Origin of the sequence: Cohnella silvisoli, from assembly GCF_021190915.1 — a bacterium.
Taxonomy (GTDB): domain Bacteria; phylum Bacillota; class Bacilli; order Paenibacillales; family Paenibacillaceae; genus Cohnella; species Cohnella silvisoli.
Genome location: NZ_JAIOAP010000011.1, coordinates 1 through 57275 on the forward strand (window position 1 = coordinate 1; position 57275 = coordinate 57275).

General features: G+C 49.3%; 58 protein-coding genes and 1 pseudogene. 51 read left to right on the forward strand and 8 right to left on the reverse strand.

Translation table 11 applies throughout. The features are described 5' to 3' along the window. The first annotated feature begins 272 nt into the window (after nucleotides 1–272). The 11 genes from K7P76_RS19670 to K7P76_RS19720 are packed head-to-tail and all read left to right on the forward strand — an operon-like array spanning nucleotide 273 to nucleotide 10364. Nucleotides 273–677 carry a hypothetical protein gene (locus tag K7P76_RS19670; protein WP_232187019.1) on the forward strand — a complete coding sequence of 135 codons (405 nt, stop codon included), beginning with the start codon at nucleotides 273–275 and terminating at the stop codon, nucleotides 675–677. Further along, a complete protein-coding gene (locus K7P76_RS19675) occupies nucleotides 623–1417 on the forward strand; it encodes a P-loop NTPase family protein (RefSeq protein WP_232187020.1) in 795 nt (264 codons plus the stop codon). The genes K7P76_RS19670 and K7P76_RS19675 overlap by 55 nt, the downstream gene beginning before the upstream one ends. Further along, nucleotides 1380–2630, forward strand: coding sequence for a TadA family conjugal transfer-associated ATPase (locus K7P76_RS19680; protein ID WP_232187021.1), 1251 nt, complete (start codon nucleotides 1380–1382; stop codon nucleotides 2628–2630). Before K7P76_RS19675 ends, K7P76_RS19680 begins: the two co-directional genes overlap by 38 nt. Then, a complete protein-coding gene (locus K7P76_RS19685; RefSeq protein WP_232187022.1) occupies nucleotides 2617–3357 on the forward strand; it encodes a type II secretion system F family protein in 741 nt (246 codons plus the stop codon). The genes K7P76_RS19680 and K7P76_RS19685 overlap by 14 nt, the downstream gene beginning before the upstream one ends. Continuing rightward, nucleotides 3354–4196, forward strand: a complete 843-nt coding sequence (locus tag K7P76_RS19690; protein ID WP_232187023.1) for a type II secretion system F family protein — start codon at nucleotides 3354–3356, stop codon at nucleotides 4194–4196. The genes K7P76_RS19685 and K7P76_RS19690 overlap by 4 nt, the downstream gene beginning before the upstream one ends. 24 nt (nucleotides 4197–4220) lie before the next feature. After that, nucleotides 4221–4418, forward strand: a complete 198-nt coding sequence (locus tag K7P76_RS19695) for a Flp1 family type IVb pilin (protein ID WP_232187024.1) — start codon at nucleotides 4221–4223, stop codon at nucleotides 4416–4418. Beyond that, nucleotides 4415–5122, forward strand: a complete 708-nt coding sequence (locus K7P76_RS19700) for a hypothetical protein (protein ID WP_232187025.1) — start codon at nucleotides 4415–4417, stop codon at nucleotides 5120–5122. Before K7P76_RS19695 ends, K7P76_RS19700 begins: the two co-directional genes overlap by 4 nt. A 10-nt stretch (nucleotides 5123–5132) precedes the next feature. Continuing rightward, nucleotides 5133–7358: a hypothetical protein gene (locus K7P76_RS19705; protein WP_232187026.1), complete on the forward strand. Its 2226-nt coding sequence runs from the start codon at nucleotides 5133–5135 to the stop codon at nucleotides 7356–7358. Then, entirely contained in the window at nucleotides 7321–8292 is a 972-nt protein-coding gene (locus K7P76_RS19710; protein ID WP_232187027.1) for a TadE family protein, read from the forward strand. Before K7P76_RS19705 ends, K7P76_RS19710 begins: the two co-directional genes overlap by 38 nt. Next, on the forward strand, nucleotides 8289–8774 hold the full coding sequence (locus tag K7P76_RS19715) for an A24 family peptidase (protein WP_232187028.1): 486 nt from the start codon (nucleotides 8289–8291) through the stop codon (nucleotides 8772–8774). Before K7P76_RS19710 ends, K7P76_RS19715 begins: the two co-directional genes overlap by 4 nt. Before the next feature lie 9 nt (nucleotides 8775–8783). Beyond that, a complete protein-coding gene (locus K7P76_RS19720) occupies nucleotides 8784–10364 on the forward strand; it encodes a DUF6382 domain-containing protein (protein WP_232187029.1) in 1581 nt (526 codons plus the stop codon). A gap of 5 nt (nucleotides 10365–10369) precedes the next feature. On the opposite strand, the gene K7P76_RS19725 is transcribed toward K7P76_RS19720, so the two are convergent. Beyond that, nucleotides 10370–11227 (reverse strand): AraC family transcriptional regulator, encoded by an 858-nt coding sequence (locus K7P76_RS19725; protein ID WP_232187030.1) that lies wholly within the window; start codon nucleotides 11225–11227, stop codon nucleotides 10370–10372. A gap of 137 nt (nucleotides 11228–11364) precedes the next feature. Between K7P76_RS19725 and nagA the strand changes: the two genes are divergently transcribed. The 9 genes from nagA (at nucleotide 11365) to K7P76_RS19770 (ending at nucleotide 19098) form a co-directional block, all read left to right on the forward strand. Then, on the forward strand, nucleotides 11365–12513 hold the full coding sequence (gene nagA / locus K7P76_RS19730; protein ID WP_232187031.1) for an N-acetylglucosamine-6-phosphate deacetylase: 1149 nt from the start codon (nucleotides 11365–11367) through the stop codon (nucleotides 12511–12513). A gap of 28 nt (nucleotides 12514–12541) precedes the next feature. Then, nucleotides 12542–13270, forward strand: a complete 729-nt coding sequence (locus K7P76_RS19735) for a glucosamine-6-phosphate deaminase (RefSeq protein ID WP_232187032.1) — start codon at nucleotides 12542–12544, stop codon at nucleotides 13268–13270. A gap of 174 nt (nucleotides 13271–13444) precedes the next feature. Further along, a complete protein-coding gene (locus tag K7P76_RS19740) occupies nucleotides 13445–14209 on the forward strand; it encodes an IclR family transcriptional regulator (protein WP_232187033.1) in 765 nt (254 codons plus the stop codon). Between the two features lie 174 nt (nucleotides 14210–14383). Next, entirely contained in the window at nucleotides 14384–15166 is a 783-nt protein-coding gene (locus K7P76_RS19745; protein WP_232187034.1) for a creatininase family protein, read from the forward strand. A 19-nt stretch (nucleotides 15167–15185) separates the two neighbouring features. Continuing rightward, nucleotides 15186–15578 (forward strand): RidA family protein, encoded by a 393-nt coding sequence (locus K7P76_RS19750; RefSeq protein ID WP_232187035.1) that lies wholly within the window; start codon nucleotides 15186–15188, stop codon nucleotides 15576–15578. A gap of 18 nt (nucleotides 15579–15596) precedes the next feature. After that, the gene (locus tag K7P76_RS19755; protein ID WP_232187036.1) at nucleotides 15597–16199 is read left to right on the forward strand and encodes a carbohydrate-binding family 9-like protein; all 603 of its coding nucleotides are present in this window, start codon (nucleotides 15597–15599) and stop codon (nucleotides 16197–16199) included. 17 nt (nucleotides 16200–16216) lie between these two features. Continuing rightward, on the forward strand, nucleotides 16217–17050 hold the full coding sequence (locus tag K7P76_RS19760) for an SMP-30/gluconolactonase/LRE family protein (protein WP_232187037.1): 834 nt from the start codon (nucleotides 16217–16219) through the stop codon (nucleotides 17048–17050). Nucleotides 17051–17078: 28 nt separating this feature from the next. Next, a complete protein-coding gene (locus K7P76_RS19765; RefSeq protein WP_232187038.1) occupies nucleotides 17079–18179 on the forward strand; it encodes a hypothetical protein in 1101 nt (366 codons plus the stop codon). A gap of 160 nt (nucleotides 18180–18339) precedes the next feature. Continuing rightward, nucleotides 18340–19098 (forward strand): SDR family NAD(P)-dependent oxidoreductase, encoded by a 759-nt coding sequence (locus tag K7P76_RS19770; protein WP_232187039.1) that lies wholly within the window; start codon nucleotides 18340–18342, stop codon nucleotides 19096–19098. Nucleotides 19099–19112: 14 nt separating this feature from the next. Here K7P76_RS19770 and K7P76_RS19775 read toward each other — a convergent pair whose 3' ends face one another. From K7P76_RS19775 to K7P76_RS19785, 3 genes are all read right to left on the reverse strand, one after another. Then, nucleotides 19113–20018: a TIGR01777 family oxidoreductase gene (locus K7P76_RS19775; protein ID WP_232187040.1), complete on the reverse strand. Its 906-nt coding sequence runs from the start codon at nucleotides 20016–20018 to the stop codon at nucleotides 19113–19115. Between the two features lie 20 nt (nucleotides 20019–20038). Further along, nucleotides 20039–20452, reverse strand: a complete 414-nt coding sequence (locus K7P76_RS19780; RefSeq protein ID WP_232187041.1) for a LytA/YqiH family protein — start codon at nucleotides 20450–20452, stop codon at nucleotides 20039–20041. Nucleotides 20453–20534: 82 nt separating this feature from the next. After that, nucleotides 20535–20969, reverse strand: coding sequence for a DUF2621 family protein (locus tag K7P76_RS19785; protein WP_232187042.1), 435 nt, complete (start codon nucleotides 20967–20969; stop codon nucleotides 20535–20537). Between the two features lie 136 nt (nucleotides 20970–21105). Here K7P76_RS19785 and K7P76_RS19790 point away from each other — a divergent pair, with 136 nt between their 5' ends. From K7P76_RS19790 to K7P76_RS19810, 5 genes are all read left to right on the forward strand, one after another. Further along, nucleotides 21106–22236: a deoxyribonuclease IV gene (locus tag K7P76_RS19790; protein ID WP_232187043.1), complete on the forward strand. Its 1131-nt coding sequence runs from the start codon at nucleotides 21106–21108 to the stop codon at nucleotides 22234–22236. A gap of 31 nt (nucleotides 22237–22267) precedes the next feature. Further along, nucleotides 22268–23167, forward strand: coding sequence for a formyltetrahydrofolate deformylase (purU, locus tag K7P76_RS19795; protein ID WP_232187044.1), 900 nt, complete (start codon nucleotides 22268–22270; stop codon nucleotides 23165–23167). Between the two features lie 155 nt (nucleotides 23168–23322). Further along, a complete protein-coding gene (gene tkt, locus K7P76_RS19800; RefSeq protein ID WP_232187045.1) occupies nucleotides 23323–25335 on the forward strand; it encodes a transketolase in 2013 nt (670 codons plus the stop codon). Nucleotides 25336–25355: 20 nt separating this feature from the next. Continuing rightward, complete coding sequence (gene ppnP / locus K7P76_RS19805; protein WP_232187046.1) at nucleotides 25356–25670, forward strand: pyrimidine/purine nucleoside phosphorylase; 315 nt, start codon at nucleotides 25356–25358, stop codon at nucleotides 25668–25670. 81 nt (nucleotides 25671–25751) lie between these two features. Further along, a complete protein-coding gene (locus K7P76_RS19810; RefSeq protein ID WP_232187047.1) occupies nucleotides 25752–26711 on the forward strand; it encodes an Rpn family recombination-promoting nuclease/putative transposase in 960 nt (319 codons plus the stop codon). 80 nt (nucleotides 26712–26791) lie between these two features. Here K7P76_RS19810 and K7P76_RS19815 read toward each other — a convergent pair whose 3' ends face one another. Both K7P76_RS19815 and K7P76_RS19820 read right to left on the reverse strand, forming a co-directional pair. Then, nucleotides 26792–27184, reverse strand: coding sequence for a PilZ domain-containing protein (locus K7P76_RS19815; RefSeq protein WP_309244780.1), 393 nt, complete (start codon nucleotides 27182–27184; stop codon nucleotides 26792–26794). After that, nucleotides 27167–28048 (reverse strand): annotated as a pseudogene (locus K7P76_RS19820) (NAD(P)-dependent oxidoreductase); the annotation flags it as partial. The pseudogene K7P76_RS19820 and the gene K7P76_RS19815, both read right to left, overlap by 18 nt. A gap of 221 nt (nucleotides 28049–28269) precedes the next feature. Here K7P76_RS19820 and K7P76_RS19825 point away from each other — a divergent pair. The 20 genes from K7P76_RS19825 to K7P76_RS19920 all read left to right on the forward strand — a co-directional run bounded on the left by K7P76_RS19825 (nucleotide 28270) and on the right by K7P76_RS19920 (nucleotide 51421). Next, a complete protein-coding gene (locus tag K7P76_RS19825) occupies nucleotides 28270–29619 on the forward strand; it encodes a glucose-6-phosphate isomerase (protein ID WP_232187048.1) in 1350 nt (449 codons plus the stop codon). Between the two features lie 195 nt (nucleotides 29620–29814). Then, nucleotides 29815–30600: a tyrosine-protein phosphatase gene (locus K7P76_RS19830; RefSeq protein ID WP_232187049.1), complete on the forward strand. Its 786-nt coding sequence runs from the start codon at nucleotides 29815–29817 to the stop codon at nucleotides 30598–30600. A gap of 785 nt (nucleotides 30601–31385) precedes the next feature. Further along, nucleotides 31386–31682: a hypothetical protein gene (locus K7P76_RS19835; protein WP_232187050.1), complete on the forward strand. Its 297-nt coding sequence runs from the start codon at nucleotides 31386–31388 to the stop codon at nucleotides 31680–31682. A gap of 248 nt (nucleotides 31683–31930) precedes the next feature. After that, the gene (locus K7P76_RS19840) at nucleotides 31931–32686 is read left to right on the forward strand and encodes a YveK family protein (protein WP_232187051.1); all 756 of its coding nucleotides are present in this window, start codon (nucleotides 31931–31933) and stop codon (nucleotides 32684–32686) included. Next, entirely contained in the window at nucleotides 32667–33359 is a 693-nt protein-coding gene (locus K7P76_RS19845) for a CpsD/CapB family tyrosine-protein kinase (protein ID WP_232187052.1), read from the forward strand. The genes K7P76_RS19840 and K7P76_RS19845 overlap by 20 nt, the downstream gene beginning before the upstream one ends. Before the next feature lie 285 nt (nucleotides 33360–33644). Further along, complete coding sequence (gene galU, locus K7P76_RS19850) at nucleotides 33645–34550, forward strand: UTP--glucose-1-phosphate uridylyltransferase GalU (protein ID WP_232187053.1); 906 nt, start codon at nucleotides 33645–33647, stop codon at nucleotides 34548–34550. Next, complete coding sequence (locus K7P76_RS19855; protein WP_232187054.1) at nucleotides 34550–35245, forward strand: sugar transferase; 696 nt, start codon at nucleotides 34550–34552, stop codon at nucleotides 35243–35245. The genes galU and K7P76_RS19855 overlap by 1 nt, the downstream gene beginning before the upstream one ends. 21 nt (nucleotides 35246–35266) lie before the next feature. After that, entirely contained in the window at nucleotides 35267–36382 is a 1116-nt protein-coding gene (locus K7P76_RS19860) for a glycosyltransferase family 4 protein (protein ID WP_232187055.1), read from the forward strand. Continuing rightward, complete coding sequence (locus K7P76_RS19865; protein WP_232187056.1) at nucleotides 36375–37697, forward strand: O-antigen ligase family protein; 1323 nt, start codon at nucleotides 36375–36377, stop codon at nucleotides 37695–37697. Before K7P76_RS19860 ends, K7P76_RS19865 begins: the two co-directional genes overlap by 8 nt. Further along, nucleotides 37694–38863 (forward strand): glycosyltransferase family 4 protein, encoded by a 1170-nt coding sequence (locus K7P76_RS19870; protein ID WP_232187057.1) that lies wholly within the window; start codon nucleotides 37694–37696, stop codon nucleotides 38861–38863. Before K7P76_RS19865 ends, K7P76_RS19870 begins: the two co-directional genes overlap by 4 nt. Continuing rightward, nucleotides 38864–39985, forward strand: a complete 1122-nt coding sequence (locus K7P76_RS19875; RefSeq protein WP_232187058.1) for a glycosyltransferase — start codon at nucleotides 38864–38866, stop codon at nucleotides 39983–39985. 4 nt (nucleotides 39986–39989) lie between these two features. Beyond that, complete coding sequence (locus K7P76_RS19880) at nucleotides 39990–40562, forward strand: LbetaH domain-containing protein (protein ID WP_232187059.1); 573 nt, start codon at nucleotides 39990–39992, stop codon at nucleotides 40560–40562. 45 nt (nucleotides 40563–40607) lie between these two features. Next, on the forward strand, nucleotides 40608–41150 hold the full coding sequence (locus tag K7P76_RS19885) for an acyltransferase (RefSeq protein ID WP_232187060.1): 543 nt from the start codon (nucleotides 40608–40610) through the stop codon (nucleotides 41148–41150). Between the two features lie 32 nt (nucleotides 41151–41182). After that, on the forward strand, nucleotides 41183–42220 hold the full coding sequence (locus tag K7P76_RS19890) for a glycosyltransferase family 4 protein (RefSeq protein WP_232187061.1): 1038 nt from the start codon (nucleotides 41183–41185) through the stop codon (nucleotides 42218–42220). Beyond that, complete coding sequence (locus K7P76_RS19895; protein ID WP_232187062.1) at nucleotides 42217–43116, forward strand: glycosyltransferase family 2 protein; 900 nt, start codon at nucleotides 42217–42219, stop codon at nucleotides 43114–43116. Before K7P76_RS19890 ends, K7P76_RS19895 begins: the two co-directional genes overlap by 4 nt. Before the next feature lie 9 nt (nucleotides 43117–43125). Continuing rightward, nucleotides 43126–44478, forward strand: a complete 1353-nt coding sequence (locus tag K7P76_RS19900; RefSeq protein ID WP_232187063.1) for a lipopolysaccharide biosynthesis protein — start codon at nucleotides 43126–43128, stop codon at nucleotides 44476–44478. Nucleotide 44479: 1 nt separating this feature from the next. Next, the gene (locus tag K7P76_RS19905) at nucleotides 44480–45427 is read left to right on the forward strand and encodes a polysaccharide pyruvyl transferase family protein (protein WP_232187064.1); all 948 of its coding nucleotides are present in this window, start codon (nucleotides 44480–44482) and stop codon (nucleotides 45425–45427) included. Continuing rightward, nucleotides 45424–46794 (forward strand): sugar phosphate nucleotidyltransferase, encoded by a 1371-nt coding sequence (locus tag K7P76_RS19910; protein WP_232187065.1) that lies wholly within the window; start codon nucleotides 45424–45426, stop codon nucleotides 46792–46794. Before K7P76_RS19905 ends, K7P76_RS19910 begins: the two co-directional genes overlap by 4 nt. Before the next feature lie 26 nt (nucleotides 46795–46820). Next, nucleotides 46821–48161 carry a UDP-glucose dehydrogenase family protein gene (locus K7P76_RS19915; RefSeq protein ID WP_232187066.1) on the forward strand — a complete coding sequence of 447 codons (1341 nt, stop codon included), beginning with the start codon at nucleotides 46821–46823 and terminating at the stop codon, nucleotides 48159–48161. Nucleotides 48162–48190: 29 nt separating this feature from the next. Further along, complete coding sequence (locus K7P76_RS19920; protein WP_232187067.1) at nucleotides 48191–51421, forward strand: hypothetical protein; 3231 nt, start codon at nucleotides 48191–48193, stop codon at nucleotides 51419–51421. A gap of 56 nt (nucleotides 51422–51477) precedes the next feature. On the opposite strand, the gene K7P76_RS19925 is transcribed toward K7P76_RS19920, so the two are convergent. Continuing rightward, nucleotides 51478–51663 (reverse strand): hypothetical protein, encoded by a 186-nt coding sequence (locus K7P76_RS19925; RefSeq protein WP_232187068.1) that lies wholly within the window; start codon nucleotides 51661–51663, stop codon nucleotides 51478–51480. A gap of 63 nt (nucleotides 51664–51726) precedes the next feature. On the opposite strand from K7P76_RS19925, the gene K7P76_RS19930 reads away from it, so the two are divergent. Together K7P76_RS19930 and K7P76_RS19935 are read left to right on the forward strand one after the other, a co-directional pair. Beyond that, nucleotides 51727–52299 (forward strand): hypothetical protein, encoded by a 573-nt coding sequence (locus K7P76_RS19930; RefSeq protein ID WP_232187069.1) that lies wholly within the window; start codon nucleotides 51727–51729, stop codon nucleotides 52297–52299. A 42-nt stretch (nucleotides 52300–52341) separates the two neighbouring features. Beyond that, nucleotides 52342–53187 (forward strand): hypothetical protein, encoded by an 846-nt coding sequence (locus K7P76_RS19935; RefSeq protein ID WP_232187070.1) that lies wholly within the window; start codon nucleotides 52342–52344, stop codon nucleotides 53185–53187. Here K7P76_RS19935 and K7P76_RS19940 read toward each other — a convergent pair. Continuing rightward, entirely contained in the window at nucleotides 53173–53544 is a 372-nt protein-coding gene (locus K7P76_RS19940; protein ID WP_232187071.1) for a helix-turn-helix domain-containing protein, read from the reverse strand. The genes K7P76_RS19935 and K7P76_RS19940 overlap by 15 nt on opposite strands. 200 nt (nucleotides 53545–53744) lie before the next feature. Here K7P76_RS19940 and K7P76_RS19945 point away from each other — a divergent pair, with 200 nt between their 5' ends. The 4 genes from K7P76_RS19945 to K7P76_RS19960 all read left to right on the forward strand — a co-directional run bounded on the left by K7P76_RS19945 (nucleotide 53745) and on the right by K7P76_RS19960 (nucleotide 57240). Then, nucleotides 53745–54377 carry a YigZ family protein gene (locus tag K7P76_RS19945; RefSeq protein ID WP_232187072.1) on the forward strand — a complete coding sequence of 211 codons (633 nt, stop codon included), beginning with the start codon at nucleotides 53745–53747 and terminating at the stop codon, nucleotides 54375–54377. A 196-nt stretch (nucleotides 54378–54573) separates the two neighbouring features. After that, on the forward strand, nucleotides 54574–55380 hold the full coding sequence (cysT, locus tag K7P76_RS19950; RefSeq protein ID WP_255678666.1) for a sulfate ABC transporter permease subunit CysT: 807 nt from the start codon (nucleotides 54574–54576) through the stop codon (nucleotides 55378–55380). Then, entirely contained in the window at nucleotides 55377–56174 is a 798-nt protein-coding gene (locus K7P76_RS19955) for a sulfate ABC transporter permease subunit (RefSeq protein ID WP_232187074.1), read from the forward strand. Before cysT ends, K7P76_RS19955 begins: the two co-directional genes overlap by 4 nt. A gap of 1 nt (nucleotide 56175) precedes the next feature. Further along, entirely contained in the window at nucleotides 56176–57240 is a 1065-nt protein-coding gene (locus tag K7P76_RS19960) for a sulfate/molybdate ABC transporter ATP-binding protein (protein WP_232187075.1), read from the forward strand. The last annotated feature ends 35 nt before the right edge of the window (nucleotides 57241–57275 follow it).

Consider the following 57275-nt stretch of genomic DNA (forward strand, 5'->3'; position numbering starts at 1 on the left):
CCCCAAAGATCTTCTCCACCACTAATACCTTCTTCATCTCTGCTCTGGTCAATGTCACTGTCTCCTGTCCCATAGTGACATTATCTCAGAACAGTTATAGGGTGACATTATCACAGCACAACAACATTTTGAAAGCGTACCGGTTGACGTAATTGGAAACTCATGGTATCGTATCGATACATTCAAAAAAGTTAAGCGGAAGCACCGCAAATTCTGGCGTTCATACGTCGGGGTTTGCGGTTTTTTGCATTTTCGGAAAGGGGTGCAAGGGGATGACGAAGAGAGTCGTATTGGCAGTACCGCAACGGGAATACGCAGCTAAGCTAGCCGAGTACATTCGGGACGAAGAGCCGGGATGGGACATTGTATCTTTCACGCATGCAAGCGCATTGCGAAGGGAACTGCAGGATCCGAGGACAGTCGATCTGTTGATCGGACAGTCGGAGATGTTAAGAGAAGTGGCATCGTTATGCGGCAAAATCGGTAAAATCATGGCGTTAGTCAAAGAGAAAGGGAAGGGCGGCGGCGAGTGGCAAGAAATCATTCAATATCAACCGTTACCCGCTTTACTTTCGGGAATAAGGGGAGGTTTGTTAGGTCCCGCGGATGCTCCCCTTTCAGGATGCCAAGTACTGACTGTTTCTCGGCATCGGGTGGAACAGGCAAAACGACGTTAGCCTTGAACTTAATCCGCCAAGCAGGGGAACGGAGCCTGCGGACCTTTTACTTAAACATGGAAGCGCTGAATGCGACTTCCTTGTTGTTCGGCAAGGGCGAGCCGGATAGCTTATCGCGATTGCTATATAGCCTGCAGGTGCACCCCGATCGCTGGGGAGAGCAATTGGAGCAGCTTTGCCGCCATCAGCCTCAGCTGCGGACTGATTTCCTGGATGCACCGGATCATCCCGGAGAACGTTTAGCTCTAACCGCCGAGCTCTTGATGACGCTGTTGGAAAAACTTCGAAATACGGGGCGTTACGATCTGATCGTGGTCGATCCGGACTCGGGAGCGGGAGAATGGCATCGCGGGTTAATACAGGCAAGCGACAAGGTTTTATGGCTTGCGATTGATGATGCCCAGTCGCTCATGAAGACAAACAAATTGCTTCATCATTGGCAGACACATATCGGAGAAGACATTAAGAAGCTTACGTTCATTATGAATAAAGGACATGGAGGCGGAATGGTCAACCGATGGGAGTTGCCGGGCTTAGCTCCTACGGCAATTTTACCCTACATTCCCCAATGGAAGGCGGTGGATCAACCGGGCCGGCTGCTTGGTGCCCCGGCATTCTCCGGAGCAGTGGAGCAACTGTTGGATCAATTGGGAATTGGCGTAGTAAGCGTACCAAGTACCAGACGGAGAAGGGAGGAAGGGCATGGCAATCAGCGGACTCACGTTAGGGGAGCTGGCTGAATTAAGGGAGGCTGTCCGATCAAGGCTATCCTGGGACAGCGCCGTATCGGATGATGAGTTGCAGATGCTAATTGAGAACGAGTTATTCCGTAGAGAACGAACGCGTCAGATGACTGCGGGAGAGCGTAAATCCGCGGTTACTCGACTATTTCATTCCTTCCGCGGCTTGGATGCTTTGCAGCCTTTACTGGAAGATAACGAAATAACGGAGATAATGATCAATTCCCATAATGAAATTTATATCGAGAGACGTGGAGAGCTCCAAACCGTTAATCTCGGATTTGAAAGCTCCGAAAGATTGGAGGACCTGATCCAAAGCATGGTTGGCCGAGTGAATCGCATCGTGAACGAAGCTTCTCCCATTGTGGATGCGCGTTTGCCGGATGGCTCTAGAGTCCATGTTGTTTTGCCGCCTATCGCTTTGAAGGGGCCAACCGTCACGATCCGCCGTTTCCCGCAGAACCCGCTTGGGATGAAGGATTTGCTGGAGATGGAAGCCCTATCGCCTGAAGCTGCGGAATTTCTTAGTCGGATGGTTGCGGCTAAATATAACTTGTTCATTAGCGGAGGAACAGGCTCGGGAAAGACGACGTTCCTCAATGCGCTTAGCCAGTGGATCCCGTCGGATGAACGGGTCATTACGATCGAAGATGCGGCCGAGCTGCAAATACGCGGGGTTCCTAATTTAGTCTCGTTAGAAACGCGCAACGCGAATAGCGAGGGCAAAGGGCAGATCGGCATTCGCGAGCTGATTCGCGCATCGCTGCGCATGCGTCCTAATCGAATCATTGTCGGAGAAGTTCGGGGTGCGGAGGCGCTCGATATGCTGCAGGCGATGAATTCCGGCCATGAGGGAAGCCTCTCAACGGGGCACTCGAATGGAGCGAGGGATATGATTTCCCGGCTGGAGACGATGGTGCTTAGCGGAGCGGACTTGCCTGTAGCGGTCGTTCGGCAGCAGATTGCGTCAGCGGTAGATATCATAATTCATTTGAGCCGTTTCCGTGATTCGACGCGTCGGGTAGCGGAAATTTGCGAAGTCACGGGAATCCGTGACGGTGAAGTCGAGCTGAGCACGTTGTTCCGTTTCGAAGAAGAAACGGAATCGGAAGGGCGGATCGTCGGTCGGCTGATTCAGCTTGAACAGCTCCGAGATACGCGCAAGCTGCGGGATGCGGGGATATTCAGGGGGTCTGCCGATGCCGGACTATAGCCATTATCGTCTGAACAAATACGAGAAGCTGTGGGCGATCGGCGTTGGGTGTACTTTCTGCTTCATGGCGATTTGGCTAATGTACCGGCACTACTTTATCGCATTCGCAGCGGCTCCAATTGGTTTGTTATATCCACGACGGTATGCGAAGGTATTGTGCGGTAAACGCCGAGATAAGCTGCGGCAACAATTCAAAGAAGCGCTTCAGGCGTTGTCTTCGCTTCTCTCGGCGGGCAGAGCGGTTGAGAACGCGTTTATGTCGCTGGAGAATGATTTGGTCCTTCTCATCGGAGATTCTCGATCTGACTTGATCATGGAATTAAGGGCCATTACGAATCGAATGGGCAATGGGGAAACGCTTGAGGCAACCTTGCAGGATTTTGCGCAACGCTCGGATTTGGAGGAGGTGAGGAACTTCGCCGACGTAATTACGATTTGCAAAAGAGCGGGAGGAGATTTGGTCGAAGTTGTCCGAAGAACCTCGCAGCTTATTGGCGAGAAAATGGAGGTTGAGCTTGAGGTTTCCGTTCTCGTTTCCCAGAAGAAATTCGAGTCGCGGATTATGATGGGGATGCCTTTCGTCTTCGTCGGAGTTCTCGGATTTATTGCAGGGGATTATATGGAACCTTTGCACGAAGGGATGGGACTCATTCTGTTAACGGTATGCTTGCTTCTATTGTTGGTCTGCAACTGGTGGATGTTTCGGATCATGGATATCAAGCTATGAGCGCTTGGTTGTTACGGGCAATTGTAGCGGGATTGTTTGTTTTATATGCAGGACTGGCGGTTCAGACGCTACGCACGAAAAGGAGTAGCCCGCCTCGTCTTCATATCGATCCTTTCGTCGCCCTCCTCTTATATCGTCCGCTTTTAGAGAGAGTACAGCCTATGCTGCAAAGGCAGAGAATTTCACTGGCTTTATTGCACGGCGGAGTTTGCGATCGCGAGAGGTTGCTCGGCTGGGCTGCCGAAAGTCTAGGCCTTTCTTATATCGTATTGCTGCTTTCTGGTGTACTCGCCGTTATGGCCGGTAATTCTTCATTGTTTTTCATGGGTATCGTTATTGCGTGCTGCCTTCCGGTATTACGAGCCAAAGAGCTGAAGAGAAAGGTGGATACACGTCGTCTGAGCATCGTGATGGAACTTCCCGAGTTGCTTAGCCGACTGCTGTTAATGGTTAATGCAGGCGAGAATGTGATGCGGGCGTTGGCCCGTTCGATTGAACAGAAGCAAGGTGACGGGAATCCCCTATATGTTGAGTTAAGCGCAGCTATGGAGAGGATGAAACGAGGAGAAAGTTTATCCGTCGCCCTAGAAGAAATGGGCCGCAGATGCGCAGTGCCGGAGGTGAAATTGTTCGCTACAACGCTCTTGATTAACGCGCGAAGAGGGGGAGAAGCCTTCGTTCCGGCATTAAGGGAGCTAACCCGGCAAATGTGGGATAAAAGGAAAGCGATCGCCCGTACGCTAGGTGAACAAGCTTCCTCGCGCCTCGCTTTTCCGCTTGCGATCGTATTTTTGCTGATCATGGTATTAGTCGGGGCACCAACGATGCTGATGATGTAAATTTGTTAGAGAGGATGAACTAAGATGACGAACTTGTTTCAATTGGGAGTAAGGGCAATAGGCTCATTATGGAGAGACGAGAAAGGGATCGGAACGCTGGAAATCGTACTCATCGCGGCAGTGTTGATAATGGTCGCGCTATTTTTCAAGGACTGGATTATGGACTTTCTTGGAAGCCTGATGGACTCCGTTGAAGGCAAAGCAAACACCATATTCAAATGAAAAATGATATGGACGATATTCGATCGGATAAGGATGGTTTGTGGGGAAACAGAGAGGGCTCGATTTCCTTGGAAGCATCGATGGTGTTCCCTTGGGTTCTCATGATGACCTTTCTGTTGCTGTTGTTTTCCTTGTTCATCTCGCAGGGGGCCATACTCTACTACAGCAGTTCGATTACGGCGGAACGGACAGCATTCGTCTGGTCGAACTCGGGGAAGGACGCACTTACAGGTGCTTACCCTCAGGGTCAATACGATGGATTGTATTGGCGATTATTCGATGACAGCCTAGTCCAAGGATTATTCGGTTTGGCGTCAGGGAACTACAGCACGAGCATCGAGATTCGCCATGGAATGGAGGGAAGCCAAGGTTCGTCAGCGGAGGACAAGCTTAGGAAAATAGGATCCCAAACGGCCACAGTCCATCGTCTTGGGATAGGCGGCATAAGCTACCGTAACATCGGGGTTAAACGGGAAATCGAAGTGAATATGACAAGCGTGTGGCTTGCCAAGCCTCTGACTTGGTTACGCGGGGAGGATGCAGCAACAGCAGCAGTGGCCGCATTGGTCGTTGAGCCGACGGAGTTTCTACGTTCTTTCGATTTGGTTCGGTACTATGCCTCGAAGATGAAGGCGGCACCGGGCGGGGCTGCGGCTTGGCGCGATAAAGCAGGGGCTATTCTCCGAAAGCGCGGTCTTAAATGATTTTACTAAGATGGCGATGGAGGGATCAAAAATAAAGACGAAGGGTACGGCTGGTTCGGTATCGATCTATTTTATCGTCATGACCGCCGCTTTTGTTTTGCTTACGGCACTGCTTATCGACTTTGCTCGGGTAGCCGCATTTCGCAAGCAAGCGGAGCTGGCCGTTAAATCGGGTGTCCGGTCGGTACTCTCTTCCTATGATCCAGTTATTTACGATCGTTATGGATTGTTTATCAGAGGCGGGGAGTCCGCAAATGAGCTATTTCTGGAGACGTTAAAAGGGAATGCGGCCACTTTGGGCGATGGAGCATTTAACTTCCTGGACACCGAATGGGAGGAAACGGATGTCACGGAAAGTCGCCCGTTAGCTGCCCACGACGTATTCCGCAGACAAATACTAGAAGAAATGAAATATAAGGCTCCGATAGATTTAGCTCTTGAGATGGCCCAGCGTTTTCGCGGAGTGTCGGGGGCTATGAAAGAAGCGTCTGCAACGGTCGATCTCTTGGAAAGAATGCGCAAAGCTTACGATCGCCGCGAATCCGCATTGGATGAGGTTTTAGCTGCCCAACGTCGGTATGGGGAAAAAATTAAACGACTGCTTTCGCCGGAAGTTCCATATCCGCCAAGGCATCTCAGTCCAAGCGAGCCAGTGGGGGATGTCCGCACAATCGTAGATATCGCGGTTCAATATGAAGACTACGTGAGCAAACGGCAAGACGATGAAACGAGAAGAGAAGCCCAACGCCAGAGAGAGGAAGAGATTGGCGAAGCGGACGGTCCCCGCTATGAAGCTGAAGTTGCGGCTTATGAATCAGGAGCGGTTTCCTTGGCTTCTCGTTTAAGCGAAAGTTCGACTGCGATACGCGCGTTATCCGAGGTCGGCGGGGAAGAAGCGATTGAAGCTTACCTCAAGGCTAAGGAGGCCAACGATGAAATGCGGGCGATCGTTGAACAAGCCAAATCGGTGCCGCCCGCATCCTCCGACATCGAGTTTACGGAACCCGGATCAACCGTTGGCGCAAATCAGGTTGAATCTATGGCAGAACTTCGAAAGACGGCTGAGGAGCTTATTCTAGATGAACGGTTTTTCGAGGAATACGATGCGGAAATCAGGCATCAGCAAGCACAAGGACAATTGCTTGCTGGCGAGGCTGCGGCCTTTTCCTCACTTGCCTCCTCCGTGCCTGGATCCACCGGAAGAGGAGAGGCTGTGCGCAGTGGAGTTGATCATTTGCAGAGCACTTATTCCGAATATGTTCGTGACTATGGTCCGAACGGTTCGGTCTGTTCTAATAGGGCAGCGACTCTGCAAGCTCATCGATCCTACGATCGGGAACGCAAGCAGGAGGAGCAAAAAGCCAAGTTAGCCTGGGGCGGCGCGACTCATTTCATGGGGACATTAGCAGGAGTATCCGGTTCTGAGGAAGAGAAGGCGGATTTCGAGCAAGTGGGTAAGCTCTATCAAAGCAACAGGGAGTGGAATCAGACCGAGGAGGAACAAGCCAAAGCTGAGTCCAAGAATGATCCGTCCGAGGGAAGGGACGAAGCGATGTCCGCATCCAATCGTTTAATGGATATTCTCCAAGGCTCATTATCAGGTGCCAGAGACCAGTTTTATTTCTCGGAATATACGATATCAAGGCTGTCTCATTACGATCCGGTTCTCGTTAAGGAGATGCTGCACGGAGGAGAAGCGCCGCTTCATATCGATCAACAGGAAGCGGAATATATTTTGTATGGGTTGAATAACCCTTCGGCGAATATAGCTGCCGCATATGGCGAGGTATTTGCTTTTCGTTTGGCCATACGGACGATGGAAGGTCTTATTGAATGCCGTACGATGGGACATCCGCTTCTCGTGTTGGCTGCAGCGCTAGTCTATGGTATTCGTAACGCTCTGCTGGATCTGAATCTTTTGGTAGAGAAAGGGACGGTTCAACTTTCCAAATATATTAAAGTAGATACCGTTTATACCGATTATTTGAGGCTGTTTATGCTTACTCATGGCGGCTCCGCCAACCATCTTGCAAGAATGATAGCGGTAATGGAGCACGCTTCCGGGTTGTCCTTTCGCGGAGCTTATACTTATGCGAGCGGGGAAGGAACGGCTTCCGTAAAATTGTGGTTTTTCCCTGGTTTGCTGAAGGTAATGGAAAGGTACGGCAATTTAGGAGGAACGGTAAAGGGGAACCGTTATGAAGCAACATATACCGCCGATAGCTCCTACCAATAAAAGCAGACATTCCATATTCGCGGCGGGCGGCGGAGTAACATTGGAAACGGCGTTAGTGATGCCGATCTTCTTGATGTTTGTTTTTTTCTTGATTTTCATCGTTCAAACAGCCGTCATTTCAATGGCTTTGCACGGAGCGCTGTCTCAAACCGCACGACAAGCTGCATCTGCTTGGTATCCTATTTCTCTTGGAGTAGAGCAAGCAAGAGCCTCCGAAGTTATCCAACAAGTCGAACATTGGAATGACAAATGGCAAAAGGTTGGCGAAACCGTTAACGAGTACGGAAATTGGTTACCTTCCCCGATGAAGGAATGGGCAGAGCAAGCTGCGAGCGGTTCTTTTTCGTTGGAGCAGCAATCTGCCAAGTTCGCTTTCAGCCAGCTAATGGGGCAATTTGTTGATCAACGCGTACTGGATGCCAACAGAATAACCGTATCTTCGGTAGGTTTGCCTGATGATGAAGATAAGAATAATGCCTATTTAACTCTTGAAGCCGAATACGTTCTGCCTTACCAAGTCCCTTTACTGGGCCGTAAGCTGGTGCTTCGCGAATCCGCTCGGGAGCGGGTATGGATAGGCGGCAGTCCCTCCATATCCCGAATCGAGAAGGAGGGAAAGGAACCCTTTAACGTTACCTTCGTGTCGTTGGAACCTAATCCGGTTAAGCCGGGGCGCAAGGCGACGCTTGTCATCAGAACGAAACCGGGTACAGTAGTTGATCTGTCCATTGTATACAAGAGCGGATTAAGCCAAGCGAAGCACTTGGGCAGCGCCAAGGCGGATGCATCGGGACTCGTATCCTGGACCTGGCATGTGTCGGGCAGGACTACCCCGGGGCAATGGAGCTTGCAGGTCGCGAATGCGGATGGCGGAGAGTGGCAGCAGTCGTTCCAAGTGGCAGGGAAAAGTTTGCCGAAGGAGGATGGGAAATGAAAATAGAGGTGCTGGTTGCGGTAAGCCTCTTGTTGATTTCGGCTTGCTGGACGGATTTAAGGCGAATGCAAATACCTAATGGATTAACGGTATTATTTGCCGTCGGAGGTTTTCTGTATCAACTATTCATTCACGGGATGGCTGGATTGTGGTGGGCGTTGGGCGGCGTGTTAACAGGCATGGTCCCTCTATTCGTCATGAACCGTTTCGGGGGAATCGGAGGCGGGGACGTCAAGTGGTTCGGGGCGTTCGGAAGCTGGATGGGCGCATTATTAACGTTGGAGCTTCTCGTAATCTCGATTCTTTTTGCCGGAGGAATCGCGGTTGCGCTGTTGTTGCTCCGACTTCCGGGTTTGCAGGCGATAGGGAAACGGTTGAAGTGGCCTTGGGGTCCCCATCCGTTAACGATTGGGAGAGGGGCGAGATTTCCTTTTATGCTGGCGGTTGCTCCAGGGTTCATTACCTTATTGGGGAAAGGGTAGGGATAACATATGGAACCTTTAATAATCCGGTATGAGCAGAAGAGAGGGCATGTCATGGTTGTGGAGCGTAATCCTCCAGTATCGCGTGACGAGTTAAACGAAACCCAACTGCAGATGTTGAAAATGTGCGATATTCCCGGGTTGCTTCCGCTTGAGACGGAAGAATGCGATGGGCAGCTTTCGCTCAGGTATACTTTGTCGGGGACCCGCATGCTGTCGGAGGCGTTGAGAACGTCGAATTGGTCGATGAGCGAAATGATGGGGGCATTGTGCCGGCTCGCGGAAGTGCTTGAGGAATGCAGGTTATATTTGCTCGATGCGGATCGGATTAGGCTGCACGATGAGTTCATATTCGTAGGCGACGAATGGAATGATTTGAAGTTTACGTATATTCCGATCGACATGCCGACGCTTCATAGGGCGGATGATTTGGAGCGTCTTATTATCCGTTGGGTAATGAAGGTTAAAGAACCGGACGGACAGGCTATGCAAGCGATATTGCGGCTTGTAGCATCCACAGGCTTTATGCCGATCACTCTTAGCCGTTATGCAAGAAAGTACTTAGCCGGTACGCTTAATGAAAGAAGCTCGATATCGCTCCAGACTCCAGTACCGGCGCTGCCATCGACTATGCCAACCGAATCCAATTCAGTCCACACGGCCAAGCCTTCACGCGCTTGGGAACTATTCGGTCCGCCTTCGGGTGACCCCCATTCCCATTCGGAGTTGTTGGGAGACGACTCGGCGCCGAGACAAAGCCGAATGCATATGTATGGGACAAAGCAAGCTCCAGCGGATACAGAACTTGACGCTAAACCAATGGATATTGGCCGTTGGCGAATCATCGTCGCGTGTTTTGGTTTATTCCTTCTGGCATTGGGTTGGAGATTCATATACATGGATCAACCGAGCCAGCAAAAATTACTTTATTGCCTATGTTTAACTTTAATGATCGGTGCCGGCGTAATTCTCTTATGGAATGGCTTGCCTCAATGGGCCAAAAGGAGGCACCATGCTCAACCTCAAGTAGAAAGGCCTCAGAGTGGCGATCTATTCGATCCGATAGGAGATAACGAGGAAATAGACAATAGAGAGCTGGGGGCGAGCCCGAGATTCCCGAATGCTCTCACCGCGTCGCAAAGGGTTCTATCTCCTACGGGTAATGCATCGACTCATTATCCGGAAGAAAAAGACGATAGCATTTCACATTCTCCCGAGACTTCATGGCTTCCAGCTCCGATTCATGACCAAACCGCTTTGCTCGATAACTGCCGAGCTTCTCCAATCGAAGCCTGCTATTTGGTTTGGGAAACGAAGGGGGGCGCAAGCCGAATTCCTCTCCAAGGAAATTCGTTAGTCATCGGCCGATCCGCCGAGGCCGCGCAGCACGTCGATGAAACCGTGGGAATTTCTCGAGCGCATGCGGAGCTTGTGCGAGTATCCGAGCAATGGAAAGTGAAAGACCTCGGCTCAAGAAACGGCAGCCGACTGAATGACAAGCCAATGGCTCCTTATGAACTGTATGCCTTGCAAGAAGGCGATTGCCTAAAGCTGGCCAACTCGCAGTATCGATTTCAGCAATCGGAGTAATAGGTTCACTTCACAAAAATTTTCCGGTAACGCAGAGGATTCATTCCCACGGTCTTCTTGAATGTCCGGTTAAAATGGGCGAATTGTTCGAAACCGACTCTTTCCGATATTTCCGCAACTTTTTTGTCTGTTTCTTGCAGCAGTTTTTGCGCTTCACGGATGCGTATTAAGTTATGATAGCTTACTAGGCTGAAGCCGGTTACCTTCTTGAAGGTTCGACTAAGATAAGCCGGGCTCATGTCGAAGATTTCGGACAACTCAGAAAGAGGGAGCTTTTCTTGGTAGCAGGCGTTGATGTGTTTGACGACATCGGCGATTTTTCGATGCGTCGGACTTAGCGGGTCGTCGGTTACCGCTGCATCGCTATCCTTCAATCGGGAGGCGAACTGCAGGAGCTGCGCAAGGATAAGGCGAATCGACAATTCGAATCCGTCTTCTTTGCGTTCGATCTCGCTTATCATATTGCGGAACGAATCCTCAACGAACCACTGCTCGCGCGGCTTCAGCCGATATAAGTGGTTGCTTCTGCGAAATACATGCAGCAGTTCGGGCCGAAATAGCGGATGGCCGGATCCCAGAAAAGCATCGCTGAAATTCACAACAATTCTTTCATGCTGAGGGGATCCGAGCCCGGATGTTTTGTGGACGTCATACTTGTTGATGAACAAGAGATCGCCGGCTGCAATTGCGTAGGCGCTATCCTTAATAAAATAATTACGGCGCCCTGAGAGAAGGTAGTATATCTCATAGTTGCCGTGGAAATGGTTAGTTTTCTCATAAGGAGTCGTACGCATCACTTGTTGGATGTAAAAATCGCCCTCTTGCTCGCCATAGTCGAAGGCTTCAATTTCTCCGATCTGCATTGGATCACTCCATAACAAAATAGATCATATTTGGTGTCATTATAGCAAAATTGACCAATACAAGGAACTTATTTTGTCTTATGATAGATAGAAGAAAGATGGTTGTACAACGGATTAACCGTGGAAGGAATATGCAGATGAAATGGCGGGGTATGAATACGGGAACGGGCTGCGCTGTGGAAGTAACAGCCCGCAACGGCATAATTACGGATATAAGCCAAGTTGAAGAAGCAGAGGGCATGGCGTGGATTTCACCGGGATGGATCGATTTGCAAGTCAACGGATTCGCCGGGTTCGATTTTAACGGCGACTCGGTGACGTCTGATGATGTTCTTGGCGTGTCCAAGGCTTTGCATTCAAAAGGGGTTACCGCATATTTGCCTACTGTCGTTACCGGTGATCACGATCAGATCAAAAGGTCTATGAAAATGATTGCGTCCGTCAAGAGGTCCGATTCTCCCGTTCGCGAATCGATTTACGGCATTCATTTGGAGGGACCCTATATCTCTTCGGAAGACGGACCGCGAGGAGCCCATCCCAAACAGCATGTCCGCAAACCGGACTGGGAGGAGTTCCTTCGGTTTCAGGATGCGGCGGACGGGCTCATTCGAATGGTGACGATCGCACCAGAGACGGAAGGCGCACTCTCCTTTATCGAAAAGTTGGTGAAACACGATATCATCGTGTGCATTGGTCATACGATGGCAAACGAACAACAATTGAAATCGGCGGTTGAAGCGGGAGCGACGGTCTCTACGCATCTGGGCAACGGCTCGCATACGATTCTCCCAAGGCACCCCAACTACATTTGGAGCCAATTAGCGGAAGACAGGCTATGGGCAACGTTCATTCCGGATGGCCATCATTTGCATCCTGCCGTGATCAAGGCCATGGTACGCGCAAAACGCGACAAAGCGATCCTCGTCAGCGACTGCGTCAAATTCGGAGGTATGCCGCCCGGACGATACCAAAGCGTCATCGGGGATGAAGTCGAGCTTCGGGAGGACGGACGACTGTCGACGGCAGCGAATCCGGACATACTGGCGGGATCGGCTTACTCGCTGGACAGAGGGATAACCGGTGCAATTCGTTACACGGATATGGATCTCCGAGAAGCGATTGAAGCGGTGACCGTTCGTCCTGGCAGAGCTTTGGGGGCTTCGAGTTTAGGTCGTCTTGAAGTGGGCTGCCCCGCTCAGTTGACCCTGTTTGATTATGATGAACAAACTTATGCCATCTCGGTACGGGAGACGGTTGTAGCCGGTTGTTCGGTTTACGCTCGATAATCTAATTGATAACTATGGAGGGATCACCATGCATTTACATGTTGCCGAAACAGCGGAACAATTGGGTAAAACGGCGGCGGACAAAGCGGCTGAGATCATTAACGGATGTATCGAGAAACAAGGAGCCGCCCGGATTATTTTATCCACCGGCGCATCGCAATTTCCTTTTTTAGAGGCGCTCGCCAAGAAACAGGTGGATTGGAGCAAGGTCGAGATGTTTCATCTCGACGAATATGTCGGGCTACCGGAGTCGCATCCCGCGAGTTTTCGAAAATATTTACGCGAACGGTTTCTGTCCTACGCCCCGGTTAAGAAAGCTTATTTGGTTAACGGGGAAGGAGATGTCGCAAGAAATATTGCGGATCTGACAGAAGAAATCAATCGGTCGCCGATCGATCTAGCCCTCATTGGTATCGGAGAAAACGCGCACATTGCATTCAACGATCCTCCGGCGGATTTTGATACAACTGCAGCTTATAAGATTGTCGAATTGGATGAAGCATGCAAAAGACAGCAGGTGGGCGAGAGGTGGTTCGACTCTATCAATCAGGTTCCCGCACAGGCAATTACGATGACGGTAAGAAAAATTATGGAAAGCACCACGATTATTTCCTGCGTTCCCCACGAAGTGAAAGCGAACGCGATCAAGCGGACTTTGAATGAGGAGATTTCCCGCGAAGTTCCTGCTTCGATATTGAAAACCCATAGCGACTGGTGGTTGTATTTGGACGTTTCTTCCGCTTCCCAATTGAAGTGATTAACCCGTTCAAGAACGGGTTTGAAAGGTTGTGACCGCGTTGTCGGAAACGAAGGACGTGTCTTCTTCATCGGGCTCATCCTAGCGTCATCCATTGGGCTTAAATTGATTTCATGATACAATTACCCCATAAATTCATAGGAATGAATTTATTTCAATTAAGGGGCGATTGGATTGAAACAACCGACACATAAAGTGAAATCCGCTGATCGGGTGCTTGATATATTCGAATTATTTACCGTCGGTCAAGATTCCTACAGCTTAACGGAGATATCGAAATTACTGAACATGCCGTCGAGCAGCACGTACCTTATCCTGCAAAATATGCTTAACCGGGGATATCTGGAAGTGGATAAATCAGGCAAACAATTCAAGATTGGATACAAGCTGTTTATGCTCCGCAGCCGATACAGCCAGGGTACGAGCTTGAGCGACGAATTTTACCGGATTGCGGAGAAAATGATTGCCCAGCTTAACGAAACCGTGAACCTGTCTATCAGGGTCGGGAATGAGCTTCGTTATATCGGAGAAAAGACGAGCACGAATGCGCTGCGTTATACGCCTAATCTGGGGGAATCCTTCCCGCTCCACGCGACCGCCTCCGGTAAAATCTTGCTCGCCACATTAACGGTGGAACAATTGCGCGAAATTTACCCGTCTGATCAATTGGAGCAGGTTACGGACAGAACGATAAGTTCATTTGATGATTTGTTAATTGAGCTTGAGAAGGTCAAAGCTTCGGGATATGGATACAATAGGGGCGAGACGGTGACAGGAGTCACTTGCGTGGCCGGTGCGGTATTGGATGGGAACAATAAGGTAGCTGCCGCCATCAGTATTTCAATCCCGGACGTTCGCGTCACAGAAGAGTCATGGTCAATCATTCATCATTCGATCAAGAGTGCGTGTGAAGAGCTAAGCCAGAAGGTGTATTCCTAATATTAGAGTCGCTTATTGAGAAGTGGCTCTTTTTTTCGCCTTATGCACTAATATTCGCATATATATGAAATAGCTTCTTAAATATAAATAAAACGTTGACAAGGAATAGACGCAAAACTATGATTAATTCTGAAAACGTCTCGCATATGTGAAATGGAAAGGTGATTTTCTAATATGAATGAAATTTATATGCATTATTTGACCCGGGAAGAGGTTTCACGCAGGGCAAGCAGCGGATACGCCATAGTCGTTCCACTTGCGGCAACCGAGCAGCATGGCCCCCATCTGCCCGTGTTTACCGACAGCTTGATATGCGATCATGTCGTATCCGGGGCGGTACGCAAAGCGGCCGAAACGGTGCAGGTGCTAATGGCGCCCGTAATGACGATCGGCTGTTCCCAGCACCACCTTTCGTTCGGAGGGACGCTGTCGTTTACTTCCCTGACTTATATGCAGATGCTTCGCGATATCGGGGAGAGTCTCGTTACGGACGGTTTCAAAAAGATTATTTTCGTTAACGCGCACGGGGGAAATGAACCGATTATGGTTCAGACCGTAAACGATCTGGCGGTGAAGCATCCCATCTGGGTGGCGTCCACGGCTTACTGGAGCGTTGCTCGCGAAGCGATGAATGAGCTGAATGCGGCGGAGCTCGGAATGGTGCCTGGGCATGCGGGAGGTTTCGAAACGGCGGCCGTCCTGGCGCTGAAACCCGAACTGGTAAGAACCGAGCTAATGCAGACGACCCATGTGAGCAGGGAATGGATCAACTCGGGTGTCCCCGGAACCTTCATTGGAAGGCATGGGGAATTGACCGGGTACGACGGGTATACGGATGCTCCGCATAAAGCAACGGCTGAAGCCGGGCGCATCTATCTGGATGCCATCACGAATTGCGTAGCGGATTGGTTGGTCAGCACGGTTAAAGCAATGGATAAGGGAACTGCAGCTATATAGATATTAGGGAGGAATAAGTTTGAAGAAAAAACCGATTACGCCGGAAAAGATTGCCGCATTGCCCTTTTCCCATGCTTATGTAACGGATAACTGCGTATATGTCTCCGGTCAAGCCGGGCTTAACCTTGCCACGGGTGAGATCGTGGGACCGGACATCCAGTCGCAAACGATAGCTACAATGGAGAATATCCGCGATATTTTGGCGCAGAAAGGGTTGGGGTTAGAGCACATTGCGAAGGTGAATGTCTATCTGACGGATCGTGGGCTCTACCAAGCGTTCAATGAAACGTATCGTCAATTTTTCGAGGCGCCTTATCCCGCCCGAACGACCATTTATTGTGATTTGAACTACGATTTGCTGGTTGAGATCGATGCGATCGCAGTACGCCGGCCGTCTGACATGGCGATTTAGAAGAAACGGGGAATTCGCGTGACTAATGATCGAGAAAAGATGATATGTCGGTTCGTAAACTATGAAGATTCGGTCTGGGAAGGCCTGCCCGCCGCAGAACTCGTAGACGTCAATACAGGCGGGCCGGTTCAGGAAGAAACTAAGGTGAAGGTTTGCTGGGATGAATCCGCACTGTATGTCCGCTTTGAATGCAAGGACGATTACGTGGTTTCCAAGTTCCTCAATCACGACGATCCGTTGTACGAGGAGGACGTCGTTGAAGTATTTATCGACGAAGCCGGGGAAGGATCCCATTATATTGAGTTGGAACTCAGCCCGTTTAATGTGCTGTTCGATGCCAAGATCGATAATGACGGCGAGAACTATATCGTACATACGGATTGGCATGCGGAAGGAATTCAAACCAATGTCGTATCGGATGGAAAACTAGCAATCTATGATCTGCGAATCCCGTTTGACCTTTTTCAGAAGAAACCCGCTATCGGTACGGCATGGCGGATCAACTTCTACCGGATCGATGATGACCGCAGCGGAGTGAGGCATTTTCAGGCATGGTCGCCGACCTGGAATGGAGACTATCATACGCCTTCCCGTTTCGGCACTCTGGTGTTCGATAGATAATCGCGGAGGCGCTTAATATGGATCATTTCGTAATTGAGAGAGTTACAGAACCCCACACTTTCACGGCGGGCATTGAAGGACCGGCATGTGACAGCGATGGAAATATCTACGCGGTCAACTTTGGCGTACAAGGCACGATCGGCAAAGTCACTCCCCAAGGAGAAGGAAGCGTCTTTGTGGAGCTATCCGGGGGCAGCGTCGGCAACGGGATCCGGTTTAACAGGGCCGGGGAGATGTTCATTGCCGACTATGTGAATCATAACGTTCTCAGGGTGGATATGCGCACGAAAGAGATCAAGGTTCACGCCCATGAGCCGCGTATGCATCAGCCGAACGATATTTGCATCACGCGTGATGGAGTTATTTTTGCCAGCGATCCTGATTGGGGAACGGGTAAAGGGCAAATGTGGCGGGTTAACAAAGACGGAACTACGAAGCTGTTGGAAGCCGACATGGGGACGACGAACGGAATCGAAGTAAGCCCTGACGAGAAAATATTGTATGTCAACGAATCCGTGCAGCGCAAGATTTGGGCCTATACGTTGGACGGGAATATGGAAGTAAGCGACAAGCGGCTGCTGATCGAATTTCCGGATTATTCGCTGGACGGAATGCGCTGCGATATGGAAGGGAACCTATACGTGACCCGCTTCGGCAAAGGGGTGATCGCCAAGATTTCGCCCCAAGGAGAAGTGCTGCGGGAAATTCCGCTGGAAGGGAAAGACTGCACGAACTTGACGTTCGGAGGACCGGAAGGCAGGCACTGCTATGTGACGGTTTCCGATCTTGGGAACATTCAGTCGTTTGTTGCCGATAGTCCGGGCAGATGTTGGGGAATGTGGCGCGAATAGCGATGAGGAGAAAAAGGAGTGGACTGCAATGAAGAAAAGAGTAGCGGCAATCATTACGGAATACTGGGACATCTGCCATGCCGACGTTATTATATCGAAGATGCTGGAAGGCTTTCGCATAGACGGGCGTGCTTATACCTCGACGCTTGAAATCGTATCCTTCTATGTGGATCAATTCCCGGATAACGATATGAGCCGCGGAATGGCCGCGAAACACGGTATTCCGATATACGGGACGATACGGGATGCGCTCCTCTGCGGGCAACCGGCTTTTGATCTGGACGGCATTATTCTAATAGGTGAGCATGGCGATTATCCCGATAACGAAATTGGACAAACCTTATACCCGCGACGCCGATTTTTCGAACAATGCCTGGAAGTGATGCTTGAAGCTGGCCGCGTCGTTCCCGTATTCACCGATAAAGGGTTTGCAGTCGTGCATGAGGATATCGAATGGATGTATGAACAGATCAAGCGCCATAACATCCCTTTCATGTCCAGTTCCGTTGTGCCTTACTCCCCGCAGCGGCCAGCCGAAAAGCCGTTCCCGAATGGCGCTCCGCTGCACAAAATGTTCGGATTCTCATATGGTCCGGTCGAGCGATATATCTATCATACGCTGGAAATGATGCAGTCGATTGCCGAAGAACGGGCATATGGCGAGTCGGGGATTCGCAGTGTCAAGGCGTATAAGGACGACGAGGCGATAGGACGGCTGCTGTCCGACGATTGGAATGGTTTATACCGGGCGTTGGGCGGATTTATCAATCTGCGCGATCTGGATGCTTTTCCGAGCGAAGTTAAGGATCCTGTATTCCTAGAGGTGGAATATGTGGATGGTCTGAGGTCGGGTGTGTTTATGGGCAATCCGGAAGTCGTAACGTTCGCCGCCGCCTATCAAGCGTATGAAGAGGAAGCGCCGATCTGCAAGGAGTTTGTGCTGCAAGGGCAAAAGCCGTATATCCATTTCGCGCGGCTGGTGCTTGAGATTGAGAAGTTTATTCATACAGGTCGGGCGCCGCACGCAGTCGAACGTTCGCTGCTTACGACCGGAGCTCTTGATGCCTGCATGCGCTCGCTTCATAGTGGTAAAGCCGTCGATACGGAGTACTTAAACATTAAATATTGAACATTTGGAAAAATAATAGCGGGGGTTGTCCTGAGAATAAGGGGCAGCCCCCGTACTCTATTCCTAAATATCAGTTAAAAAATAATCACAAAAGTATAAATTGTTGCCTATTTAAGCTTCTCTGTTATTCCTATAATTTTATTGTGGAGTGTGACGAACGATGAATTCATTAAGCTTGCAAGATAAAGTCATTCTCATTACCGGAGCACTGGGTGACGGCGGGGCGGGGGCGATTAAGCTTTTCCTGAAGAAGGGGGCTTCAATTGCCGCAACCGACCTGAAGTCCATCGATAAGTTCCCGGAATGGGAAGTTTTGCAGAAGCAATACGGAAGCGATCGTATGTACTACATGGAGTCAGACTTTACGAACGAGGATCAAGTGCAATCCGTCATGGAGGGGGTCGATCGATATTTCGGCAGGCTGAACGGAGCCTATCATAACGTTTATGCGAATCCCTCGCTCAGCATAGCTGAGATGTCCATGCAGGATTGGGAGCAATCGCTCCGGGGAACGTTAACAAGCGCATTTCTTATGTGCAAGTATGCAGCGCAATTAATGATCGCATCGGGAGGGGGATCCATCGTTAACACTTCTTCCATTCTGGGCACGAAACCAAGTGGCGCCAATGCCTCTTACGGCGCTGGGAAAGCGGGAATGGAGCAGCTAACGAGATATGCTGCCGTTGAATATGCGAAATACGGCATTCGCGTGAACGCGGTTGTTCCAGGCGACTTCAAGGGCGAGCAGTTGCTCGCAACGATGCCGCCTTCGCATTTCGAGGAGATGAGAGCCATAACGTTGATAGGAAGAAGCGGAACGACGGATGAAATTAATGAAGTGGCAGCGTTCTTGTTATCCGACGCGGCTACCTATGTGACCGGTTCGATGTATCCGGTTAACGGGGGATTATGGATATAAGGATGTAAAAAGCCCTAGCGGGTAATTTCCCGCAGGGCTCCTTCAAGTTTAGGAAAGGCAAAGACAAATCCATGTTCCAATGCTTTGCGAGGCATTGCTTTCTGTCCGAAGAGCACTAACGTGCTCATCTCCCCCAGTATAGACCGGAGTAAAACGGCAGGTACGGGAAACCAATGCGGGCGGCGGGTTACTTTTCCGAGAATTCTTCCAAACTCGTCGTTGGACACCGGGTCGGGTGCGACAGCGTTAACCGGGCCTGAAATTGCGGGATTATCCAGACAGAAGAGAATGAGAGAAACCATGTCCTGAAGATGAATCCAGGGCAAACCTTGTTTTCCGTTACCCATGCGTCCCCCGCCGAACAATCGATAGGGCAGATGAATGAGCGGAAAGGCGCCGCCCTCGCGCGCACAGACGAGTCCGATTCTCAGCTTTACCAAGCGCCGAACCGGAATTCGATCCGCGGCCTTTTCCCATTCAACGACGGTTGTTCCGAGAAAATCGGCAGGTCTCGCGGATGAACTTTCGTCAAACACCTGCTCTCCCGAATGCCCGTACAAAGAAATTCCCGAAGCGTTAACGACGACATTAGGCGGCGAGTTCATTCGCCCTAGATTATCGGCAATGTTTGCTGCTGCTTCTATGCGGGAGGATAGAATTCGTTCTTTAGCCTTCTCGCTCCATCTCTGGTTAATGGATTCTCCAGCTAGATTAACGATACCGTCAATGTCACCCATTCGATTCGCATCGGATTTCCATTCCGCCCAAGTCACATAATGCGGGTGGGGAAGGGTGGCATCATAAGGAGGCTTTACGGGTACTGTTCTCGTAACAATCCACACTTCATCCCCGCGGGATAACAAAGCTTGCGTCAGCGCTTTTCCGATGAATCCCGTACCGCCGCACAGCATTAGGCGCATTGCGCCCCTCCTCACATGACTTACTCTTTATCGATCGAAACGATGGTCAGCTGTTTGACTTCTTTGCCGTCTACGTCCAACATTTCTTCGGTGAATTGAAATTTAACTTTCGTTCCTTCTTTCCACGGCTCAACCTTATCAGCTATCTCAGGACTGATTTGGAAAGCGGTCGGACCGTCTGCTGTTTGAATCTCAAGCGAATGGGTATCTTGGAGACCGTTGTATTCACCCGTAGAATTCTGAACTTCAGGAGAAGCGGAAGGGCTTGCGCTCTCGGTTTCAGGAGCTGAGCTCGCGCTCGGGCTTGCCGAAACGGAAGGACTGGCGGATGGAGAAGCATCGGAATTGTTATTGTTGCTGCAAGCCGTTCCCATTAGGACCAGAGTAAGTACGGCAACGCTCATTACCATAGCCGTCTTGTTGTTTTTCTTCATTATGACTTACACCTCCTATGAGGTTAGACGAATGAAAGCAGTAAAGGTTTCGTTTTTTTAAGGACAAGCCAATGCCCGGATCTCATCTAAACAGGTGGTTATACGCGGAATAATCGATCTGGTTTTTCTCCAGAAAGTCCTTTAGACTGCGGTGATCCCGAGCGGGAGTCGCCCGAATATAGCCTTCGATGCAATGAGCGCTCGTGACTTCGGAAGCGCCGCTTTCGACGGCTAGTTGGCCGATCTTGGCCGCGATGGAATGACTGGCAATGTCCCGGAATGGACCGGGGACAGGGGAAACGAGCTTATGCAGCATTTCCTTCGATTCTTCCGTCCACAACTCTCGGCTGCGCTCTACCCAATAATTTTGCCAATCGAGTTTCGATTTCCCGTCTCTCTGCGGCAATACTTTCAAAAACTTGCGGAACATGAAAAATCCGCCTACGCTCATAAACAAGATTAGCACGACGGTCCAAAACCAGATGAAATACATAAACCAATCCGGCGCGGATTTCATAAACATCACCTCATTCTGAAATTATATCTCATTTCTAGATTTATTTCGACGTTCGCGATACAATAAGAAATGATTGCGAAAATAGGCCCCCATAACGCATTCGGGGTACGGAGCGGAATACGAAAGGAGCAATTATATGTTGAAGATTGGATCACACGTATCTTTTTCCGACACAGGATTGTTGAATGCAGCTAATGAGGCAGTATCATACGGTTCCGGCACATTCATGATTTACACGGGAGCACCGCAAAATACCCGCCGAAAACCGATTGAGGATTTATACATCCCTCAAGGCAAAGAAGTGATGGCGGCCAACGGTATTGGCGAAATCGTCGTACATGCCCCTTACATCGTTAATCTTGGCTCTTATAAGGATGATACTTATCGGCTTGCCGTCGATTTCCTTCAAGAGGAAATTCGCCGTACGGACAAAATCGGCGTGAAGAACATCGTCCTGCATCCGGGTGCGTATACGGATAAGGATGCGGAATACGGCATCGCCCGAATTGCCGAAGGACTGAACGAAGTGCTGGAAGGAACGAAGGAGACTGACGTCAACATTGCGCTTGAGACGATGGCTGGGAAAGGCACGGAAATCGGGCGCAGCTTCGAGGAACTGGCGCAAATTATTGAGCGAGTTCATCTAAATGGTCGCTTGACGGTATGTATGGATACATGCCACATCCACGACGCGGGTTATGACATCGTTGGAGATATTGATGGTGTGCTTCGTAAGTTCGACGAAATCGTCGGTTTGGATCGTATTGCGGTCGTACACGTGAATGACAGCAAAAATCCGGTAGGCGCCGGTAAAGACCGGCATGCCCCAATCGGTTCAGGTTGGATCGGTTATGAGGGCATTGCAGGTGTAGTCGGGCATGAGCTTCTTAAGGACAAGCCGTTCATTCTCGAAACCCCTTGGATCGGCAAAAAAGAGGCGACGGAGCGTCCGATGTACGAGGCGGAAATCGCGATGTTAAGCGGCAATACTGCGGAGCGGTTCGGCGGGGAGTTCCTTGAAGACGTGGAACGTTTGCATTATTTCTTCGATAAAGTAGGAATTGAATCCCGTTTATACGTACTGAATACTTGGGAATTGCTTAAATCCGATGCCAAAGCAAGAAAAGCGGATCCGCGTGAACCGATGGAACGGCTCTACGATATGCTGATGGAGCAACGCGTTTTGTCAGGCGAGCTTAGCGAAGAAGCGGTTAATCAACGTCTGCTAGGTTTCCTTGCAGGGCAGGAATGGCTTTCTAGTTTATAAGGCGTAGTGTTATGCAGAGAGGAAGAAAAGAATGAGTCACAGTTATGAACCCCAGGAGATCAACCGCAGGGAAGACAAGAGCATCCGGGCTCGCATGTTGATTTCCTGTCCTGACCGAGCCGGAATCGTGGCGGCTGTGTCGCAGTTTCTATACGAACAGGGCGCGAATATCGTACAGTCCGATCAATATACGATGGACCCGGAAGGCGGCATGTTCTTCATGCGGATCGAATTCGATCTGCAGGAATTAGAGCAGCGGCTGTCTTCGCTTCAAGAGGATTTTACCCGCGTTGCGGACCGTTTCTCCATGCGCTGGAGCATTTTCCGCGCTGCTAGACGCAAGAGAATCGCGATCTTCGTATCGAAGGAAGACCATTGTTTGGTTGAACTGCTATGGCAATGGCAAGCGGGAGACTTGGATGCGGAAATCAGCATGGTGATAAGCAACCATGACGATATGAGGAGCCTGGTCGAATCATTCGGCATCCCTTATCATCATGTTCCGGTCACGGCGGAAACCAAGTCTGAAGCCGAGCAGAAGCAACGGGAATTGACTGCCGGAAAAATCGATCTCATCGTACTGGCGAGATACATGCAAATCGTATCTCCGAAGTTTATCGAGCAGTATCATAATCGGATCATCAATATCCATCACTCCTTCCTCCCGGCTTTTGTTGGAGGCAAGCCTTATCAGCAAGCCTATAATCGCGGAGTAAAGCTGATTGGCGCAACGGCGCATTACGTAACGGAAGAGCTGGATGGCGGGCCGATTATCGAGCAGGATGTACAGCGGGTAAGTCACCGTGATAACGTTAATGAACTGAAGCGGATGGGACGCCATATTGAACGGATTGTTCTTGCACGCGCAGTCAAGTGGCATGTGGAAGATCGGTTGCTCGTTTATCAGAATAAAACCGTTGCTTTCGTGTAGTATACCACTTGTACGGACATGTAATGGCAATCCCAAAATGTCCATGTTACAATGTACAGGATAAATTAAACAGGTTCAATTGTGGTTATTACTGTACGATTCACGGCGAAAGTATCCGGAACGTACGTGAATAGAATTGAGGAGGTTTTTTTTCAATGACTTTCAGCAACAATGCGATTGATCAATTATCGATAACAACGATCCGTACGCTTTCAATCGATGCCATCGAGAAAGCTAAATCCGGTCATCCGGGCATGCCGATGGGGTCCGCTCCGATGGGCTACCAATTGTTCGCCAAGACGATGAAGCATAATCCTTCCCGTCCTCAGTGGATCGACCGCGACCGTTTTGTTTTGTCGGCAGGTCATGGTTCGATGCTGTTGTACTCTTTGCTTCATCTGAGCGGTTACGACTTGCCGCTAGAGGAGCTTAAAAACTTCCGTCAATGGGGCTCTTTAACACCGGGACATCCCGAATTCGGACATACGGCAGGCGTTGATGCGACAACCGGCCCGCTCGGCCAAGGAATCGCGATGGCTGTCGGCATGGCAATAGCTGAAGCGCAGCTATCTTCTACTTACAATCGCGAAGGCTACGATATCATTAACCACTTTACTTACTCCATCTGCGGAGACGGAGATTTAATGGAAGGAATATCCTCCGAAGCTGCATCGATGGCGGGTCATATGAAGCTGGGCAAACTGGTTGTCCTATACGATTCCAATGACATTTCCCTCGATGGAGAGCTGAATCTGTCGTTCTCCGAGAACGTAGGCAAACGTTTTGAAGCCTATGGTTGGCAGTATTTGCGCGTAGAGGACGGCAACGATCTCGGCGCATTGGCGAAGGCGATTGAGGAAGCTCAAGCGGACGTCAGCAAACCGACGTTGATCGAAGTAAAAACGGTCATCGGTTTCGGTTCTCCGAACAAGGGCGGCAAAGGCGGACACCTAGGCCCGCACGGTTCCCCTCTCGGAACGGACGAAGCAAAATTAACAAAAAACTTCTATGAATGGCAGCATGAAGATTTCTTTGTACCAGAAGAAGTTCGTACTCATTTCGCTGCAGTGAAACAAGCAGGCGAACAAGCGAATGCGGCTTGGGATGCTCTGTTTGCGAAATATAAAGCCGCCCATCCTGAGTTGGCCGCCCAATTCGAGGGCGCGCTTTCCCGTGAATTGCCAAGTGGCTGGGATGCCGATCTGCCGGTCTATTCAACTTCCGACAAGCCTCTATCTACTCGCGTTGCATCGGGTAATGCATTGAACGGATTGGCTAAGAACGTTCCTTACTTAGTCGGAGGATCCGCGGATTTGGAAAGCTCGACGATGACACATTTGAAAGGTCTTCCGCTATTCAAGCCAGGCAGTTATGATGGCCGGAACATCTACTTCGGCGTTCGCGAATTCGGAATGGCTGCCGCCATGAACGGAATCATGCTGCATGGCGGATTAAAAGTATACGGCGGTACGTTCTTCGTATTCACCGACTACCTCCGCCCTGCGGTTCGTCTAGCTTCGATTATGGGTCTTCCGGTCGTATACGTGTTGACGCATGACAGTATCGCAGTCGGCGAAGACGGTCCTACGCATGAGCCGATCGAGCAACTGGCTTCGATTCGTATTATCCCGGGACTAACGGTTATTCGTCCGGCTGATGGCAACGAAACGTCCGCTGCTTGGGCGTACGCGCTGCAAAACAATGATAATCCGGTTGCGTTGGTATTGACGCGCCAAAACTTGCCGATTCTCGAAGGAACGGCGTCCGCCCGCGACAATTTATCCAAAGGCGGGTATATCGTATCCGAAGCGGCGAACGGTCAGCCGCAAGGTATCTTAATCGCGACGGGCTCGGAAGTTCAGCTTGCCGTCGCTTCCCAGAAAGCATTGGCGGAGAAAGGCGTTCACGTTCGCGTCGTCAGCTTGCCAAGCTTCGATCTGTTCGAGAAGCAAGACCAAAGCTACAAGGATAGCGTCCTGCCTAAAGCAATCAAAGCCCGTCTTGCAATCGAGATGGCTCATCCGTTCGGTTGGGAGCGTTATGTCGGAGATAGCGGCGCCGTTGTCGGCATCACGACTTTCGGAGCATCCGCGCCGGGCGATCGCGTCATTCAAGAATATGGCTTCACGGTAGATAACGTGGTAGCTCAATTCAATAAATTGCTGTAATAAGGGAGCCGGGGAATTCGATGTCACAGTACAACAATGTTTCCGTAGTTAAGAAGGCTAACGTATACTTCGAAGGCAAAGTAACGAGCCGTACGGTTCTGTTCGAAGACGGAACGAAAGTAACGCTCGGCATTATGCTTCCGGGCGAGTACGAATTCGGTACCGCACAGAAGGAAATTATGGATATCCAAGCGGGAGAGCTTTCCGTTCTGCTTCCGGGCAATGAGGAATGGCTGGAAATCACCGAGCCGACGGAATTCGAGGTGCCTGCTAACGCCAGCTTTAAGCTGAAAGTTAAGACGGTAACGGATTATATTTGCTCGTATTTAGATTAACCGGTATTTAGCAATACGGTCGTGAAGAACACGCCGTCTGAACTCCTTTAAGGAGGGATCAGGCGGCGTTTTTGTATTTAAATGCCCAAAGGAGGAAATCAGGTGAGGGATAAAAAAGCGACTATACCGCATGATGAGGCATTCAAGAAGCTGCTTCAGACTTTTTTCGCAGAGTTTATCGAGTTGTTTTTTCCAGAGTTGAATTCGTTACTGGATCATTCACACAGCCGGCTGTTGATGAAGGAATTGCTTCATGATATTGTCGGCAAAGAGGCACGAAGTGTTGATTTACTGCTAGAGACCCGTTATAGGGCGTTGGATGCGTTTATTTTGGTGCATTTGGAGCCGCAGTCTTATCTACAGGAAGATTTTAATGAAAGAATGTTTATTTATTTCAGCCGACTGTATGAAAAGTACCGTAAAACGTATAAGATCATCATTCCGATTGCTATTTTCTCATCAGATGAATTGCGAGAGGAATCGGATACGTTGACGATGGAAATTCCGAGTCGCCAAATCAATCGTTTTCATTTTTATAAGGTTGAGCTAAAACGTCAAGATTGGCGCCGTTTTATGTTGTCGGATAATCCTGTAGCCGCTGCGTTGTTAGTCAAAATGGGGTATAATAAAAAAGAAGAACGGGAAGTACGGTTGGCATATTTACGAATGATTCTAAGATTGAGAAAAAAATTGGATGAGGCACGATTGGCGCTTATTATGTCTGTTGCTGATTTGTATTTCGAGCCGGATATCATACGGGATGAATCGATATTGCAAGAAATTCGGGAAAAATACCCAGAGGAAGGGGATAGTATTATGGAATTGATGCCCGCCTGGTCACGTTGGGGATATGAAAAGGGAATTGAAGAGGGGATTGAAAAAGGGATCGAAGAGGGAATCGAAACGGGTATTCTAAAGGGCAAAGTTGAGGAACGCAGGATGATCATACGGAAATTGCTCACTAAAGGATTTCCTGCCGAACAGGTTGCGGAGACGCTTGAACTGTCATTGGAAGAAGTGCGTGAATTGGAAAAACATTAAGGATCTGAACAAGTAAACCCACCATTCCCTTAATAGGACTTGGTGGGTTTACTTTTTTAATCTGAAGAGTTGCGGTTAGATTACTTAGTCTGGCTAGCAATATATTCCTGCAGTTGTAGGCGCTGATACAGCGGCAGAGCAGTTAACATACAGCCGTATTTGAACGTTCCGTTATTGCGTTCAATGCGGATAATCCGGCCGGTCACCGGAGGAATATCGGACTTCTGGAGGAAATGGATGACGATAAACATATCTTTCTCCAGCGGGAACTCCGATTCGATCTGTATGCCGTCTTCCGATAAATCCCGTAAAGAGCCGTTTACGGACTGACCGCTGAAGCCTCCGTCGCCCTCCCATTGGTAGATGGACATCATGAGAGGAATATCGAGCGGCAGGCGAGTTTTCTTCCTTCGTTCGGTGCCCTTCTTCTCGACTTTGGCCGGAGTGACGGGATCTCCGATTCTTTTGCCGATCCAATTCTCGTATATATGTGCGAGCGCGGCTAGATCCGATTCGCCGTAACCCGCGGATTGTCCTAGCTGGAATAGGCTTTTGGCAGCCTCCAGCATCGGAGTCGATACGCCTAACGAATCGGTTAGGACGGATGACAGCCTTAAATCCTTGAGCATGAGCGCAAGGGAAAACTGCACGCTGAAATCGTGATCGATGATCTTCTGCCCTTTAAGGTCCGCTTGTTTGCTGGCAGCGCCGCCGGATTGCACGACACGGAGGAACGAGGAAACGTCGATTCCGCTCTTGGCGGCAATCGCCATGCCCTCGATCAGGCCGGCCGCGTTGATTCCGACGATCGTGTTATGGGCGAGTTTGGCGGTTGCGCCGCTTCCGTGTTCTCCCATATAAATAACCGCGCGGCCCATCGTAAGGAGAATATCATGGTGATCTTCAATCGTTTGCTTGTCGCCGCCTGCCATGAACAAGAGCGTACCCTCAATGGCCGCAGGCTTGCTGCCGGTTACGGGCGCATCGATGAAGTCGCAGAAACGATCCGTAACTTCAGCTGCAAGCCGTCTTGCTAACGTTGGCGAGATGGTACTGCTATCGATAATAGTCGTTCCGGGTTTGAGTTCCTTAAGAATGCCGTCGCTGCCGAAGTATACTTCTTCGATCGCTTGGTCGTTGCTAATCATCGTGAGGATCACGTCTACCCTTTTGGCTGCCTCAAGCGGCGATGAAGCGACATCCGCCCCGAGCTCGAGCAATTGCTCCTCTTTGCCGGGTGTACGATTATATACGGTGACTGGATAACCTTTGCGTAATAGGTTGGCAGCCATCGGTTCTCCCATCGTGCCTAAGCCAATAAATCCGATTGATTTCATTTTAGTGGTCCTCCGATTCGATAGAGTGCTTCAAATTTATTATACCACTGGTAACTATAAATTGGACGATCCTTCATAATCGAGCGTATAGATGGTAGGGTAACGTTGCATCCGTTGAATCTTCATCAAACCTTCATCCAACGTTGCTTGTGTCTGGCTTGTTTATTCAGTATTCTAAAGCTATATAAATTTTGAATGATATTGAGGGGGCACATATTGTAATGAGCAAAGACATTAAATTCGATTATTCCAAAGCGATACAGTTCGTCGGACAGCATGAGATTGATAACCTGGCACCAGCCGTCAAGCTGGCCCATGAGCAACTACATAATGGAACCGGCGCGGGATCGGACTATCTGGGCTGGATTAATTTGCCTTTTGATTATGACAAACAAGAATTCGCCCGCATACAGAATGCGGCGAAGCAAATTCAATCCGACTCCGAAGCTCTAGTTGTCATCGGAATCGGCGGTTCTTATCTCGGCGCTCGCGCGGCGATCGAATTCCTGCAGCACTCCTTCTACAACACGCTGTCCAAGGAACAACGCAAATCGCCTCAGATTTTCTATGCGGGCAATAACATCAGCTCTACTTATGTGACGCACCTACTGCAAGCTCTTGAAGGCAAAGACTGGTCCATTAACGTCATCTCCAAATCCGGCACGACAACCGAGCCTGCTATCGCATTCCGTATTTTCCGCGAAGCTCTCGAGAACAAATACGGCAAGGAAGAAGCTCGTAAACGGATCTACGCGACAACCGACAAAGCTCGGGGCGCACTGAAGGTATTGGCTGCGGAAGAAGGTTACGAGACGTTCGTTATTCCCGACGATGTAGGGGGCCGTTACTCGGTTCTGACCGCAGTCGGACTTCTGCCTATCGCCGCGGCGGGCATCGATATCGAGTCCATCATGAAGGGCGCGCAAGATGCTGCGACAGCTTTCAAAAACCCTAACCTAAGCGAAAATCATGCATACCAATATGCGGCTGTTCGTAACGCTTTGTACCGTAAAGGGAAGACGGTGGAAATCCTCGTTAATTACGAGCCGGGATTACACTTCGTATCCGAATGGTGGAAGCAGCTTTACGGCGAAAGCGAAGGCAAAGACTACAAAGGAATTTTCCCGGCGTCGGTCGATTTCTCCACGGATCTTCACTCCATGGGACAATTCATCCAAGAAGGCAATCGGATCATTTTCGAAACCGTGCTGCAGGTTGGAAAGTCTGCCGAAGAAATTACGATCGAGAGCAGCAAGGACGATCTGGACGGTCTGAACTTCTTGGCTGGCCAAACGTTGGATTTCGTTAATAAAAAAGCGTTCCTGGGAACGCTGTTGGCTCATACGGATGGTAACGTTCCGAATCTTATCGTGAACTTGCCGGATACGAGTCCATACACTTTCGGTTATCTGGTTTATTTTTTCGAGATTGCTTGCGGCGTGAGCGGCTATTTACTCGGCGTGAATCCGTTTAACCAAGAGGGCGTAGAAGCCTACAAGAAGAACATGTTCGCATTGCTCGGCAAGCCCGGGTTTGAAGAGCAGAAGAAGGCGTTGGAAGCTAGACTTTAGGATAAAGAGAAAAGGGCGGTTGTACAGGGAATGTTTCCGTACAACCGCTCTTTCTTTGTCTCGCGTTAGACATTTCTAATCAACGGTGAAGGTATGTAATGCTGATAATTCGACTTCCGTGTGATAGAATAAGGTCAAGTTTGCCTCCCAGGTAAGTTTGATTCTACTGTTCTATTCAAGGGAGTGAAGAACGGCATGATAGACATTCATACGCACATACTACCCGGAGTGGATGACGGAGCAGCGAATTGGGATGATACTTTGATTATGGCTCGAGCAGCCGTTGCAGAGGGAATTACAACGATCATCGCGACGCCGCACCACGCAAATGGGTACTATAATAACAGAGCAGTCGAAGTAACAGAGCACACCCTTCGCATTAACGAGCAGTTAATAGCGGCGGGTGTGCCTGTTGTTATTAGGTCCGGACAAGAGATTCGGGTGCATGACGATCTGTTGGAGGCGTGGTACAGGGGAGAATTGCTGCCTTTAGCCGGCTCTAATTATGTGTTAATAGAGATGCCCTCCTCTCGTATACCAAAGGAAATGAACGAGCTCATTCATGAACTCCATATTATGGAATTAGTACCTATTATTGCTCATCCAGAACGTAATGCGGAAATCGTGAGGCACCCGGAGCGGCTGGCAGAGTTGATCAAGGCTGGTGCATTCGCGCAGGTTACAACCCACTCGTTGCTCGGCGGGTTCGGCAGGCAAATTGAACAAGTTGCTTGGTCGCTTTGCAGAAGCGGACTCATTCATATCGTTTCGTCGGATGCGCATCATTTGGAGCGCAGAGGATTTCGGATGAACGAGGCTTATACCGCTATCCGAGAGCGTATGGGAGAGCAGTGGGAGAATTATTTTCTAAGCAATGCGATTTGTGTTGCAGATAACAAACCCTTTGGCAACAAACCTGTCGCAGCGCCCTCGTCCGATGGTGTAATCCGTCGTTTGTTTTCCTATTTTTCCAGCAAATAGTCCAAATTGGATGAGCAGGTAAGAGGCAAGCCCTATGAGTGGTAAATTTAGGAGTAGGGTCGGCGGTATTTTGGCGCATTAACCGTGATGCTGAAGTTGTAAATATATTCTGAACCAATGGTAATAAAATCCCGATAGGCGCACTTTTGGGTGAGGAAATGACTTTCTAAATTACCAATAAACGGAAGTTTTATAGGAACTTTTTAGGAACTCTTTAGGAACCGAGCCCATCCGCTATTGGCAGAAAAGCTTGGTTTCTTTGTTTTTTGGATAATTGAAACGCTTACTTTTCCCGAATATATCCCATAAAAGAACTGCGATTAATGTCGAATGGGTTTTTCTGCCCGGATTTTCTAGGACGCTAGTCAATAGTCCTTATTTCATCATAAGTATAGAAGCAGACCTTCAAGTTACATGATAGTAATAAATAATAGTTATCCTTGTCTCTACGGGGATTAGAAGCAATATATGCGTGCATGCATGAATGAGTCTAAAGTATGAATACTGAAAAAAGGTGATAAAGCGCTTCCACTTGAAAAAATTAACACAAGAGACATTAAAAATGAACGGATTTCATATGGAAATCATTCTGAAAATGAGCAGGAATGTCTAATCGACACTATGTCTTTATTCCCTCATGAATTTTCGCTTTCTATGTCATACTAGGATCAATCACATTAAACTTAAATTAAAACCTCCTAATATAAGTTGTATTCTATGTCGAGTTATAGCAAGCTAGACTTGTCAAAAGATGAAGTGACTTGATTGAGTGGAGGAGATTAAAGATGAACGTTTCGAATCGAGAGCAGAAGCAAGTAAGGCTGAAGCAATTTTTGAAAATCTTATCCGAAGATCCTTCTCTATTGAACCAAGATGGGTTTGAGGAAACGAGGTCGTTATCCGAGCTTCTTATGTTCACCGGCTATTTGCCCCGGAACGAACCCGTTGACATGGCTGAGCTTGTATCGCTGCTTTTAAAGAAGATGGGGCATGAAGCCGGCTCGGACGATATGATGGAATACATCATGAATGGCGGAACGGTCGATGATTTTATAAATACAGGCAGACAAGAGGCTACATAATCGTAATTAGGAATTCGTGCGATTTGGCGATTTCTAGGAAACAAGTACGCCCATTTGTTCGCGAAACGAATAATTATTGAAATATTATATTCCTTAAGAATATGTTATAAACACGACTGGATGCTTGCCTGAATAAGCTTTACCCAAAAGGTCGCGTTACGAGAATAAGTTATTAATTAAATATTCGAAATGAATATTTATGCAAAGCGGCGCAAAAAGATGACTTAACGAGTAACGGAGGAAACAATTTGGAACTAAAACAATATTGGATCATCGTCAAACGAAGGCTGTTATTGATAGCTTTGATTATTACCGTAAGCTGTCTGACCATCGGCATCTATTCCTACTACTTCATCCAACCGCAGTATCAAGCTTCCGCTAAACTAATCGTCAATCAGTTCAAGGATAGCAGTTCGCTGCTTCCGAGTATTGACGTTGGCTCCATTAACTCCACGATCGGGCTTATCAAAACCTACAAAGAAATCATTAGAACGCCGCGAATTATGAAAAAAGTCGTCGAAGAGTATCCGGAGCTTAAGCTAACGTACGGTCAGCTTATCGGTAAAGTGAGCGTAAGTTCGGTTAATGAAACGCAGGTCATGTCCGTATCCGTCCGAGATGATTCTTATGAGAAGGCGGCCAAAGCCGCAAACGCGGTTGCGGTTATTTTTCAAAAAACGGTTCCTACGCTGATGAAGGTAGACAATGTCTCCGTTCTGGATTTTGCCGATCCCAAGGAATTTCACGGTCCGGTCGCTCCGAATCCGAAGTTGAATATCGCCGTCGCCTTCATGCTGGCTTTAATGCTGGGGATAGGCATTTCTTTCCTGCTGGATTATTTGGATGACACGATCAAGACCGAGGAGGATATCGAGACGCTGCTTGGAGTTCCGGTACTGACTTCGATTCCAAGGTTTAAGGAAAGTGACGCCACTGAGCGTGGCAACAAAGTTCCGATAACGAAAACGGCCGGGAGGGAAAACAATGTCTCGCTTGACTCCTAAATGGAACCTGATAACGGAAACGAATCCGAAATCGCCGATCTCCGAAGGGTATCGGATGCTGAGGACAAACATCGAGTATTCGTCGATCGACCAATCATTGCAAATCATTATGGTCACCTCGTCCAAGCCGAGTGAAGGAAAAAGCACCACATGCGCCAATATGGCCGTCGCTTTCGCTCAAACGAACAAACGTGTGCTGCTGATCGATGCCGATCTAAGGAAACCGACGCAGCATCATATTTTCGGCAAGTCCAACCGTATCGGCTTAACGACTGCTTTGTTTCATCAGAAAGAGCTGCGGGATGTCATTCAGCATACGAACACGGACAACCTGTCGTTGATACCCGCCGGCCCGACTCCGCCGAATCCTTCAGAGCTGCTTTCGTCGAAGCGAATGGCCGCGCTGCTAGAGACGACGAAGGGAATGTACGATGTGATCATCATCGACACTCCGCCTGTCCTGTTCGTGACGGACGCTCAAATCGTAGCGGCTCAAAGCGATGGCGTCGTTCTCGTCATAGACTCGGGAAAAGTGAAAAAAGAAGTTGCGTTCAAAGCGAAGGCGTCTCTCGATCATGTGAAAGCCAAGCTGATCGGCGTCGTTCTGAATAACATCAATCGGAAACATGCTGATTCCTATTACTACTATTACGGAGAGAGGAACGACGCTTAACGTTGCTCCTCCGATCAATAGACGAGTTGGCAATATAGGTAATGTCTCCTGCACCTCTATCACCGGAGGCACTCGGTCATGCTGTGGGTCAGCCGACCTTAGACGTTCGTCGTCAAGGGTATGACGTGAGGAAGGGTTCAATGCCCTGCAATCTTTACGTTTTCCTCGAATTTTTGTCTAAAAGTCCGAGCTATGCTCTTCGGTAGGAAGGAAAGCATAGCTCGCATTTTTAGCGTCTCGTGACAATGCGAGTAAATAAAAAAAACAGGATAGGGTGAAATCAGAATGGAAAAAGTGAGAAAAGCGATTATCCCCGCCGCAGGTTTAGGTACCCGTTTTTTACCGGCAACAAAAGCGATGCCGAAAGAGATGCTTCCCATTGTTGATAAGCCGACCATCCAGTACATCGTGGAGGAAGCTATCGAATCGGGAGTAGAAGACATCATCGTCGTGACCGGTAAAGGAAAACGGGCGATCGAAGACCATTTCGATATCGCATTCGAACTCGAACACATTTTAGAGGAAAAAGGGAAGCTCGACATACTGGAAAAAGTCAGAAAATCATCCAATGTTAATCTTCATTATATTAGGCAAAAAGAGGCCAAAGGGCTTGGCCACGCCGTATGGTGCGCGCGTAATTTTATCGGAAACGAGCCGTTTGCCGTTCTCCTTGGAGACGATATCGTAGAAGCCGAGATTCCGTGCACCAGGCAGTTGATCGAACAATACGAGCGTACGGGACGATCGGTAATCGGCGTTCAGACGGTAGGCGTAGATCAAACGCACCGATACGGAATCGTTGATCCGGGCGAGAGAATGGACAACCTCTATCAAGTCAATCGTTTCGTAGAGAAGCCTCCGAAAGGACAGGCGCCTTCCAACTTGGCGATTATGGGCCGATATGTTCTGACTCCCGATATTTTCGAGTATTTGGGTCGGCATGAACGCGGCGCAGGCGGAGAAATTCAACTCACGGATGCGATTCAAAGACTAAACGAGGATGTAGGCGTTTATGCTTACGATTTTCAAGGCATTCGTTATGACGTAGGTGAGCAGCTCGGCTTTATTATGACTACGATCGACTTTGCGCTCCGGAATAATGATCTAAGACATCAGCTTATGTCCGAACTGGGGGAAATCATGGAACGGGAGCTTGGCAAACAATTAATAGCTGGAAGGAGTGAGCGATAATGACTCCACAATATCGGGATGAAGCGGTGGTGGGAGTTACAGATTATTATTCGAATGTACCGAAGCAACAAGAAAGCCGCCGAACCTTTAACATGTATTCATTTCTTAAGCGTACCATTGACATTGTAGGTTCAATATTTGGTTTGATTTTGCTTAGTCCGCTGTTTGCTATGATTGCCATTGCTATTAAATTGGAAGATCCTAAAGGTCCTGTTTTCTTCCACCAGACGAGGATTGGCAAGAACGAAAAGCCGTTTCGGATTTACAAATTCCGTTCTATGTGTACCGATGCCGAAGAGAGGCTGAGGGATCTGCTCGATAAGAACGATATCGCCGGCGCCATGTTCAAAATGAAAGAGGATCCGCGAATTACGAAGGTCGGGAAGTTTATTCGCAAGACGAGCATCGATGAGCTGCCGCAATTATTCAATGTTCTTCGAGGAGAGATGTCGCTGGTCGGCCCTAGACCTCCAAGTAAGCGGGAAGTTATGGATTATACGAAATATGATAAGAAGCGTTTGTCCGTAACGCCGGGTTGTACGGGGCTATGGCAAGTCAGCGGAAGAAACGATCTCAGCTTCAAGGAAATGGTCGAATTAGATCTCGCTTATATCGAGAAGAAATGCATTTGGTTTGATATTAAAATTTTGCTGAGAACGGTGATCATCATTATTAACTCCAAGGGTGCGTACTAACTAGAAGATGGAGGCGAGAAAATGTCAAGAGTCCTGCATGTATCGGAGTTTACAAAAGGCGGCATTGAAACTCACCTTAACGAAGTGTTGAAGTACCAATCGGAAAGCCATGATATTTATCTTATTGTTTCCGAGCAGAATTCCAACCGGGATACGTTGCAGATTAGTCCCGATCGGTTGTTTCTGTACCCTTACCAGAGGAAACCGCAATATTTTCTTAAAGCGATGAGATCGATTCAAAAGACGGTTAACGAGATTAATCCGGATATCGTGCATGTCCATGGAACGTTCGCAGGGGTTTTCCTGCGAACGTTATTTTTTTTCAAAAGGAAACGTCCCGTCGTCATTTACTGCTCGCACGGATGGGCTTTTCTGATGGACACGGTGCCTTGGAAAAGGAAACTGTTCGCGTTGGTAGAGAAAGTGCTGTCGCTTCGAACGGATTTCATTATCAACATTTCGAATCATGAATACGAGATGGCCATGAACTACGGCTTGTCGTCCAAGAAATCGGTAGTCGTGTATAACGGGGTGTCGGATGCTCCTTCTTCGGACCATTTGCCGTTTGCCGTCAAGAAGGAAAAGATTAATTTGCTTTACGTAGGCCGTTTTGACCGACAAAAAGGCTTTGACCTGCTGCTCGAAGTATTTAACGAGCATATGTTCGCGGACGTCACCCTCTATTTGGTCGGCGATACCGTATTGAAACAATACGAATTCAAGTTCCCGGATAACGCGGTCAAGATTGGTTGGGTCGACAATTCGGAGATCGACCGTTACATGAAATCATGCGACGCCGTTATCGTTCCGTCGCGTTGGGAAGGGTTCGGCATCGTCGCGATCGAGGCGCTTCGGAATAAGAAGCCCGTCATCGCAAGCAACCGAGGCGCGCTGCCGGAAATTATCCAGCACGGCGTCAACGGTTATATTTTCGATTTCGACAATAAGGAAGAACTGGTCAGCGTCGTACGGTCACTGAACAAAAGCAAGCTGGCAGCGATGGGGGAAATCGGCGAGAGGATTTTCTACGAAAAATTCCATTCGGACAAAATGAACAAACAAATCGAACGGCTGTACGAGGCTGCCGTGAATAAACCAAACGATCGGTACTCCGTAACCGTCAAAAAATATGTCTAGATTTCTGCCGCTTTACCTTTGTCTCTTGCTGGTGCTGACCGTCTATCAGGATTTTCCCTTAGTTAATATGATCGGTGAAATAGGCAGATCGCCTATCATCGTGCTGTTTCCTCTTTTTATATTTTGCGAAATCGCGATGCTTGCCAAATACAAGAAGGTAATGCTTGGGTCGAAGCTGCAGAAGTATTTGCTCGCTTTTATCCTTTACCTAAGTTTTGTCAGCATCGTCTATGTTCTCGTTCAATTCATGCAGGGCAGCTACAGCTTCGGTTCGGAGAACCTGCTCGGCAAAGCGATCAAGGTATTGATCTATTTTATCGTGATCCTATTCTATATCAGGCATATGCAGCTCGTGTTCTCGAAAATAAAAAGCTATAAAGTGCTTTATAGCTGTTTTTTCGCCGTAGTTACGTTGTTAATCGTCATTATGATATTGGAGTTAATGAGCATCCCGAATGCGCTCACGTATTTGCATTCCGGCAGCAACCCCTATTGGAGAGTCAGGCTGCTCACCTCGGAAAGCAGTACAACGGGATCCATTATCGTCGTATATGCATCGATTTTGGTTTATCTGGCTCGGTACTTGAGTCGTTTTGCCAAGTCACTGTCCATCGTGTATGCTTCCGGATTTCTTCTGTTTTATTTATTCGTTACGGGATCGAAGGGCTTTTTGATCGTTAGCTTGCTGACGCTTGTCGTGACAATGATCAAATTTCTGGATTTCAGGAAAAAGAAAAATTTCCTTTTGCTCATTTCGGTTGTCCTGGCCATGTATTTGTTTATAACCTATTTCTCGGGGGGGCTGGTCAGTTCTTTTAACAACGATATCGAGAATTACACGTCGTCCTACACGCGGATGGGCACGATCATTATCTCACTGGCTACCGTCCTCCACAATCCGCTGGGCGTCGGAACGGGAGCATACTTAATGTATTTCGATAACTATGTGAACGACTCCATTAAATTGATGTCCCAATTCTATTACAACACATTCGGCATAAGCCAAATCAATGCCGGGGAGTTGCTGCAATACTCGGACTCCGATCAGAATTTGGGCGTCAAATCGGGCTTTTTCCAGTGGGTGATGTTCGGCGGGATATTCGCGGTAGTCTTCTTCTACCTATTAGCCAAAAACCTGATCGTTAAAGTGAAATCCAGCTCCATCCTGTTTCTGGCCCTTATATTTATCTTGCTTTCTCTGCTCTTCGTTGCGCTTGAGATTAAATATGAAGTGTGGCTGCTATTTGCCTTTATCAGCTTCTTTTTGGGTCAGAACGAGATCAACCAATCCAATAAGCAGAGGGCAGCGAAATGAAAATACTAGTCGTATGCAGTGATTTCCCATTTCCTGCCGACCACGGCGGAAGGGTCGATACGTGGGGAAGAATTAAGGTGCTGGCGGAGCTTGGCTGGAAAATCCAGCTTATCGTCTGCGGCAAACAAAGGCCTTCCGAGGCGGATGCGAATGCGGTTATGGCTTATGTCGAAGAAATGAAGTTCTGCGACCGAAGAAGCAGGCTGGCCGATCTGCTGCATGCCATTCCGATGCAGGCTCAGTCGAGAAACGAGCTAAAGCACGTCGACATCAAGGACGATTATGATTACGTGCTGCTTGAAGGCGACTACGTCTATCCCATTCTGAGCAATCCGAAAATCAGGCATGACAGCGTCATTCTGCGGGTTCATAACGACGAGGCCGTTTACTTCAAGGCGCTAGCCAGAAGCACCAAAAACGTCATCCATAAAATGTATTACCGCATGGAGAGCAGCAAATTCGCAAGACTGCAGAAGAAAATGCTGGAAAAGGTCGACAAATATTTGTTTATCTCCAATAAGGAGTTTGAAAGCTTCCAAAGGCATAACCCTTCGGCCAAAAGCTTGTTTTTGCCGCCGCCGGTCACCGAGGATACGTTCCGATCGAGTACGTTTCAGAGCAAACACGTCGTGTTTATCGGCTCGCTGTTCATGCCGAATAACCGGGAAGCGATTCAGTGGTATTTGGCCCATATTCACCCGTTGATGCTGAAGGAGCCGGATTACAAATTCATCGTGGCGGGTAATAGCAGGAATCAAAGCTTAAGTTGGCTCGAACAATACGATTTAACGAACGTGATCCTGCATGATACGCCGAAGAGCTTGGACGATATTTACAAAAGCGGTTATCTGTTCGTAAATCCGATGCAGAACGGCGCCGGCGTAAAGCTCAAGACGATCGAAGCGATTCAGAACGGGTTGCCGGTCATCTCGACCTCGATCGGCTACGAGGGCACCGGGCTTATCGATAATGAGCATATTATGGTTGCCGATAAGCCGGAGGAATTTTACGGAAAAATCAAGCTGCTGTTCGATAACCCCCAAGCGGCCAAAGCGTTGCTGGAGTCGTCGCAAACTTATATACGCAAGCATTATAACCATAAAGAGGTACTGAAAGGTTACATCAATTCGTTAAATACCAGTTATCAAATGAAGCAGGTGCTCTGAATGGATAACGGAAAAACGAACGTCATGTTTGTTACTCACGCGGATAAAAAGGGAGGCGCCGAACAAAGCCTCATCCATTTGATCAACTACTTGGATACGTCGAAATACCGGATTTATTTATTAAGTCCCGGCGACGCCGCTTTTTTGAATGAAATCAGGACGGAGTACGAGCACTTCCCGCTCCGCTTGAACAGCATTAAGAAAAAATTCGGATTCGGTTATTTGGAAACCGTCTTTCGCATTAAGGCATTCGTGAAGAAAAACCGGATCGAGATTATTCATGCCAACGGATGGCGGGCGCCATGGTATACGGCTCCGCTTAAATTCATGGTAAAAAGCAAACTCGTATGGCACCACAGGGATTATACGCATTTGCGGATGTTCAACCTTGTGCTGCCCAAATTTTTTGACCAGGTGATCTGTATTTCGCACTTTGTAGCGAACTCGATTCAAGGCAGCAACAAGACGATCATATATAACGGCGTCGATCCGGAATTGGCATTAACGCCCAAGAGCCGTACTTTTATGGAGGACGATACGCTCGTGATCGGGACGTTCGGACGAATCGTGGAATGGAAAAGATATCATCTCGTTATTGAAGCCGTCAAGAAATTGGCGGACAACAAAAGGTATAACTGGAAGCTGTTGATTGTGGGCGACACATCCGTCGACGGGTCGGACGGGTATTACAACGACTTAATTCATAAGGTTACGGAGTACGGTTTAGCCGAAAATGTTATCTTCTACGGTTATAGCCATAAACCGCTCGACGTCATGAAAGAGTGCGACCTTACGATTAATTTCTCGTTGAACGAGCCGTTCGGCAGAGTCATTATCGAGTCTCTGCTCGTGCAAACTCCCGTTATCGTATCCGATTCCGGCGGAGCGCCGGAAATTATTCGGGAGACAAGAGGCGGATTTATCGTGAAGGATGGGGATGTGGATGAGTTGTATCGGACCATTCGGCGCGTCTATGACAAAGTCGTCAACCATCAAGAGCTTTCAGACCAAGGATACTTCAACGTCATGACCGATTTTAACATGAAGACAATCGCCCAGAAGGTGGAGCACACTTACCATTTGTTAATGGCGCAGAACATGAAGTCGGAGGCGGCGGGATGATGCCATGAGTATCCAATACAACTCAATCAGCATCGGCAAACTGTTAGCCGTCCTGAAAGGAGCCGTCGTTCTGCCGATGAAAACCGATTCGGCCGGCAGGCTCGGCAGGATTTCAGGGAAATTGACGGTAAAAAACAAAGGCGAGTTTGTTATCGGAAGGAATGTCTCCTTTCACGCCAAACCGTTTCCGTCATCCATTACGGTCAATAAGGGCGCTAAGCTGTGGGTAGGAGACAACGTATTTTTCAACTATGGCTTGGATATCGGCTGCACGAAATCGATCCGGATTGGCAGCAATTCGATCATAGGTCCCATGGTTAACATGATTGATACGAACTTTCACCCGGTAGATATTGAGGACCGATCCCAAAGCAAAGATATTGTCATTTCGGATAATGTTTGGATTGGCAGAGGGGCAGTTATCCTTCCCGGCGTTACGATCGGACATAATTCCGTTATCGCATCAGGCAGCATTGTAACGCGGGATATTCCGGCCAATGTGCTGGCCGGCGGCACGCCTGCCAAGGTTATCCGCGAGATCAATGTTCCGAATGAATGGATCCGCAGATACAACTGAAGGTTTAGCGGAGATAAGCGCCTTTTGCCGGAGAGGGGACTTCGTTTGAGAGTGAGCAACCTGAAGCAAGCAATCAAAAAAGCTAACCGTGTTCTACGAGGCGTCTTCTTTTCTTTCAGAACGACGAAAAGCGGTTCATTGCTTCAAGTATCCGGTTCCCATATCGTTTCGAGATGCAGAAATACGAAACTAATCATCGGCAATAAGGTCATGCTCTATGACAGAGTGAATTTCTATCTGGATCAACCCGGAGCGGAAATCGTCATCGGCGACAGGACTTACATTAACCGTCGGACGGAGATCATGTCCAAGAATTCGGTTACGATCGGCAGTGGCTGCGCGATCTCATGGGACGTGATCATCTCGGATACCGATTATCATGAAATGGAAGGTACCTCGTCGACGAAGCCCGTCGTTATCGGCAATGAGGTTTGGATCGGCTGCAAATCTACCATTTTGAAAGGCGTTAATATCGGTAACGGAGCCGTTGTTGCCGCAGGGTCCGTCGTAACGAAAGATGTGGACCCCCATACGCTTGTTGCGGGGATACCGGCTAAGGCAATCAAAAAGAATGTCCGGTGGAAATGATTTTTGGGCAGGGCTTAGGGGAGAGCAAAGCGATGAAAGTATGGATGTGGCCGAAATCGAGCAAGTTGAACTTTTACAATGATTTATTGACGGACTCGCTAAGCGGCGCGGGGTTGGACATTAGAGATTTGAAGCATGGCAAGTTGATGCTGCAGGTCGGTCAAGCGAAATCCGGGGACATTGTCCACATTCACTGGATCCATCACGCCTACCAGAATCGAAATCCGCTGCTGTTTATCGCGAAATCTTTTATTTTCGTTCTGACGATGCTTTATCTGAAGCTGCGGAACGTGAAGCTGATATGGACGATTCATAATCTTTATCCGCATCATGCGAAGTACCCTAAGATGGAGCGCTTCATGCGAACGCTGATTTGCCGATTTTGCAGCAAGCTGATCGTCGCGTCCGAGTCGATAAAGCGGAAAGTCATGACGGAATTTAACGTTCCGGCAAGTAAGCTGTTCGTTGTCAAACACGGCCATTATTTGGGCGTGTATAAGCCGAAAGGAATAGATTTCAGGCGGATTTACGGTATCAGCGAAGATGCCGGCGTTTACTTGTTTCTCGGTGCCATCAAAGCTTACAAGGGCGTCGAGGATTTAATCGAATCCTTTAATGCGGTAAAGACGAAACAATCCTACCTGATTATAGCGGGAAAAGCGGACCAAGAGATGGAGTCGTATTTGCAGCGCGTAGAGGATACCGAAAATATCATCTTGGATTTACGATTTGTTCCCAATGAGGAGGTTGCCGATCTGATCAGCGCCGTGGATGTCATGGTGATGCCTTACAAAGAGATTACGACTTCGGGTTCGGCGATACTCGGGCTGTCGTTCAAGAAGCTGATCGTGATGCCGGACAATGAGTTCATCGACGAATATTTTCAGGATGACATGGTCGTCCGCTACGATCCGACCGATGCCAACGGACTTACAAACGCGATGAAAACAGCCTTGAATGTAAGAAAAGAAGGGAATGCGCCAAAGTATGAAGAGGTGCTTAAGGAATTGGAATGGAGCGCGATCGCTGAGCGGATCAAAAACGTTTATCAAGGATGGGATGAACGATGAAAGTAACGGTGGCCATCTGTACACATAACCGGGCCAAGGACACGGGAGAAGCGATTGAGAGCGTCCTTGCTCAAAGCTTTGATAAAAAGCAAATCGAAATCGTCGTCATCGATAACCGATCGACGGACGATACGGCGCAAGTCGTGAACGGCTTGCGGGAGCGGCACGGTCCAAGAGTTCGCTATATTCTCGAAAACAAGCTCGGACTGTCGGTTGCCCGCAACAGGGCGATTCGGGAGGCGAATGGCGAATTCATTCTCTTCCTTGATGACGATGCGCTTGCCTCCAGCCATTGGGTGCAGCATATTGTGGACGTCTTCGAAAGGGATAAGGCGATCGGCTGTGTCGGCGGTAGAATCGATCCCATATGGGAAACCGAGGAACCGGATTGGATCCCAGAGGAGTACCGCTCGGTTTTCACCATTCTCGATTATTCGAACGGGGTGAAGGAAATGCCTTCGCCATCGATTCCTTACGGTGCGAATGTCGCTTTCCGGACAAGCGTCTTCCGTCACATCGAACCGTTCCGCGAAGATTTGGGAAGGGTCGGTAAAAATTTGCTGTCGAGCGAGGAAAGCGAGCTGATTGCGAGGCTACGCGAAAAGTATAAGGTTTACTATACGTCGTATGCGTCGGTCAAGCACAAAATCGCCAAAGAACGAACGACCAGGAAGTGGTTTTTAAAGCGGATTTTCTGGCAGGGGGTAAGCGATGCGGTGAAGCGGCAGGATAAAAGCATTTTAGCCGTCTTAAAGCATACGATCCGCATGCTGCAGGCGATCGGAACGTCGCTGCTCTCGATTTTCCATTACAAGAGGTTCATCCGGCAGGTCGTTAAAATTTATTACCGCAACGGATCGATTGTCGGTATCCTGCGCTATAACAGTAGGGGTTGACGGAAAGTTATGGCACAACTCGCCATTCATAAAGCTTGGAAAGGAAACGGCCTCGTTCAAACGATCGTTCGCACCAGCGCAACCAATCTCCTGGTTATGGTCATTAGCACGCTGACCTCGATCGTGACTGCGCGTATGTTCGGCGTCATTGGCAAAGGGGAGTTCTCGGCCATTCTTTTTTGGCCGACGCTGCTGGCAGGGTTAGTCGGGTTCGGGCTGCCGACCTCGCTTATTTATAACATGAAGCAGAACAAAGGCGGCGGAGGAGACTTCGTAAGGACGGGTTTTCTGTTCCAAATTCCCGTCAGTATTATCGTCGGCATCGTCGCCTGGGTTTGGCTTCCGGTCTGGCTCGGGAATTATTCCGCGGACGTCATCCAAATTACGCGTTGGTTTACGGTGCTGATGTTGCCGATCATACTCGCGGTTAATTTAATCTCGGCGCTGGCGCAGAGCACGGGCAATTTCAAAGTTTATAACGGCGTGCGCTTATTTGTTCCGCTATGCAACTTGGCCGGACTGGTCGCGCTTTGGGCGGTCGGCAATTTAAGCCTTCATTTCGCCGCTCTGGTTTTTCTGGTAACGAGCGCGCTGGTCATGACTTGGTCCTTGTACAGCATCGGGGACGTTATCCGAATGGATTGGTTCAAAGGCTTAGGGAACCTTGCGGCAGCACGGGCATTGTTCGGATACGGCAGCAAAGTGTTCGGCGTTGAATTGCTAGGCACGCTGTATGCCCAGTTCGATAAAATCATCATTCTTTCCATGCTGACCGCGAAGGACCTTGGCCTTTACACCGTCGTCTACGCGCTGTCCCGCGTATTCAACGTCGTTCAGATGGCGATTACGAATGTCATTTTCCCGAAGGTAACCGGTATGGACAAGGAACAGATCATCGCCACGGTTGGCAGGGCATTCCGGTTGTCCTTGATTTTAATGACGATCGTCGTTATCCCGAGCCTATTCATAGGCCGCTTCCTGCTTGGTTTACTGTTCGGAGAGCCGTTTCTTGCGGCTAGCAACGCCTTTTATCTTCTTTCCTTTGAATGCATTCTCGGAGGGGGATCTTGGATTCTGGCATCCTCGTTCAATGCGATGGGGCGACCCGGTCTTGTGCTGGTCAGGCAATTGATCGCGCTTGCGGCAACGATCGGATTATTTTTCGTGTTTACCCCGCTGTACGGGCTGAACGGAATCGCTCTTGCTTTATTAATCGGCGCCGTTATCCGGTTGATCGTAACAATGGCATCGATGCGAATCACTTTCAATGTACGGATGAGAGGCATGCTGTTCGATAAAAACGATTTTCGCTTTTTAATGGAGCGGTTAAAAGAGAGAAAACAACGTAAAGGAGAGCGTTGACATGCAAAGTGCACCGAATGTTCACCCCATGGACGTATTGAAAGAACAGCTGCTTCAGATTTTGAAAGTGATTCCGGAAGGTTCCAAGATTTATTATATCGACTACCCCGTTCATAGCAACGGAGGAGATTTGCTGATTATGAAAGGTACGGAGGCGTTCTTCAAAGACAATCATATTCGCGTCCGTGCCCGTTACAGCGTCCTTGATTTTCCCGATACGTTGATGATTCCTACTGACCATATTATCGTGCTGCACGGCGGAGGGAATTTCGGGGACTTGTATCCGGCGCATCAGAAGCTGCGAGAGAAAATCATAACGCGCTATCCTAATCATCGCATCGTTATTTTGCCGCAAACGATTTTCTATAAGAAAGAATCGGAATTCGACCGGACGGCTCACATTTTTAACAGGCACAATGATGTACATCTCTACGTCCGAGACCCTTTGTCTTATGAGATGGCCGCCATGAAATTTCACAAATGCTCCGTTTATTTATCGCCCGACATGGCACATCAGTTGTGGCCGATCCTGCCGAGAAGCAGTCCGGGGAAAGAACTGCTGTGCTTCTTTCGCACAGACATTGAGAAAACAAGTGAGCAGGAGCAACTCGAAATGTCTGGACGGGGAGATTTTTTGGATTGGACTTCCCTGTACAACCGAGTCGAGAAAAAGTCGATTAACATGATCGTCAGAATGATGAGTAAAGGCAGCGGGCCGCTGCCGATGCAGGCGATCTGGGGGAAGTATACCGACTACCTGGTGGACAAAGCGGTCAAACGCTTCAGCGGATACCGCCATGTGCAGACCTCCAGGCTGCATGGGCATATCCTGTCCTGCTTGATGGACAAGCCCAACACGCTGCTCGATAACTCGTACGGCAAAAATTCCAACTACTATAATACGTGGACGAATGGAATCAAATCCGCTCAATTGGAGGTAACGCCATGAAAATCGTACTTCTGTCAGGAGGTTCGGGCAAACGGCTGTGGCCGCTGTCGAACGAGTCGCGATCCAAGCAGTTTTTGAAAGTGCTTAATACTGCCAAGGGTGACCCGGAGTCGATGGTACAGCGGGTTTGGCGGCAAATTTCCAGTGCCGGATTACGGGAGCATGCCTACATCGCGACCAGCAGGCCGCAGGTTGAAATGATTCACGGCCAGCTCGGAAGCGAGATCGAAGTCATCGTCGAACCGGAAAGAAGAGACACTTTTCCCGCTATCGCGCTGGCAGCTACCTATTTATATTCGGTGCAAGGCGTCAGCCTGAACGAGACTGTCGTCGTGATGCCGGTCGATCCGTATGTGGATGAATCATTTTTCCACAAGACCAAGGAGCTTGAACATGTTCTGAACGAATCCGGCGCTGATTTAGCGCTCATGGGCGTGAAACCGACGTTTCCCTCGGAGAAGTACGGTTATATCATACCTGACGGCGATACCCGGGCGGATATGCCTTTCGTAAGAGTAAATAGTTTCAAAGAAAAACCCCGCGAACAAGACGCGGCAGCCATGATCGAGCAGGCTGCGCTTTGGAACTGCGGCGTTTTTGCTTTTAAGCTCAATTATCTTATTAATATCTTGATCTCTTACGATTTTCCGATCCAATACGACGAGATGTCAAAGCAATATGGCAGGCTTCCGAAGATCAGCTTCGATTACGAGATCGTGGAGAGATCCAATCATATCGTGGCGCTGCCCTACGAGGGCGATTGGAAGGACCTTGGAACGTGGAACACGCTAACCGAGGAAATTGAAACCGCGGTCATCGGCAAAGGAATCATAGCCGGCGAATCGCGCAATACGCACGTGATCAATGAGCTTGATATTCCGATTACGCTGCTTAATCTACCGAACGTTATCGTAGCGGCAAGCCCGGACGGCATTCTGGTGTCGGATAAGGCGTCAAGCCCGATGATCAAAGAGGTTATGAAGCATTCGGATCAGCGTCCGATGTACGAAGAGCGGCGCTGGGGACGTTACCGGGTGCTCGATTACTTGAAATATCCGAACGGCAAAGAAGTGCTGACCAAGAGAATCTGCGTAACGCCCGGCCACAATCTAAGCTACCAGTACCATCAGCTTAGGGACGAGGTATGGACGGTCGTTTCCGGTAACGGGGAAATGGTTTTGAACGAAAAGCATTTTCCTGTGAAGTCCGGCGACGTTCTGATTATTTCCAAAGAAAGCAGACATAGCTTGCGGGCGGAAACGGAAATGGACATTATCGAAGTGCAGACCGGGACGGAACTTATAGAAGACGATATCGTCCGGCTTGCCTTTGATTGGAATGAGATTATGCAAGTTTGTACCGTGTAAACGGACTCAATGAAGGGGCGATTAGAATGAACATTACGGTTATCGGAACCGGTTACGTCGGACTCGTATCGGGCGTATGCTTCGCGGAGCTCGGCAATCAAGTCATCTGCGTGGATAAGGATCCAAGCAAGATTGACACTTTGAACTCCGGCGGGATTCCCATCTATGAGCCGGGACTGAAGGAATTGGCTGCTGCCAATCGGTTGGCGGGCAAACTTTCGTTCACGACCGATTTGCCGAGCGCCGTACGTCAATCGGATATTATCATTCTAGCAGTCGGGACGCCTCCGCTGCCGAGCGGCGAGGCGAATCTCGATTATATCGATCAAGCGGCACTTGAAATCGCGGAAGCGATGAACGGCTACAAAATCGTTGCCGTAAAAAGCACCGTACCGGTCGGAACGAACGAGCGGCTCGCCAACTTGATACGTTCCCGCACGAACAAGCGCTTTGACAGCATTTCGCTGCCGGAGTTTCTTCGGGAAGGCTCGGCGATCAAGGATACGCTGCACCCCGACCGGATCATCATCGGAGCGGACTGCCAAAGCGCGGCGGATACCATGGCTCTGCTGCATAAGCCTCTGACCGAACAAATCGTCGTGACGGATATCCGCAGCGCGGAAATGATTAAGTACGCTTCCAATGCGTTTCTCGCAACGAAAATTTCTTTTATTAACGAGATTGCCAACATTTGCGAGAAGGTCGGCGCGGACGTGACGCAGGTGGCGGAAGGTATGGGTTATGACAAACGGATCGGCCCATCGTTCCTGAAAGCCGGAATCGGCTACGGGGGCTCCTGTTTTCCGAAGGATACGCGTGCGCTTATTCAAATTGCCGGCCACGTCGACTACGAATTCAAGCTGCTGCGCTCGGTCGTTGAAGTGAATCAGGATCAGCGCTTCAACGTCATCCGGAAGCTGGAGACGATTTTCGACGGCGAGCTGCGTGGAAAGACAATTGCCATATGGGGTTTGGCGTTCAAGCCGGATACCGATGACGTACGCGATTCGCCGGCATTGGAAATCATTCAGCATTTGGTAGATAACGGCGTGAAAGTAAAAGCCTATGATCCCATTGCGATGAATAACTTTCAGGCTTTATTCGGAAAGGAGGGCGTCGTATGGTGCGATACCGCGATGGATACGGCACAAGGAGCTGATGCGCTTTGCTTGCTGACGGAGTGGGATGAATTTGCCGGAGTCGATCTCGGGCAACTCCAAACGATTTTGAAACGGCCGATTCTGATTGACGGTCGAAATGTGTTTAAGGAGGAAAATTTGCTTGGAACCGACTTCGTTTATTATTCCGTTGGCCGTCCCAGCTTAAATCAAGGCGTGAAACAGCAAATGCCCGTTCTGCAGTTTTAGTTCCCAATCTATGACTAGAGGTGAATAAGATGACGACGTTTAAAGAAAAAGTGACCTTATCCGCGCTTGCGGTAACTATGCTTACCGCTTCGTTCGGAGGATTGCCGCTGAGCCAGAAAGGATTAGCGGAGAAGTTGGGACTTATCCATGTGGTAAATGCCGCCGAATCGGAACTGCCTTCAAGCGTTTTTCTGCAGCGAATGAACGAGCTGTACGCCGCTCTTGCAGCCGGTGATCCGGCAGATGTGCAGGATGTGAGGAATCTGCGCGATGAAATCGCCGGACTGGACGAATCGTCAAACCAGCAGCTACTTGATCCAATATGGAATAAAATTAGCGCTAAGCTTCCGGCTACCGTCGATCAAGCGGAATTAAAGATCAGCCTGTTCCGGCTCGTTAAGGCGGTCGGTTCATTCCGCTACGATCCGCAGGCTTCGGATCTGGAAGCGATCCGCACGAACCCTGAATTCCGTGCGACCTTGAAGACGATCGCGGCCGCCGGCGGCGACGCGAGCATTAAGATGGATGATTTCCTCGTGTTTCTGTTCGGAGACGGCGCTGGCCGGGATGGCGTTGAAGGCACGATCGCCAAACTGCTCTCTAAAATGTCGGCGATAGAGCTGTTCCAGCTGCTCGGGAATAAGCAGGGCATTACGGCGGTGTTGCTTCAAGCGACGGAAAAGCTGCTCGCTGAAACGGGCGCCTACAAATTCAGCTCTATTCTGGCTAATCTCGGAGTCACGCCACAGGATGTGCGGGCGACGGTGCTGGGTTTCCAGCTTAAGCTGCAGAAGGATGAGCCGGCTATCAATGCGATGACGGTCGCTTATATTCGCTCGGCAGCGAAAGCGAGCGTAGTAATAAGCGACGATGGCCGCGAGCACAAATACGTTCTAAGTGTTTTCGGAGTGGTGGTACCCTCTCTAGTATTGCAGTGGACGAAGGTATCGGGAAGCCCGGATGTGAGCGTGGCGCCTGACGGTACCGTTACGATTCCGGAAGGCGTTCCGAGCGCCTCGGCTGTTATTCAGGCGAAGCTTATTAACCCATACGGCGGATCGGCAAAAGTTATTTTCGAGAAAGAAGTGACATTAACGGCGGAAAGCGGGGAAGAAACCGTGTTCCTGGCGGAGCAGTTCCTGGAGCGGATGAATAAGATTCACGCCGCGCTTATAGCCGGTGATCCGGCGGATGTTCAGGATGTCCGGAACGCACGCGATGAGATCGCCGGGTTGGATGTTGCGGCAAACTTGGCGTTAATTGATCCGCTCTGGAACAAAATCGCGCCTAAACTGCCGGCTTCCGTCGATAAAGCGAAGTTGAAAACAAGTTTATTCGAGATCGTTAAAGCCCTCGGTTCGTTCCAATACGACCCGCAGGCGTCGGATTTGGAAGCCATTCGAACCAATCCGGAATACCGGGCGACGTTGAAGACGATCGGAGCCGCCGGTGGCATATCCAACTTCGTTATGGATGATTTCCTCGTATTTATGTTCGGTGACGGCGATTCTCGTAAAGGCGTTGAAGGAATCGTTCGCGCTAAACTCGCGAGCCTGTCGCCGACGGAGCTGCTGCAATTGCTCGGCAACAAGCAGGGGATTACGGCATTGTTGCTACAAGCAACGGAGCAGATGCTCGGCGATACGGAAGCTTATAAGTTGAGCTCGATCCTGAATCATCTGGGCGTTACGCCGCTGGATGTACGGGCGACGGTGCTGGGCTTCCAACTCAAGCTGCAGAAGGATGAGCCGGCTATCAACGCGATGACCGTTGCCTTAATTCGTTCCGAAGCGACAGGGACGGCGAAAATAAGCGAGGACGGTCTCCAGCACGAATACAGCTTGAAGGTATTCGGGATAGATGTTCCTGCGCCCGCTCTGCAGTGGGCCAAAGTATCCGGAAGCCCGGATGTAAGCGTGTTGCCGAACGGCACCGTTACGATTCCGGCAAACGTCGCAAGCGCTTCGGCGGTTATTCAGGCGAAGCTGGTGAACCCTTACGGCGGCGAGGCCAAAGTTATTTTCGAACAAGAAGTAATGTTGACGGCGACTGATGGGGCGGGCGACATCTTCCCGGCGGAGCAATTCTTGGAACGGATGAATAAGATTCGTGCCGCGCTCCTGGCTGGCGACCCTGCGGATGCGCAGGCAGTGCGGAACCTGCGGGATGAAATCGCCGGTCTGAATGTTGCGGCAAACCAAGCGCTCATTGATCCGGTCTGGAACCGAATTGCGCTTAAACTGCCGGCTTCCGTCGACCAGGCTAAGTTGAAAGCAAGTTTATTCGAAATCGTTAGAGCCGTCGGTTCGTTCCAATACGATCCGCAGGCATCGGATTTGGAAGCCATTCGGACCAATCCGCAATACCGGGCGACGCTGAAGACGATCGCGGCTGCTGCCGGCGTGAAGAGATTGACGATGGACGACTACCTTATTTTCCTGTTTGGGGATGGGAAGGAACGCAAAGGCATTGAAGGCACGATCCTCAGTATCGTGGCGGACATGAAGCCGAAAGAGTTTGCCGATCTGCTTGGCAACAAGGAGAAAATCAATGCCGTTGTGAACGAAGCGATGGCTGAGATCTTATCCGAGAAGGAGGACTATCCGTTAAGCGCAGCATTGAACAAGCTTGGCGTTAAGTCGAGCGATGTTCGTTCCACGGTTGCTAACTTCCAAGCCAAACTGAAATATGACGTGCCGGCCACTAACGCACTGACCATTGCTTATATTCGTTCCGAAGCGGTCTCGACGGTGAAAATCACAGCGAACGGACGCCACCATGATTACGGATTGACGTACCTTGGCGTGGAGATCCCTTCTTCGGTGCTGAAATGGACGAAAGTATCCGGCAGCAAGGATGTCAAAGTAGATTCGAACGGAAAAGTATCGATTCCGAATAAAGTCGCGAAAGGAACCGCCGTTATTCAAGCCGCGCTAGTCATTTCCAAAGGCGGTCCGGCGAAAGTCGTCTTCCAGCAAGAGGTGACGCTCGTTAACGGCAAGGATTCCGGAGAGATTCAAGATATTATCCAAGCTCTGGAAGACAAGTTTGACGAAATTAAAGCGAAGCTTGAATCCGCCACTAATGATCTGCAAAAAGTAAAATTGCTATCAGAAGTCGTTCTGGCAGGCAAAGATACCATTAGCAAGATCAACAAAGCGGATGCGCCGAAAGAGGTCAAGGAAAAAGCGATTAAAGATGCGGCTAATCAAGTTAAACAAACGATTAGTCTAATTATCCGGGATATACTAGGATTCTAAGTACAAGGCCAGCCATCTTCTCCCCGGAGAAGGTGGCTGGCTTGTTTCTTATACGGTTAGAATAAAATCAGTGTCGCCTTTTCAATGATTCCTTTCATGGGCTCAGCGGCGGGGAATTGCTCTAAAAAGTCGATTAATTCCTGCTTAGTTGGGCTCAGCGGTGGGAATTGCTCTAAAAAGTCGATTAATTCCTGCTCAGAAGGGGCCAGCGGTGGCCAGCGGCGTAGGTGGTTTCGATCCAATCATGTACCGCCGTCCTAAGGACGGCAAAACTGTTTTTCTTGTAAGGAAAGGAAGGTTTGCCTATGAGAAAGAGAAAACTCATAAAAATAATCATAGGGTGTATCGGATTTGTCGTTGTGTTAGGCATCAGCGGTTTGTTCACGGCGGATTACGCAGTAAACCGGGTTATGGATTCTTTCGCGGCCGGGCTGGAAGCCGAAATGGAATCGGATAATAACCAGGTTGAAAGCAAAGAACAACCACTCTCGATCCCTTCGGAATCCGTTGATGCCAAACAAGAGAAGGGCAATGACAACCCCAGCAAACTAACCGGAACGGCGACCAATAACAGCGCCCGCAAGCCAACCGGCACGGTAACCAAGGAGAAGGTAAAAAAGGTGAAGGAAAACTTGACCGTTTCGGATAAAGCGACGGTTGCTTCCGTTATTTTAAAAAACTTGAGCTTGTCGGACTTGAAGAAACTGCGCTTTATTGCCAAAGGCGGTCTGACCGTGGAGGAAAAGCGGGAAGCGAAACAAATGTTGCTTACCAAATTATCGCCCGGCGATTATAACAAATTGTCGGCGCTTGCGAAGAAATACGGGATCAGTAAAGGCAGAACTTACGATGAAGCCATACAAGAGTACAATCCGTAATGGATTATTCTATTTCTATTAGAAGGCGGTGAACCTATCCCTATGGGACAACGACGTATACGCAGGAAAAGGCGGCGTGAATTCCGCAAACCGGATGCTGTGATCGTTACTCTAAGCTCTTTTGCGATCATTCTTCTATTTGTATGGGGCGGATTGTATTGGAAGGAGTCTTCGGAGCGAGCGCTGATCGTTCATGCCAATGGGGAAGACCAAGTCGAACAATCACTGCAGTACGACGAAGGGCTGCAAAGTACGACGGAATCCGAAGGGTTGAATTACGGGGTGGAGGAACAGTCATCCGCGACAAGCGAGACGGTCGCTCCTGTGGGACAATCGGATGATCAACCGGGCGTTGATAAACCGGGCGTTGATAAACCGGGCGATACCAGTGAAGCGCCGCAATTGCCAGATGCCGCCAAGCCGACTCAAGAAACGGTTACAAAACCGAAAACGCATAACCAAGCGAAGTCCGAATCGCATAGCACAACGGGAATCAAGTCACCGAGCACAACGGAACCCGATTCGCCAAGTACAAACCAAACGGATCCACCGATAAATCAGGCACAAAAATACGAGCAAAAAATGATACAGGTTCAAGCGATGTGTATGAAGGATGTGAAAGAGGTGTTGAGCGGGGCTGAATCGAGCATCCAGCAGTTGGATAAAACAGATCCTATCGCCGTGCAGGCATGGAAGGATAAATTGACGAAGGAGCTCGCGACTGCGGAAGCCGCATGTGACGCTAAATTCCAAGAGGTAGCCCAAAACGCGGAGAATGACTCTGTATCCCCTAAAGTTATTGAGGAGTGGAGACAAACTTTCAGCGCTATGAAGGAGAATCTTCAAGGAGAGTCTAGAGCGAAGCTGCGGCAATTAATGGGAGGATAAATCATTCTTATCCGGCAAGCCGCGATCGCGCAGTACGCGTTCGAGCAAATTGCGAATCAAATCCAGGTCGTCCTTTTCCAAAGGAACCCCGTCCCAATGAAGCTGTTCGTAATTCAAATATTCTTTCGCATTATGGTTTAGTTCGGTTGGTGGCTCCGGATAATCGGTAAGCCCGAGAAGATAATCCGCCGACGTGCGCAACTTTCTCGATATCGTTTGAATGGATTCGATCGTTGGCTGCCGGTATCCGGATTCATACCCTGCATACGTGCTTTTTGCAACCCCGACGTAATCCGCCAATTCTTGCATCGTTAATTTCCTCTGTTTCCGCAGTTGCTTCAATCGCTTAGCGAACATCTCCAACCCCCTCCCCAACTCATATACGTTCGTTTCCGTAAAGCCGGACTCGATTCTATTTTACCCTAGTAAATGCACACATAATTATATCATGTTTACCAGTGGCATGCACCCGAATGATCCACGCCGATATTAGAATATTATGTTATCATATAGACGTTTGAAACTGCGGATTTGTTTTACAGAGAGGAAGATTGCCGGTGTTGGCACGTTACACGACCGTAAGGAATTACGGCTCCGCCGAAATCGTGATTAAGAAATCTCGTTTTATTGGCCATGCCCGGCCAGTGGAGTCGGAAGACGAAGCGGTCGCTTTTATAGAAGAATTAAAAAAGAAATATTGGAATGCCACTCACAACTGCTCTGCCTATTTGATCGGAGAACGCGACCAATTTCAGAAAGCATTGGATGATGGAGAGCCTAGCGGAACGGCTGGCAAACCTATTCTTGAAGTTATTAAAAATCGAGGGTTGAAAAATACCGTTGTCGTCGTAACCCGTTATTTCGGCGGAATTATGCTGGGCGCGGGCGGTTTGGTACGTGCTTACACGGATGGTGCCGTTGCTGGCATTGATGCAGCGGAACCGATCGTGAAAGTGCTTCACCGCGAAGTGAGCGTCGATGTCGACTACACTTGGTATGGAAAGCTGGAGAACGAATTGCGCGGAAGAGGTTACAGGGTCGGCGAAGTTTCTTTTACGGACCGGGTACGGGTACAGTGCCTTCCGGAAGCGGGGGAAGCGGAACAATTTCAAGCTTGGATTACGGACGTGACGCAAGGTCAGTCTTTGCTCGAACTCGGTGAGGAGCGATACTTTATCGAGGGTGAGTAGAATTAACTCCTTTTCACCGCCCATAAGGGTTTCGAATAGGCTACATTAGATTTTTTGATAAAAAGGCGTTTGCACCCCTGCTTTTTCATTGACGGGGTAAGCATTTTTCTGGTAAAGTAATAATACCGACTAATTTAATAGGAATTATCTTATATAGCGCTTAAAGCTTCGGGAGGTACACGACAACGTGAGTTCCATGCTGCAGGGTCGCTGGTGGAGCTGGGGATTTCGCAGCGCCGTCATGCTTTATTTTTTGATATTGATCGTCTTTCCTATTATTGGTATTTACGGGCAATCCTTATCCTCTGGATGGGATGCCTTTGCCAACAATATTACGGAGCCATTAGCTTGGAAAGCCGTGTTGCTGACGATCAAGCTGGCCGTTATCGCCACGATCGTAAACGTGCTCGTCGGAACGATGTCGGCTTGGGTGCTGATTCGTTACCGTTTTCCGGGACGGCGTCTGCTGAACAGCATTGTGGATTTGCCTTTTGCGCTTCCGACTGCGGTAGCGGGATTAATGATCTTGCTGCTGCTTGGACCTCGCAGCGTCGTGGGGGAATGGGCGGATAAGCTTGGATTCACGATTCTGTTCCACCAGCCAGCTATTATTATCGCGATGGTATTCGTGACGTTTCCTTTCGTTATCCGTGCGGTTCAGCCTTTGCTCGAGGAAATGGATTCCTCGGAGGAGGAAGCCGCGTATACGCTCGGCGCGACGAAAGCCGCAACCTTCTGGAAAGTTATTCTGCCATCCATGATGCCGGGAATACTGAGCGGAGCGATGCTCGCTTTCTCCAGGGCGTTGGCGGAATTCGGCGCGGTCGTGCTCGTAGCGGGTAACATACCGGGTAAAACCTTGATTGCCTCGGTATATATTTTCGGAGAGATCGAGAGCGACAATACGACGGGCGCGACTGCCGTCAGCGTCTTGCTTCTGACCTTCTCCTTCCTCATCTTATGGACGGTTAATTACGTGCAGATACGGAGGAAAAACGGATGAGGCGGCTTTGGATCGGATTAACCGTTGTCGTATTCGGACTGTTGCTCATCGTGCCGGTTGTGCGAATAGCCATGGGCGCCATGAACGAAGGCTGGAGCGGTTTCGCGAATGGACTGTCCAGACCCGAAACGCTGCACGCTTTGTACATGACGGGTTTGATCGTCGTTATTGTAACTTTGATTAATACGATGTTCGGCGTGATGTTGTCGCTTTACTTGGTTAGGGCATCATGGCTCGGACTTAAATTGAAGCAGCTTATGAACAGTATCGTCGATTTGCCATTTGCGGTATCGCCCGTTATCGGCGGGCTCATGATCGTCCTTCTGCTCGGACCGGAGACGGCGATCGGCGCTTTGTTCAACAAAGCCGGAGTCGACATCTTATATGCTTTGCCGGGGATGATCATCGCGACTTTGTTCGTAACATTCCCTCTAGTGGTCCGTGAAGTTATGCCGGTGCTGCAGGAAATCGGAAGTTCTCAAGAGGAAGCGGCGTCGACATTAGGCGCGAGCGCTTGGACGACTTTCTGGCGTGTCACTTGGCCCTCCATCCGGTGGAGCGTTGTGTACGGAGTCGTTCTTACGGTGGCTCGGGCTTTAGGTGAATTCGGAGCGGTGCTTGTCGTTTCCGGCAACATCCTATTCAAAACTCAGACTGCGACGACTTTAGTCTACCAAGATGTCGAGAACTTTAATCTTACCGCCGCGAATTCTATTGCACTTGTGTTGGCAGCGGGTTCGGTCACTTTGCTGTTGCTCATGGAATGGGCCAAATCGAGAAAGGAAGTGCATTGAGATGCATATAGAAGTCAGCGGTTTGAATAAGAAATTCGGCAATTTCCAAGCGGTACAGGACGTAAACTTCACCATCGAAAAAGGCCAATTGATCGGACTCCTAGGTCCAAGCGGCGGCGGTAAAACATCGATTCTCCGCATGCTTGCCGGTTTGGAATCGGTGGATGAAGGGAATATCGTATTTCATGGCAAACGCGTAAATGATCTGCCTCCGCAAGAGAGAGGAATCGGATTCGTTTTTCAGAACTATGCGCTGTTCAAGCATATGACCGTAGAGGATAACATTGCTTTCGGCCTTGAAGTGAAGAAATGGACGAAGGCGAAGATCAAAGCGAGAGTCGCCGAATTGATCGAATTGACCGGACTGTCCGGTTTCGAGAAAAGGTATCCGCATCAGCTGTCCGGCGGACAGCGCCAACGCGTAGCTTTCGCGCGTGCGCTTGCGCCTGAACCGCAGCTTCTTCTATTGGATGAACCATTCGCGGCGATCGATGCTAAGATTCGCCATGAGCTTCGTTCGTGGCTTCGCGATATGATCGACCGTCTCGGAATTACTTCGATATTCGTTACGCATGACCAAGACGAAGCTATCGAGGTGGCCGACCAAATCATGATCATCAACAAGGGGCGGTTGGAACAAAAAGGCACTCCTTGGGAAATATACAAAAATCCGCAAACGCCTTTCGTGGCCGGGTTTATCGGAGAATCTACGATTGTCGAGGATGTCTCCTCGCTGCGCGGATTCGAGAATGCATCCGATTGGCCGGGTACGAAAGCCCTTATTCGTCCGGAATACGTCGAAATCGGCAAAGCATCGGAGTTCGAGCTTTTATCGGCGACGGAACTTGGACGTGTCAGGCATTTGCATTTCCGCGGCAGCGAATGGCTCGTGGAAGTCGAAGTCGGCAAGTCGCGCTTGGTCACTTACCGTTCCTTGGAGAAGGAAGTGCTTCATCCGGGTGACAATATCCAAGTGTTGATCCATCGTGCTTACCTGTTCAACGATAATGACAGCTGGGTCATGGAAAACAAGCTTAAGGAAGATCCTATGCCGGTTCATATTTAACGGGTTGGGCGGGAGCTTTCGAAGGCACCGCGGGA

What these genes read in the sequence shown, in the direction of transcription:
- K7P76_RS19720 (WP_232187029.1), top strand. Translation starts at nt 8,784, where the DNA reads ATGGAACCTTTAATAATCCGGTATGAGCAGAAGAGAGGGCATGTCATG.
- K7P76_RS19855 (WP_232187054.1), top strand. Translation starts at nt 34,550, where the DNA reads ATGACTCCACAATATCGGGATGAAGCGGTGGTGGGAGTTACAGATTAT.
- K7P76_RS19675 (WP_232187020.1), top strand. Translation starts at nt 623, where the DNA reads ATGCCAAGTACTGACTGTTTCTCGGCATCGGGTGGAACAGGCAAAACG.
- K7P76_RS19710 (WP_232187027.1), top strand. Translation starts at nt 7,321, where the DNA reads ATGAAGCAACATATACCGCCGATAGCTCCTACCAATAAAAGCAGACAT.
- K7P76_RS19705 (WP_232187026.1), top strand. Translation starts at nt 5,133, where the DNA reads ATGGCGATGGAGGGATCAAAAATAAAGACGAAGGGTACGGCTGGTTCG.
- K7P76_RS19875 (WP_232187058.1), top strand. Translation starts at nt 38,864, where the DNA reads ATGGATAACGGAAAAACGAACGTCATGTTTGTTACTCACGCGGATAAA.
- K7P76_RS19955 (WP_232187074.1), top strand. Translation starts at nt 55,377, where the DNA reads ATGAGGCGGCTTTGGATCGGATTAACCGTTGTCGTATTCGGACTGTTG.
- K7P76_RS19910 (WP_232187065.1), top strand. Translation starts at nt 45,424, where the DNA reads ATGAAAATCGTACTTCTGTCAGGAGGTTCGGGCAAACGGCTGTGGCCG.
- K7P76_RS19935 (WP_232187070.1), top strand. Translation starts at nt 52,342, where the DNA reads ATGGGACAACGACGTATACGCAGGAAAAGGCGGCGTGAATTCCGCAAA.
- nagA (WP_232187031.1), top strand. Translation starts at nt 11,365, where the DNA reads ATGAAATGGCGGGGTATGAATACGGGAACGGGCTGCGCTGTGGAAGTA.
- K7P76_RS19700 (WP_232187025.1), top strand. Translation starts at nt 4,415, where the DNA reads ATGAAAAATGATATGGACGATATTCGATCGGATAAGGATGGTTTGTGG.
- K7P76_RS19890 (WP_232187061.1), top strand. Translation starts at nt 41,183, where the DNA reads ATGAAAGTATGGATGTGGCCGAAATCGAGCAAGTTGAACTTTTACAAT.
- K7P76_RS19735 (WP_232187032.1), top strand. Translation starts at nt 12,542, where the DNA reads ATGCATTTACATGTTGCCGAAACAGCGGAACAATTGGGTAAAACGGCG.
- K7P76_RS19830 (WP_232187049.1), top strand. Translation starts at nt 29,815, where the DNA reads ATGATAGACATTCATACGCACATACTACCCGGAGTGGATGACGGAGCA.
- K7P76_RS19690 (WP_232187023.1), top strand. Translation starts at nt 3,354, where the DNA reads ATGAGCGCTTGGTTGTTACGGGCAATTGTAGCGGGATTGTTTGTTTTA.
- K7P76_RS19695 (WP_232187024.1), top strand. Translation starts at nt 4,221, where the DNA reads ATGACGAACTTGTTTCAATTGGGAGTAAGGGCAATAGGCTCATTATGG.
- K7P76_RS19920 (WP_232187067.1), top strand. Translation starts at nt 48,191, where the DNA reads ATGACGACGTTTAAAGAAAAAGTGACCTTATCCGCGCTTGCGGTAACT.
- K7P76_RS19765 (WP_232187038.1), top strand. Translation starts at nt 17,079, where the DNA reads ATGAAGAAAAGAGTAGCGGCAATCATTACGGAATACTGGGACATCTGC.
- K7P76_RS19905 (WP_232187064.1), top strand. Translation starts at nt 44,480, where the DNA reads ATGCAAAGTGCACCGAATGTTCACCCCATGGACGTATTGAAAGAACAG.
- K7P76_RS19680 (WP_232187021.1), top strand. Translation starts at nt 1,380, where the DNA reads ATGGCAATCAGCGGACTCACGTTAGGGGAGCTGGCTGAATTAAGGGAG.
- tkt (WP_232187045.1), top strand. Translation starts at nt 23,323, where the DNA reads ATGACTTTCAGCAACAATGCGATTGATCAATTATCGATAACAACGATC.
- ppnP (WP_232187046.1), top strand. Translation starts at nt 25,356, where the DNA reads ATGTCACAGTACAACAATGTTTCCGTAGTTAAGAAGGCTAACGTATAC.
- K7P76_RS19845 (WP_232187052.1), top strand. Translation starts at nt 32,667, where the DNA reads ATGTCTCGCTTGACTCCTAAATGGAACCTGATAACGGAAACGAATCCG.
- K7P76_RS19835 (WP_232187050.1), top strand. Translation starts at nt 31,386, where the DNA reads ATGAACGTTTCGAATCGAGAGCAGAAGCAAGTAAGGCTGAAGCAATTT.
- K7P76_RS19810 (WP_232187047.1), top strand. Translation starts at nt 25,752, where the DNA reads ATGCCCAAAGGAGGAAATCAGGTGAGGGATAAAAAAGCGACTATACCG.
- K7P76_RS19670 (WP_232187019.1), top strand. Translation starts at nt 273, where the DNA reads ATGACGAAGAGAGTCGTATTGGCAGTACCGCAACGGGAATACGCAGCT.
- K7P76_RS19870 (WP_232187057.1), top strand. Translation starts at nt 37,694, where the DNA reads ATGAAAATACTAGTCGTATGCAGTGATTTCCCATTTCCTGCCGACCAC.
- K7P76_RS19715 (WP_232187028.1), top strand. Translation starts at nt 8,289, where the DNA reads ATGAAAATAGAGGTGCTGGTTGCGGTAAGCCTCTTGTTGATTTCGGCT.
- K7P76_RS19790 (WP_232187043.1), top strand. Translation starts at nt 21,106, where the DNA reads ATGTTGAAGATTGGATCACACGTATCTTTTTCCGACACAGGATTGTTG.
- K7P76_RS19685 (WP_232187022.1), top strand. Translation starts at nt 2,617, where the DNA reads ATGCCGGACTATAGCCATTATCGTCTGAACAAATACGAGAAGCTGTGG.
- K7P76_RS19770 (WP_232187039.1), top strand. Translation starts at nt 18,340, where the DNA reads ATGAATTCATTAAGCTTGCAAGATAAAGTCATTCTCATTACCGGAGCA.
- K7P76_RS19760 (WP_232187037.1), top strand. Translation starts at nt 16,217, where the DNA reads ATGGATCATTTCGTAATTGAGAGAGTTACAGAACCCCACACTTTCACG.
- K7P76_RS19865 (WP_232187056.1), top strand. Translation starts at nt 36,375, where the DNA reads ATGTCTAGATTTCTGCCGCTTTACCTTTGTCTCTTGCTGGTGCTGACC.
- K7P76_RS19780 (WP_232187041.1), bottom strand. Translation starts at nt 20,452, where the DNA reads ATGAAGAAAAACAACAAGACGGCTATGGTAATGAGCGTTGCCGTACTT.
- K7P76_RS19725 (WP_232187030.1), bottom strand. Translation starts at nt 11,227, where the DNA reads ATGCAGATCGGAGAAATTGAAGCCTTCGACTATGGCGAGCAAGAGGGC.
- K7P76_RS19785 (WP_232187042.1), bottom strand. Translation starts at nt 20,969, where the DNA reads ATGAAATCCGCGCCGGATTGGTTTATGTATTTCATCTGGTTTTGGACC.
- purU (WP_232187044.1), top strand. Translation starts at nt 22,268, where the DNA reads ATGAGTCACAGTTATGAACCCCAGGAGATCAACCGCAGGGAAGACAAG.
- K7P76_RS19915 (WP_232187066.1), top strand. Translation starts at nt 46,821, where the DNA reads ATGAACATTACGGTTATCGGAACCGGTTACGTCGGACTCGTATCGGGC.
- cysT (WP_255678666.1), top strand. Translation starts at nt 54,574, where the DNA reads ATGCTGCAGGGTCGCTGGTGGAGCTGGGGATTTCGCAGCGCCGTCATG.
- K7P76_RS19895 (WP_232187062.1), top strand. Translation starts at nt 42,217, where the DNA reads ATGAAAGTAACGGTGGCCATCTGTACACATAACCGGGCCAAGGACACG.
- K7P76_RS19745 (WP_232187034.1), top strand. Translation starts at nt 14,384, where the DNA reads ATGAATGAAATTTATATGCATTATTTGACCCGGGAAGAGGTTTCACGC.
- galU (WP_232187053.1), top strand. Translation starts at nt 33,645, where the DNA reads ATGGAAAAAGTGAGAAAAGCGATTATCCCCGCCGCAGGTTTAGGTACC.
- K7P76_RS19860 (WP_232187055.1), top strand. Translation starts at nt 35,267, where the DNA reads ATGTCAAGAGTCCTGCATGTATCGGAGTTTACAAAAGGCGGCATTGAA.
- K7P76_RS19930 (WP_232187069.1), top strand. Translation starts at nt 51,727, where the DNA reads ATGAGAAAGAGAAAACTCATAAAAATAATCATAGGGTGTATCGGATTT.
- K7P76_RS19880 (WP_232187059.1), top strand. Translation starts at nt 39,990, where the DNA reads ATGAGTATCCAATACAACTCAATCAGCATCGGCAAACTGTTAGCCGTC.
- K7P76_RS19775 (WP_232187040.1), bottom strand. Translation starts at nt 20,018, where the DNA reads ATGCGCCTAATGCTGTGCGGCGGTACGGGATTCATCGGAAAAGCGCTG.
- K7P76_RS19940 (WP_232187071.1), bottom strand. Translation starts at nt 53,544, where the DNA reads ATGTTCGCTAAGCGATTGAAGCAACTGCGGAAACAGAGGAAATTAACG.
- K7P76_RS19900 (WP_232187063.1), top strand. Translation starts at nt 43,126, where the DNA reads ATGGCACAACTCGCCATTCATAAAGCTTGGAAAGGAAACGGCCTCGTT.
- K7P76_RS19825 (WP_232187048.1), top strand. Translation starts at nt 28,270, where the DNA reads ATGAGCAAAGACATTAAATTCGATTATTCCAAAGCGATACAGTTCGTC.
- K7P76_RS19960 (WP_232187075.1), top strand. Translation starts at nt 56,176, where the DNA reads ATGCATATAGAAGTCAGCGGTTTGAATAAGAAATTCGGCAATTTCCAA.